General features: G+C 67.7%; 48 protein-coding genes (2 of these 48 running past the window's edge). 17 read left to right on the top strand and 31 right to left on the bottom strand.

Translation table 11 applies throughout. The features are described from left to right. Positions 1 to 158 carry the beginning of a hydroxypyruvate isomerase gene (gene hyi / locus FB547_RS20455; protein ID WP_145745414.1) on the bottom strand. It extends 622 nt beyond the left edge of the window, so the window shows 158 of its 780 coding nt (coding positions 1–158); the start codon lies at positions 156 to 158; the stop codon falls past the left edge of the window. Between the two features lie 16 nt (positions 159 to 174). Continuing rightward, positions 175 to 1,968, bottom strand: coding sequence for a glyoxylate carboligase (gcl, locus tag FB547_RS20450; RefSeq protein WP_145745412.1), 1,794 nt, complete (start codon positions 1,966 to 1,968; stop codon positions 175 to 177). Between the two features lie 112 nt (positions 1,969 to 2,080). Here gcl and FB547_RS20445 point away from each other — a divergent pair, with 112 nt between their 5' ends. Further along, positions 2,081 to 2,983 carry a LysR family transcriptional regulator gene (locus FB547_RS20445; RefSeq protein WP_145745410.1) on the top strand — a complete coding sequence of 301 codons (903 nt, stop codon included), beginning with the start codon at positions 2,081 to 2,083 and terminating at the stop codon, positions 2,981 to 2,983. Positions 2,984 to 3,000: 17 nt separating this feature from the next. On the opposite strand, the gene FB547_RS20440 is transcribed toward FB547_RS20445, so the two are convergent. From FB547_RS20440 to FB547_RS20420, 5 genes are all read right to left on the bottom strand, one after another. Next, a complete protein-coding gene (locus tag FB547_RS20440; RefSeq protein WP_145745408.1) occupies positions 3,001 to 4,500 on the bottom strand; it encodes a carotenoid oxygenase family protein in 1,500 nt (499 codons plus the stop codon). A 13-nt stretch (positions 4,501 to 4,513) separates the two neighbouring features. Next, positions 4,514 to 4,945: a DUF2141 domain-containing protein gene (locus FB547_RS20435; RefSeq protein WP_145745406.1), complete on the bottom strand. Its 432-nt coding sequence runs from the start codon at positions 4,943 to 4,945 to the stop codon at positions 4,514 to 4,516. Between the two features lie 167 nt (positions 4,946 to 5,112). Beyond that, positions 5,113 to 6,195 (bottom strand): AI-2E family transporter, encoded by a 1,083-nt coding sequence (locus tag FB547_RS20430; protein WP_145745404.1) that lies wholly within the window; start codon positions 6,193 to 6,195, stop codon positions 5,113 to 5,115. Positions 6,196 to 6,282: 87 nt separating this feature from the next. Then, positions 6,283 to 6,987, bottom strand: coding sequence for a GntR family transcriptional regulator (locus FB547_RS20425; protein WP_145745402.1), 705 nt, complete (start codon positions 6,985 to 6,987; stop codon positions 6,283 to 6,285). A gap of 9 nt (positions 6,988 to 6,996) precedes the next feature. Next, on the bottom strand, positions 6,997 to 8,331 hold the full coding sequence (locus FB547_RS20420) for a C4-dicarboxylate transporter DctA (RefSeq protein ID WP_145745400.1): 1,335 nt from the start codon (positions 8,329 to 8,331) through the stop codon (positions 6,997 to 6,999). A 229-nt stretch (positions 8,332 to 8,560) separates the two neighbouring features. On the opposite strand from FB547_RS20420, the gene FB547_RS20415 reads away from it, so the two are divergent. Continuing rightward, a complete protein-coding gene (locus tag FB547_RS20415) occupies positions 8,561 to 9,898 on the top strand; it encodes a glycosyltransferase (protein WP_145745398.1) in 1,338 nt (445 codons plus the stop codon). Further along, positions 9,895 to 10,851 (top strand): hypothetical protein, encoded by a 957-nt coding sequence (locus tag FB547_RS20410; RefSeq protein ID WP_145745396.1) that lies wholly within the window; start codon positions 9,895 to 9,897, stop codon positions 10,849 to 10,851. Before FB547_RS20415 ends, FB547_RS20410 begins: the two co-directional genes overlap by 4 nt. A gap of 21 nt (positions 10,852 to 10,872) precedes the next feature. On the opposite strand, the gene FB547_RS20405 is transcribed toward FB547_RS20410, so the two are convergent. From FB547_RS20405 to FB547_RS20395, 3 genes are all read right to left on the bottom strand, one after another. Beyond that, entirely contained in the window at positions 10,873 to 12,225 is a 1,353-nt protein-coding gene (locus FB547_RS20405; protein ID WP_145745394.1) for an MFS family transporter, read from the bottom strand. Between the two features lie 147 nt (positions 12,226 to 12,372). After that, complete coding sequence (locus tag FB547_RS20400) at positions 12,373 to 12,987, bottom strand: response regulator transcription factor (protein ID WP_145745392.1); 615 nt, start codon at positions 12,985 to 12,987, stop codon at positions 12,373 to 12,375. After that, complete coding sequence (locus tag FB547_RS20395) at positions 12,984 to 15,164, bottom strand: PAS domain S-box protein (protein WP_145745391.1); 2,181 nt, start codon at positions 15,162 to 15,164, stop codon at positions 12,984 to 12,986. The genes FB547_RS20400 and FB547_RS20395 overlap by 4 nt, the downstream gene beginning before the upstream one ends. Before the next feature lie 85 nt (positions 15,165 to 15,249). On the opposite strand from FB547_RS20395, the gene FB547_RS20390 reads away from it, so the two are divergent. Next, complete coding sequence (locus tag FB547_RS20390) at positions 15,250 to 16,107, top strand: aldo/keto reductase (protein WP_145745389.1); 858 nt, start codon at positions 15,250 to 15,252, stop codon at positions 16,105 to 16,107. Between the two features lie 6 nt (positions 16,108 to 16,113). On the opposite strand, the gene FB547_RS20385 is transcribed toward FB547_RS20390, so the two are convergent. From FB547_RS20385 to FB547_RS20375, 3 genes are all read right to left on the bottom strand, one after another. Then, the gene (locus FB547_RS20385) at positions 16,114 to 17,604 is read right to left on the bottom strand and encodes a nucleobase:cation symporter-2 family protein (RefSeq protein WP_145745387.1); all 1,491 of its coding nucleotides are present in this window, start codon (positions 17,602 to 17,604) and stop codon (positions 16,114 to 16,116) included. Positions 17,605 to 17,729: 125 nt separating this feature from the next. After that, complete coding sequence (locus tag FB547_RS20380) at positions 17,730 to 18,992, bottom strand: alpha/beta hydrolase family protein (RefSeq protein WP_145745386.1); 1,263 nt, start codon at positions 18,990 to 18,992, stop codon at positions 17,730 to 17,732. A 15-nt stretch (positions 18,993 to 19,007) separates the two neighbouring features. Beyond that, positions 19,008 to 20,066, bottom strand: a complete 1,059-nt coding sequence (locus FB547_RS20375; RefSeq protein WP_145745383.1) for an SDR family oxidoreductase — start codon at positions 20,064 to 20,066, stop codon at positions 19,008 to 19,010. Between the two features lie 141 nt (positions 20,067 to 20,207). Between FB547_RS20375 and FB547_RS20370 the strand changes: the two genes are divergently transcribed. Next, positions 20,208 to 20,903, top strand: coding sequence for a TetR/AcrR family transcriptional regulator (locus FB547_RS20370; protein WP_145745381.1), 696 nt, complete (start codon positions 20,208 to 20,210; stop codon positions 20,901 to 20,903). Positions 20,904 to 20,931: 28 nt separating this feature from the next. Here the strand turns inward: FB547_RS20370 and FB547_RS20365 are convergent, their stop codons facing one another. The 5 genes from FB547_RS20365 to FB547_RS20345 form a co-directional block, all read right to left on the bottom strand. Beyond that, a complete protein-coding gene (locus FB547_RS20365; RefSeq protein WP_145745379.1) occupies positions 20,932 to 21,687 on the bottom strand; it encodes a GntR family transcriptional regulator in 756 nt (251 codons plus the stop codon). Positions 21,688 to 21,736: 49 nt separating this feature from the next. Continuing rightward, positions 21,737 to 22,474: an aspartate/glutamate racemase family protein gene (locus FB547_RS20360; protein WP_145745377.1), complete on the bottom strand. Its 738-nt coding sequence runs from the start codon at positions 22,472 to 22,474 to the stop codon at positions 21,737 to 21,739. 30 nt (positions 22,475 to 22,504) lie between these two features. Continuing rightward, positions 22,505 to 23,998 (bottom strand): NCS1 family nucleobase:cation symporter-1, encoded by a 1,494-nt coding sequence (locus tag FB547_RS20355; RefSeq protein ID WP_145745375.1) that lies wholly within the window; start codon positions 23,996 to 23,998, stop codon positions 22,505 to 22,507. Between the two features lie 228 nt (positions 23,999 to 24,226). Next, on the bottom strand, positions 24,227 to 24,706 hold the full coding sequence (locus tag FB547_RS20350; RefSeq protein WP_145745373.1) for an SET domain-containing protein: 480 nt from the start codon (positions 24,704 to 24,706) through the stop codon (positions 24,227 to 24,229). Beyond that, positions 24,703 to 25,623 carry a LysR family transcriptional regulator gene (locus FB547_RS20345; RefSeq protein WP_145745725.1) on the bottom strand — a complete coding sequence of 307 codons (921 nt, stop codon included), beginning with the start codon at positions 25,621 to 25,623 and terminating at the stop codon, positions 24,703 to 24,705. Before FB547_RS20345 ends, FB547_RS20350 begins: the two co-directional genes overlap by 4 nt. Positions 25,624 to 25,764: 141 nt before the next feature. Between FB547_RS20345 and FB547_RS20340 the strand changes: the two genes are divergently transcribed. Together FB547_RS20340 and FB547_RS20335 are read left to right on the top strand one after the other, a co-directional pair. After that, entirely contained in the window at positions 25,765 to 26,658 is an 894-nt protein-coding gene (locus FB547_RS20340; protein WP_145745371.1) for an amino acid ABC transporter substrate-binding protein, read from the top strand. A gap of 4 nt (positions 26,659 to 26,662) precedes the next feature. Further along, positions 26,663 to 27,979 carry an aminotransferase class V-fold PLP-dependent enzyme gene (locus FB547_RS20335; RefSeq protein ID WP_145745369.1) on the top strand — a complete coding sequence of 439 codons (1,317 nt, stop codon included), beginning with the start codon at positions 26,663 to 26,665 and terminating at the stop codon, positions 27,977 to 27,979. On the opposite strand, the gene FB547_RS20330 is transcribed toward FB547_RS20335, so the two are convergent. The 5 genes from FB547_RS20330 to FB547_RS20310 form a co-directional block, all read right to left on the bottom strand. Continuing rightward, positions 27,942 to 28,853, bottom strand: a complete 912-nt coding sequence (locus tag FB547_RS20330) for an alpha/beta fold hydrolase (RefSeq protein WP_145745367.1) — start codon at positions 28,851 to 28,853, stop codon at positions 27,942 to 27,944. The genes FB547_RS20335 and FB547_RS20330 overlap by 38 nt on opposite strands. A 92-nt stretch (positions 28,854 to 28,945) precedes the next feature. Further along, positions 28,946 to 30,181, bottom strand: a complete 1,236-nt coding sequence (locus tag FB547_RS20325) for a M20 family metallopeptidase (protein ID WP_145745365.1) — start codon at positions 30,179 to 30,181, stop codon at positions 28,946 to 28,948. Positions 30,182 to 30,191: 10 nt separating this feature from the next. Further along, the gene (gene uraD, locus FB547_RS20320; protein WP_145745364.1) at positions 30,192 to 31,970 is read right to left on the bottom strand and encodes a 2-oxo-4-hydroxy-4-carboxy-5-ureidoimidazoline decarboxylase; all 1,779 of its coding nucleotides are present in this window, start codon (positions 31,968 to 31,970) and stop codon (positions 30,192 to 30,194) included. Beyond that, a complete protein-coding gene (puuE, locus tag FB547_RS20315) occupies positions 31,967 to 32,938 on the bottom strand; it encodes an allantoinase PuuE (RefSeq protein ID WP_145745362.1) in 972 nt (323 codons plus the stop codon). The genes uraD and puuE overlap by 4 nt, the downstream gene beginning before the upstream one ends. A gap of 7 nt (positions 32,939 to 32,945) precedes the next feature. After that, on the bottom strand, positions 32,946 to 33,611 hold the full coding sequence (locus tag FB547_RS20310; RefSeq protein WP_225612662.1) for a GntR family transcriptional regulator: 666 nt from the start codon (positions 33,609 to 33,611) through the stop codon (positions 32,946 to 32,948). Positions 33,612 to 33,701: 90 nt separating this feature from the next. Here FB547_RS20310 and uraH point away from each other — a divergent pair, with 90 nt between their 5' ends. Further along, complete coding sequence (gene uraH / locus FB547_RS20305) at positions 33,702 to 34,052, top strand: hydroxyisourate hydrolase (protein WP_145745360.1); 351 nt, start codon at positions 33,702 to 33,704, stop codon at positions 34,050 to 34,052. 155 nt (positions 34,053 to 34,207) lie between these two features. Here uraH and FB547_RS20295 read toward each other — a convergent pair whose 3' ends face one another. Beyond that, positions 34,208 to 34,708: a hypothetical protein gene (locus FB547_RS20295; RefSeq protein WP_186454212.1), complete on the bottom strand. Its 501-nt coding sequence runs from the start codon at positions 34,706 to 34,708 to the stop codon at positions 34,208 to 34,210. A gap of 53 nt (positions 34,709 to 34,761) precedes the next feature. Here FB547_RS20295 and xdhC point away from each other — a divergent pair, with 53 nt between their 5' ends. The 4 genes from xdhC to FB547_RS20275 all read left to right on the top strand — a co-directional run bounded on the left by xdhC (position 34,762) and on the right by FB547_RS20275 (position 40,021). Continuing rightward, positions 34,762 to 35,568: a xanthine dehydrogenase accessory protein XdhC gene (xdhC, locus tag FB547_RS20290; protein WP_145745356.1), complete on the top strand. Its 807-nt coding sequence runs from the start codon at positions 34,762 to 34,764 to the stop codon at positions 35,566 to 35,568. A gap of 224 nt (positions 35,569 to 35,792) precedes the next feature. After that, the gene (locus tag FB547_RS20285; protein WP_145745354.1) at positions 35,793 to 36,998 is read left to right on the top strand and encodes a urate hydroxylase PuuD; all 1,206 of its coding nucleotides are present in this window, start codon (positions 35,793 to 35,795) and stop codon (positions 36,996 to 36,998) included. A gap of 63 nt (positions 36,999 to 37,061) precedes the next feature. Further along, the gene (locus tag FB547_RS20280; protein WP_145745352.1) at positions 37,062 to 38,402 is read left to right on the top strand and encodes a glycerate kinase; all 1,341 of its coding nucleotides are present in this window, start codon (positions 37,062 to 37,064) and stop codon (positions 38,400 to 38,402) included. A 176-nt stretch (positions 38,403 to 38,578) separates the two neighbouring features. Then, the gene (locus tag FB547_RS20275; protein ID WP_145745350.1) at positions 38,579 to 40,021 is read left to right on the top strand and encodes an NAD-dependent succinate-semialdehyde dehydrogenase; all 1,443 of its coding nucleotides are present in this window, start codon (positions 38,579 to 38,581) and stop codon (positions 40,019 to 40,021) included. A gap of 355 nt (positions 40,022 to 40,376) precedes the next feature. Here the strand turns inward: FB547_RS20275 and mgtA are convergent, their stop codons facing one another. The 7 genes from mgtA to FB547_RS20240 form a co-directional block, all read right to left on the bottom strand. Further along, on the bottom strand, positions 40,377 to 43,127 hold the full coding sequence (mgtA, locus tag FB547_RS20270; RefSeq protein ID WP_145745348.1) for a magnesium-translocating P-type ATPase: 2,751 nt from the start codon (positions 43,125 to 43,127) through the stop codon (positions 40,377 to 40,379). Positions 43,128 to 43,331: 204 nt separating this feature from the next. Beyond that, positions 43,332 to 43,547: a hypothetical protein gene (locus tag FB547_RS20265; protein WP_145745346.1), complete on the bottom strand. Its 216-nt coding sequence runs from the start codon at positions 43,545 to 43,547 to the stop codon at positions 43,332 to 43,334. A gap of 349 nt (positions 43,548 to 43,896) precedes the next feature. Then, a complete protein-coding gene (locus FB547_RS20260; protein WP_145745344.1) occupies positions 43,897 to 44,100 on the bottom strand; it encodes a hypothetical protein in 204 nt (67 codons plus the stop codon). Between the two features lie 9 nt (positions 44,101 to 44,109). Beyond that, positions 44,110 to 44,544, bottom strand: coding sequence for an acyl-CoA thioesterase (locus tag FB547_RS20255; protein WP_145745342.1), 435 nt, complete (start codon positions 44,542 to 44,544; stop codon positions 44,110 to 44,112). A gap of 45 nt (positions 44,545 to 44,589) precedes the next feature. After that, positions 44,590 to 45,579 (bottom strand): Bug family tripartite tricarboxylate transporter substrate binding protein, encoded by a 990-nt coding sequence (locus FB547_RS20250; RefSeq protein ID WP_145745341.1) that lies wholly within the window; start codon positions 45,577 to 45,579, stop codon positions 44,590 to 44,592. A 32-nt stretch (positions 45,580 to 45,611) separates the two neighbouring features. Further along, positions 45,612 to 47,234 (bottom strand): indolepyruvate oxidoreductase subunit beta family protein, encoded by a 1,623-nt coding sequence (locus tag FB547_RS20245; RefSeq protein ID WP_145745339.1) that lies wholly within the window; start codon positions 47,232 to 47,234, stop codon positions 45,612 to 45,614. Positions 47,235 to 47,242: 8 nt separating this feature from the next. After that, the gene (locus tag FB547_RS20240; RefSeq protein ID WP_145745337.1) at positions 47,243 to 49,402 is read right to left on the bottom strand and encodes an indolepyruvate ferredoxin oxidoreductase subunit alpha; all 2,160 of its coding nucleotides are present in this window, start codon (positions 49,400 to 49,402) and stop codon (positions 47,243 to 47,245) included. Positions 49,403 to 49,481: 79 nt separating this feature from the next. Between FB547_RS20240 and FB547_RS20235 the strand changes: the two genes are divergently transcribed. The 5 genes from FB547_RS20235 to FB547_RS20215 all read left to right on the top strand — a co-directional run. Next, entirely contained in the window at positions 49,482 to 50,399 is a 918-nt protein-coding gene (locus tag FB547_RS20235; protein WP_145745335.1) for a LysR family transcriptional regulator, read from the top strand. Positions 50,400 to 50,497: 98 nt separating this feature from the next. Continuing rightward, positions 50,498 to 51,751 carry an Nramp family divalent metal transporter gene (locus tag FB547_RS20230; RefSeq protein WP_145745334.1) on the top strand — a complete coding sequence of 418 codons (1,254 nt, stop codon included), beginning with the start codon at positions 50,498 to 50,500 and terminating at the stop codon, positions 51,749 to 51,751. A 184-nt stretch (positions 51,752 to 51,935) separates the two neighbouring features. After that, complete coding sequence (gene xdhA / locus FB547_RS20225; RefSeq protein WP_145745332.1) at positions 51,936 to 53,540, top strand: xanthine dehydrogenase small subunit; 1,605 nt, start codon at positions 51,936 to 51,938, stop codon at positions 53,538 to 53,540. Between the two features lie 2 nt (positions 53,541 to 53,542). Then, entirely contained in the window at positions 53,543 to 55,993 is a 2,451-nt protein-coding gene (gene xdhB / locus FB547_RS20220; RefSeq protein ID WP_145745330.1) for a xanthine dehydrogenase molybdopterin binding subunit, read from the top strand. 126 nt (positions 55,994 to 56,119) lie between these two features. Then, a protein-coding gene (locus FB547_RS20215; RefSeq protein WP_145745328.1) for a LysR family transcriptional regulator crosses the window boundary here: on the top strand, positions 56,120 to 56,492 show its start. Its footprint extends 611 nt past the window's final position; the window shows 373 of its 984 coding nt (coding positions 1–373); its start codon is at positions 56,120 to 56,122; the stop codon falls past the right edge of the window.

The following is a 56,492-nucleotide window of genomic DNA, read 5'->3' as shown; positions in this document are numbered from 1 at the left end:
CCGTTGGCGCGCAGCGCGGCCGCGAGCTCCTTCTTTTCGAAGGGGTAGGGGAACAGGTATTCCACCGCCTCGAAGCCGGCCTTGGCGGCGGCCTCGAAGCGCTGCATGAACGGCAGCTCGGTGAAGAGCATCGTGAGGTTGGCTGCGAACTTGGGCATGTGTGCTTCTCCTTGCTCAGTCCAGCATCTCGGCCGCGACGGCCGTGGGTGCATCGGCCGGGTGCTCGGCCAGCGGCTCGAACTCGGTGATGTTGTCGATCTCGGTGCCCATCGCGATGTTGGTCACGCGCTCCAGCATGACCTCGATCACGACCGGCACGCTGAACTCGGCCATCAGTGCTTCGGCGCGCTGGATCGCCGGTGCGATCTCTTCCTGCTTGTTCACGCGGATCGCCTTGCAGCCCAGGCCCTCGACCACTTTCAGGTGGTCCACGCCGTAGCTGCTTTCGATGCCCGCATCGGGCCCCGCGTTGATGTTGTCGAACGCGAGCTGCACGCAGTAGTCCATCTCGAAGCCGCGCTGCGCCTGGCGGATCAGGCCGAGGTAGGAGTTGTTGACCACGATGTGGATGTACGGCAGCTTGAACTGCGCACCCACGGCCAGCTCCTCGATCATGAACTGGAAGTCGTAGTCGCCCGAGAGCGCGACGATCTTGCGCGCCGGGTCCGCGGCGCGCACGCCCAGCGCGGCCGGGATGGTCCAGCCCAGCGGGCCGGCCTGGCCGCAGTTGATCCAGTGGCGCGGGTTGTACACGTGCAGGAACTGCGCGGCCGCAATCTGCGAGAGGCCGATGGTGCTCACGTAGCAGGTGTCGTTGCTGAAGTTGTTGTTCATGCACTGGTACACGCGCTGCGGCTTCATCGGCACATCGTCGAAGTTGGTCTTGCGCAGCATGGTCTTCTTGCGCTCGATGCACGATTTGGCCCACGCGCGGCGGTCGCGCAGCTTGCCGGCGGCCTTCATTTCCTCGGCCACGGCCACGAACTGCTCCAGCGCGGCCTTGGCGTCGGACACGATGCCGAAGTCGGGCGTGAACACGCGGCCGATCTGCGTGGGCTCGATGTCCACGTGCACGAATTTGCGGCCCTTGGTGTAGACCTCGACCGAGCCCGTGTGGCGGTTGGCCCAGCGGTTGCCGATGCCCAGCACGAAGTCGCTCGCGAGCATCGTCGCGTTGCCGTAGCGGTGGCTGGTCTGCAGGCCGCACATGCCGGCCATCAGCGGATGGTCGTCAGGGATCGCGCCCCAGCCCATCAGCGTGGGGATCACCGGCACGCCGGTGGCCTCGGCAAAGCGCACGAGCAGGTCGGACGCATCGGCATTGATGACGCCGCCGCCGGCCACGATCAGCGGGCGCTCGGCGGCCTGGAGCATGCCGATGGCCTTCTCGATCTGGGCCCGCGTGGCGGCGGGCTTGTAGGGAGTGAGCGGCTGGTAGGCGTCGATGTCGAATTCGATCTCGGCCATCTGCACGTCGAAGGGCAGGTCGACCAGCACCGGGCCCGGGCGGCCCGAGCGCATCAGGTGGAAGGCCTGCTGGAACACCTGCGGCACCTGGCCGGGCTCGCGCACCGTGACCGACCACTTGGTGACCGGCTTGGAGATCGACTCGATGTCGACCGCCTGGAAGTCTTCCTTGTAGAGCCGCGCGCGCGGCGCCTGGCCGGTGATGCAGAGGATCGGGATCGAATCGGCCCAGGCCGAATAGAGGCCCGTGATCATGTCGGTGCCCGCGGGCCCCGAGGTGCCGATGCACACGCCGATGTTGCCGGCCACGGCGCGGGTGTAGCCCTCGGCCATGTGCGAGGCGCCCTCGACGTGGCGCGCGAGGATGTGCGAGATGGTGCCGCGCTGGCGCAGCGCGGAATACATCGGATTGATGGCCGCGCCGGGCACGCCGAAGGCCTGCGTCACGCCTTCTTTTTCCATCACCAGCACGGCGGCCTGGACCGCTTTCATTTTTGCCATGGGACTGTCTCCTTGAGTGAGGTCCACTGTAGGAAGGGGAGACCATTCGAAGAAGACGGCTGCGGACCATAAAACCTATTCCAAGCTGGAATAAGTGATTACGATGCCGGCCATGGACAGATTGTTGGCAATGGAGATGTTCGTGCGCGTGGTCGAGACCGGCAGCTTCTCGAAGGCGGCGCTCGAATTCCACACCACGCAGCCCACCGTGACCAAGCAGGTCGCGGCCACCGAGGCGCGGCTGAAGGTGCGGCTGCTCAACCGCAACACGCGCGGCGTGAGCCTCACGGAGCCGGGCGCGCTCTACTACGAGAAGTGCAAGAACATCGTGCGCGAGGCCGAGGAGGCCGAGAGCATCGTGCAGCTGCGCCAGAACCAGGCGCAGGGGCTGCTGCGCATCGGCACCTCGGTGGCCTTCGGCCGCCGCGTGGTGGTGCCGCTGACGCTCGAATACATGCGCCGGCACCCGCAGGTGCAGCTCGACCTGAGCTTCGAGGACCGCTACGTCGACCTGATCGCGCAGGGCATCGACGTGGCCATCCGCATGGGCAAGCTGGCCGATTCCTCGCTGGGCGCGCGCTACCTCGGTACCAACCCCTGGGCCATGGTCGCGGCGCCGGGCTACCTGAAGAAGCACGGCACGCCCCGGCGCGCGCAGGACCTGAGCGCGCACGTGGCGCTCATCTACAGCAGCGTGGTGGGCGACGAGTTCTGGCGCATGCACACGCCCAAGGGCGATCCGGTGACGGTGCCGGTCTCGGGGCGTTTTCGCTCCAACAACCTTTCCGCGGTGCTGGCCGCGGCGCGCGACGGACTGGGCATTGCGCTCATGCCGCGCTACGTGGCGAGCGAATCGCTGGCCTCGGGCAAGGTGCTCGAAGTGCTCGGCGACCATAAGCTGCCCGAGCAGGAGATCCACGCCGTCTTCCCCTCGCCCAAGCTGGTGCCGGGCAAGGTGTCGGGCTTCGTCGCCTTCCTGCAGGGGCGCTTTGCCGAAGGCTGGTGGGGCGGCTGAGCGCGCTCACGCCTGCTTCAGGCCGGCACGAAGGCGCCGTGCAGGCCCAGCGGCAGGGCGTAGGGCAGGGTGGCTTGTGCCACCGGTCCCGCCGCCAGGTGGTCGGCCGCGAAGCACGACAGCACGGTTTTCCGCCGGCCGAAATCGAGCACCGTGCCCAGCACCCAGCCCGGCTTGGTACCGTCCGGCACGAAGACATGCTCTTCCACCATGGCCTGGGCGCCGTAGCTGAAGCGCTGGCTGCGGCCGCTTTCGACATCGGTGCGCGCAATCGCGCCGAAGCCCGGCACGTCGGGGCGCGTCTGCGTGGCATGAACCACATGGCGGTGGCGCAAGCCAACGCGCCGCGGGTCGATGCGCGGAAACTCGGCTTCCTGCGCCAGCGCCTGCTGCGTGGCCTTCCCGGTGCCGAGATTCAGCGTGGCGACGGTCAGGCGCGGGTCGGTGCTCTTCACGCGGCGTGCGCGCATCACTTCGCGGTTGGTCGTGAACACCGAATCGGCGTTGTCCGAACGCACGTAGTCGATGTGGACGAGGGTGCCGCGCGGTGTGTCTTCCTCCCATGCATTGCCGACGTGGAACAGGAAGCCGGCCGGCAGCGTGAGCAGCTGGCGCCGCTCCCAGTCCTGCTTGTCGACCACCAGGGCGCGCATGCCGAGTTCGGGCCGCCAGACATGGGCGTCGAGAAAGCTCGCACCCGCCTCCTTGCGCTTGCCGTCGTAGACCAGCGGCGGCATCAGGAACACCAGGTGCCGCCCGGTCACGGCGAAGTCATGGACCATCGGCATGTCGGCCACCGGCACCACGGCTGCGCGCCGCAGCGCGCCTTCGGGCGCAATCTCGTACAGCGCCAGCAGGCCCTGGCCGGAGCTCACGCCAAAGTTCCACACCGTACCGTCCGGATCGACCTTGGGATGGGCCGAGAACGGCATGCCCGCGAGGTCGGACCGCCAGGTCTTCACGCCCAGCGTGTCGAGCGTGCGCGCGTCGACGCGCGTGGCCGAGCCGCCTTCCCACAGCGCCAGCACCTCGCCCTGCATCGGCAGCACGCTGGTGTTGGCGACGTTGATGCTGTCGGCCGAGGTCGGCGGCTCGACGCCCGGCGGCATGGTGCCGAAGGCCTCGAACAGGCGGCGGCCGGCCCGCACCTCGGCCACGCGCTTGGGCGTGGCGACATAGCGGCCCTGGTGCCGCACGTCGGTCCCGTCGATCACGAAGCGGTGCACCATGCCGTCGCCGTCGAACCAGTGGTGGTAGCGCTCGCCGCCCAGGTCGTGGCCGGCCGGGCCGATGCGAAACAGCGTGCCGGCCACGGCATCGGGAAAGCGCCCGCGCACCATGGCGCGGGTCAGCGGCAGGTCGTCCGGGGGCGTGGCGAAGCCGGTCTTCCAGGGCGCACCGGCGGCTTCGAACCGGGCTTGCCAGTCGTCGGCAGTGCCGGCGGCGCGGGCCAGCGGTGCCAACAGGGGCAGGGCGCCGGCCGAGGCCAGCAGGCGCAGGAGTTCGCGTCGTTCCATGGCGTCTTGCTCCTCAGCGCAGGTGAATGACGGTCTGCAGGTCGGCATCCACGCTGATCGCCGCGGCTTCGAAGGCCGGCGCGGCGCGGTTGCCCTTCGCGTCGTTCGAGAAGCCATAGCGCTCGGTCGGCATGCCCAAGAGGTTGGCGTCGAGCCTGCCGTTGCCGTTCTCGTCGGCAAAGGCTCGCAGCGCATACCGCCCCGGCGCCAGTCCCGCGAACACGAGCCGGGCCTTGCCGCCTTGCATCGGCGCGGTCTGCGAGGCCACGGCCTTACTGTCGGCATAGCTCGCGGCGTCGTTGTACAGCGCGACGTACAGCGTGGCGCCGTTAGCCGGGCCGTCGGCCACGGTCACGCTCAGGTCGGCCGCGAGCGCGGCCAGCGGGGAGAGCAGCGCGACGCTGCACAGGGCGCACAGGCCCGCTCGGGGCAAAGGAAAGTTCATGGAGAGCCTCGTCGGAAGTTGGAGGCCCCGACGATCCCTCAAGCGCCGCGCGCCTCCCAGCGCCATGCGACGAAGCGCGCCAACGTCCGCGCGAAATGCGCCCGGCCGGCGCAGGGCGCGCCTGCTTCCGCGGCCTCGCGGGCCCGCGGCCGCGAGCCCACCGGGCTTCAGTGGCCCTTCTTGTCCTCGCCGGGGCTGGTCTCCAGCTGGCCCGACTCCGCGAACAGGCTCCACGCCGCCATGAACAGCGCCGCGATCACCGGACCGATCACGAAGCCGTTGATGCCGAAGATCGCCATGCCGCCGATGGTCGACATCAGCACGATGTAGTCGGGCATCTGCGTGTCCTTGCCCACCAGCACGGGGCGCAGGATGTTGTCGACCAGCCCGATCACGAACACGCCCACGAAGATCAGGATGCCGCCCTGCCAGAAATGGCCGGTGGCAAGGAAATAGATGGCCACCGGCCCCCAGATGAGCGCCGCGCCCACCGCGGGCAGCAGCGAGAGAAAAGCCATCAGCACGGCCCACAGCAGCGCGCCCTGCACGCCCAGCAGCCAGAAGGCCAGCCCGCCGATCGCGCCCTGCGCAATCGCCACCGCCACGTTGCCCTTGACGGTGGCGCGGATCACGGTGGTGAACTTGTTGAGCAGATAGTGCGTGTGCGGCCTGGCAAGCGGCACGGCCTCGCGCATCGATTTGGAAAGCGCTGCGCCGTCGCGCACCAGGAAATAGAGCAGGTACAGCATCACGAAGAAGCTGATGACGAAGTCGAAGGTGTTCTGGCCGATGGTCAGCGCCTGGCCGGCGATGAGCTGGCTGCCCTGTGCCGCGCCCGCGGAGATGCGGGCCTGCCAGGCCTCCATGTCGCCGAGGTTGAAGCGGTCGAACAGGTTCAGCAGCCATTGCGGCACGGCGTTGAGGATCTGCTGGAAGTAGGCCGCGAAATTGATCTGCCCCGAACGGATGCTCTGCGTGACCTGCACGATTTCCTGCACCAGCGACACCCCGACCATGGCCAGCGGAAGAATCACGATGAAGAGGCAGATGGCCAGCGTCGAGAGCGCCGCGGCGTTGTGCCAGCCCGGCATTTTCTTCAGCAGCCGCTTGTAGAGCGGCGTGAACAGGATGGCCAGGGCCACGCCCCACAGCACCGCGCCGAAGAACGGCATCAGCACCCAGAGGAAGGCGACCGTGACGGCGGCGAGCAGGGCGAGGAACACGCCGCGCTGGAGTTGGGGTGAATTCATAGGTGATTCGGACTGTAGCCGAGCCTGAATGCACCGCCGTGTCGGTGGGCACCCCTTCGTGCGGAAGCGCCCCGGGGCGCCGGCGCGTCAGCGCCTGGCGCGCGGCAGCGCCACCGGCGCCAGCGTGGCGCGCAGCCGGGCGGGCGCGTCGGGCCCGGCCGAGGTTTCGACCTCGAGCGAGCGCTCCACGTTGCCGATGTGCTCGATCATCAGCTGGCGCGCCCTGGCCGTGTCGCCGGCCTCCAGCGCGGCCACGATGGCGCCGTGCTCCGCGCAGGACTGCCCGGCCTCGTGCCTCGACTGGTAGAGCGTGGCGGCCAGCGTGGTGCGGGCCGTGAGGTCGCGCAACACGTCGACCAGCAATTGGTGGCCCATCTGCTCGGCCAGGCAGACGTGGAAATCGGCCAGCAGGAAGGCGCGCGTGGCCGCGTCGGCGCCCTCGATGGCGCGCTGCTCGTCGGCGATGTGGTCGCGCAGCTTGCGGATGGCCTTCTGCAGCGGCCGGCCTTCGCTTTCGGCCAGGATGCCCGCCTCGACGATGCGCCGCGCCGAAAAGGCGTCGCGCGCTTCCTCGGCCGAGGGCTCCACCACGTACCAGCCGCGGCGCGACTGCACCTCGACGAAGCCGCGCGCCTGCAGCTGCATGAGCGCCTCGCGCACCATGGTCCGGCTCACCGCGAAGTTTTCGGCCAGCGCCTGCTCGCCGAGCCGCTCGCCCGGCGCGAGCTTTTGCGCCAGGATGGCCTCGACCACGCGCTCGGCGATGGAGGTGGGGTTGACGTCAGCGGCCATCGGTCGTTTTCAGCGGCTGGCGGCGCCCGCGCCCACGGGGACTGCAGGCACGTCGGCCTCGGCCAGCGGCTCGTCGTCGGGAGAGTAGGAGCCGTCGAGCACCGCATGGGCGCGCTCGCGGTCGATGTCGCCTTCCCAGGCCGCGATGGCCACCGTGGCCACGCAGTTGCCGATCAGGTTGCCCAGCGCGCGCGCAATGCCCATGAACCAGTCGACCGAGAGCACCAGCACCAGGCCGATGGCCGGAATGGCGGGAATCGCGTGCAGCGTGGCGGCCAGCACCACGATCGCCGAGCCCGGCACGCCGTGCGCGCCCTTGGAGGTGACCAGCGCGATCGCAAGGATGGTCAGCAGGTCCGCCATCGAGATCGGCGTGTTGGTGGCCTGCGCGATGAACACTGCCGCGAGCGTGATGTAGATCGAGAAGGCGTCCAGGTTGAACGAATAGCCCGTGGGAATCACCAGGCCCACCGTCGAGTCGCGGATGCCCATGCGGCGCAGCTTGGCCATGATCTGCGGCAGCACGCTGTCCGACGAGGTGGTGGCAAACACGATGGCGAGCTCCTCGCGCAGGTAGCGCAGCAGCTTCCACAGGCTGAAGCCCGACATGCGCATGACCAGCCCGAGCACCACGAACACGAACACCAGCACCGCGCCGTAGAACAGGGCGACCAGCATGCCCAGCTGCTTGAGCGAACCGATGCCGTACTTGCCCACCGTGAAGGCGATGGCGCCCAGCACGCCGAGCGGCGCCAGCTTGATGAGGATGCCCATGATCTTGAACAGCACCAGCGAAAGCGCGTCCACCACCGTGGCCACCGGCTTGCCGCGCTCGCCCAGCAGCGACAGCGCGCAGCCGAACAGCACCGCGAACAGCAGCACCTGCAGCACGTCGCCGGTGGCAAAGGCGTTGACCACCGTGGTGGGGATCAGCTTCATCAGGAACTCGACCGTGCCGCCGCTCGTGAGCTTGTCGGCGTTGGAGGCGTAGGCGCTCATGGCCGTGGCGTCGAGCTTGCCCGGATCCACGTTCATGCCCACGCCGGGCTGGAACACGAAGGCCAGCACCAGGCCCATGGCCAGCGCGACGGTGGTGAGCACCTCGAAGTAGATCAGCGCCTTCACGCCGACCCGGCCCACGCGCTTCAGGTCGCCCGCGCCCGCGATGCCGTGCACCACCACGCAGAACACCAGCACCGGGATGATCATCTTGATCAGCTTGATGAAGCCGTCGCCGAGCGGCTTGAGCTTGACGGCGAACTCCGGCATGAAGAGGCCGGCGAGCACGCCGAGCACCAGGGCAATGACGACCTGGCCGAAGAGCGATTTGGCGAAGCGAGGCATGGAAGTCTCCTGGGTTGTCTTGGCGGTGTTTGCATGCAAGGATCGCTTTTCTTGCATACAAGCAATGTAGGCAAGAAGACTTCGAGGAAGCCAGAGGGTATTCCCGGGCTTCACGGCTGAAGGGGTCAGGCGGAGTGCCTCCCGGTGTTGTTAACAGTCTCCAAGAATGTAACCAGACTGTTCACGTCGTTTGTCGAGGGTTACATTCGCTGGAACACTCGAGAGCGACATGAACGAAGAAGGCCAGAAGGCGCTGCAGCCAATGATTTACCTGCCGGTGTCCGGCAAGTTTGTTATTGCGTTGATTGGCGCCAGCGCCTGGATGTGGTTCTCGATATGGGCCGCGGGCCCCTGGCTGGCCGATCTGACGAATCGGGTGGGAATGGCCCTGGCCATTTTCCTGGTGTATGGCATTGCCGTCGTTCCGGGTTTCATGAATGCATTCCTGGCCATCAGCCTGCTGCTGGACAAGAGGCCGGCGCATCCCGCGTTGGCCGTCTATCCCCCGATCTCCATCCTGATTGCCGCCTACAACGAGGAGGCGTCCATCGAGGAGACACTGGTCAGCATCGATCGGCAGAATTACCCGGGCGAACTGCAGGTGATCGTGATCAACGACGGGTCCGCGGATGGCACGTCTCTTGTGGTTCAGCGCGCCCGGGAGCGCTACCCGTGGCTGACCTTCCTGGACCTGGAAAAAAATGGCGGCAAGGCGCGCGCGCTGAACATCGGGTTCAAGGAGGTGGCGCACGACCTGGTCATCACCGTGGATGCGGACTCCTTCCTTTACCGCGGCGCGCTGGCCAGCATCGTCGAGCGCTATCGCGCCGACCCGCCCCATACCCGGGCCGTGGCAGGAAAAATCCTGGTCCGCAACTCGCGGCTGAACTGGATCACCCGCTGCCAGGAATGGGATTACTTCCATGGCATTGCGGCCATCAAGCGCGTGCAATCGCTGTTCCAGGGCACCCTGGTGGCCCAGGGTGCGTTTTCCATCTACGACCGGGCCGCGCTGATCGAGGTTGGCGGATGGCCCGAATGCGTGGGCGAGGACATCGTGCTCACCTGGGCCCTGCTCAAGGCCGGCTACCGGGTAGGCCACTGCGAGGACGCGTGCCTGTTCACCAATGTGCCCACCACCGTCAAGCAATTGGTCAAGCAGCGCCAGCGATGGGCGCGCGGCATGGCGGAAGCCTTCATCAAGCACCCGGGGATCCTGGTCAAGCCGCGGTTGTCGACCTTCTTCATCTATTGGAACCTGCTGTTTCCGTGGCTGGACCTGGCATGCACCATCGGCTTCATCCCCGGAATCATTCTCGCGTTCTTCGGCCACTACTGGATCGTGGGAATCATGACCCTTGCATTGATACCGGCCACGTTCGCATTGAGCCTGCTCATGTTCCGGATCGAGCGCCGGATGTTCCGGAAGACCGGCTTGGTGGTGCGAAAGAACGTCCAGGGCTTCTTTGTCTACGTGCTGCTGTACAGCCTGATCCTGCAGCCCGCCAGCGTGCTCGGCTACCTCGACGAACTGTTCAGGAAGCCCAAGGCCTGGGGAACCAAATGACGGGGCTGCCGAGGTATCTTGCCGCCGCTTCGCTGGGTTGCCTGGTGCTGATCGCTCCCTGCAGGGCGGAGGAAGAAAAAGCAAACGAAAAACCGGCCGGCATGGCCTTTGGCCCGGAATTCTTCCTCACCAGCGACAGCGATGATTTTCAGTCGCGCCGGGTGTCGGTGGAATTCTTTCCCGCCTTTGAAAATGCCGACCGCTACCTCGGGTTCCGGCTCGGCGACTACCAGTACAAACAGGACCACTGGCAAAGGGCCGGCAAGAAGATCTCGTTCCTGGCCCGCTCGGTCGAAACGAAGACCACCGACGGAGGCGCGATCGAGGTCGGCGCGTTCGAGCAGGGCGGGCACACCTTGCTCACGCTCGACGGCAGCTATCGCCTGTCGCCCACCAAGAGCACGGCGGTGGAGTTCCTCGTGACGCGCGACTGGGTGGAGACCCCGAAGTCGCTGGACCGCGGCATCGATTTTTCGTTTGTCGGGGTGGCCGTGGATCAGGGGCTTGGAAGCCACGTGACCCTGGTCGGGCTGGCGGCGCAGCAGTATTTTTCCGACGGCAACCGGCGCGACCACGGCCGCCTGCGGCTGATTTACCAGCCGTCGCTCGACCTGGGGCTGACGCTGCAGGCGCGCTATCGAACCTACCGCAGCAGCCACGAGGACGTGGACAGGGCCTATTTCAATCCGAAGAACTACAGCGAGGCGATGCTGGCGGTCGGCTGGCGGCAGCGTTTTGCGGGCTGGACCCTCGCGGTCACGGCCGGGCTCGGCACCGAGACGATCAACCACGAGTTCCGGCAGCCGACGCGACTGCTGGATGTGAACCTGCAAAGCCCCGTCAGGGGATCGCAGGTCTTTCGCTTCGGCGCCGGCTACAGCCGCAGCACCACCTTCTCGGGGCCCAGCTACCAGTACCGGTACCTGCGCGGCGAGTGGGTGATCCTTTTCTGAGGCCGGGCGCCTCTTGCCTGGCTACTTGTCGTGATGCAGATAGCTCGCCTGCTTCGGCAGCAGCAAGCTCACCATGAAGGCCACGCCCATCATCGCGGTCACGTACCAGTAGAAGTAGGACTCGTGGCCGATCGACTTCAGGCCCAGCGCCACGTATTCGGCGCTGCCGCCGAAGATGGCATTGCCCACGGCATACGACAGGCCCACGCCCAGCGCGCGCACTTCGGGCGGGAACATCTCGGCCTTCACGATGCCGCTGATCGAGGTGTAGAAGCTCACCACCGCCAGCGCCAGCGTGATTAGCACGCCGGCCATCAGAGGGCTGCCCACGCTCTGCAGGTTGCTCAGCACCGGCACCGTCATCAGTGCGCCCAGCGCGCCGAACAGCAGCATGTTGCTGCGCCGGCCGATGCGGTCCGACAGCGCGCCGAACAGCGGCTGCATGCACATGTAGATGAACAGGCAGGCGGTCATCACGTTGCTGGCGGTCTTGATCGACATGCCGGCCGAGTTCACCAGGTACTTCTGCATGTAGGTGGTGAAGGTGTAGAAGATCAGCGAGCCGCCGGCCGTGTAGCCCAGCACCACGAAGAACGCGCGCTTGTGGTGTTTGAACAGCTCGGCGATGCTGCCGGCGCCCTTGGCGGCGCGGGTCTGGGTGCTGGCGGTCTCGGTCAGCGTGCGGCGCAACATCAGCGCCACGATGGCCGCCACGGCGCCCAGCACGAAGGGAATGCGCCAGCCCCAGGCTTTGAGCTCGGCCTCGTCGAGCAGCTGCTGCAGCACCACCACGACGACCACGGCCAGCAATTGGCCGCCGATGAGCGTGACGTACTGGAACGACGAGAAGAAGCCGCGCTGGCCGCGCATCGCCACCTCGCTCATGTAGGTGGCGGTGGTGCCGTACTCGCCGCCGACCGACAGGCCCTGCAGCAGCCGCGCGGCCAGCAGCAGCGCGGGTGCCCAGGCACCGATCTGCGCATAGGTGGGCAGGCAGGCGATGACCAGCGAGCCCACGCACATCATGACGACCGATGTCACCATCGAGGTCTTGCGGCCCTTGCGGTCGGCCAGCCGGCCGAACAGCCAGCCGCCGATCGGGCGCATCAGGAAGCCGGCGGCGAAAACGCCCGCCGTGTTCAGCAGCTGGACCGTGGGGTCCGACTTGGGAAAGAACGAGGGCGCGAAGTAGATCGCGCAAAAGGCGTAGACGTAGAAGTCGAACCACTCCACCAGGTTGCCGGACGAGGCGGCAAAGATGGCGAAGATGCGCTTGCGCTTTTCCTCGAAGGTGTAGGGCGTGGTGTTGGGAACGTTGGCGCTGGTCGCGTCCGGGCTGGAGGCACCGGCGGTGGCGCTGGCAATGGCGGTCATTCGGAGGTCCTTGTCTCTGGCTGGGGCCCCCCGCGGAGCCGCGGAAAGCCGTGCCAGCGAGTCTGTGCCGCCGCGGCGGCGCTGTCGTCCGTAGGCGCCCGCCGCGCCGCTACGTACGTGTACGCAAGGGTAAATACCTAGAAAGCGCTACAAACTGTGTTCGCGCAGGAAGCGGTCGAGCTCGTGGCTGTTCGACAGGCCGAGCTTGGCGAACACATGGGCGCGGTGCGTTTCCACCGTGCGCTGCTCCAGCGGCGCGAGCTCCTGCGCGATGCGCTTGTTGGCCAGGCCCTGGGCGACCAGCCGGGCCACCTGCATCTCGCGCGGCGTGAGCTTGGACCACAGGGCCTCGGCGGCCTGGCGGGCCTGCCGGCGCACGGCGATCTCCTCGGCCTTCTGCAGGGCCTTGGCGATGCTCTCGAGCAGGCGCTCGTCGTTGCAGGGCTTCTCGAGCCAGCCGAAGGCGCCGTTCTGCACCGCCTCGACCGCCATCGGGATGTCGCCGTGGCCGGACAGGAAGATCACGACCAGCGGGCTGTCCTGCGCACGCAGCGCGTCGAACACCTGCAGTCCGCTCATCCCCTCCATGCGCAGGTCCAGCACGACGCAGCCCGGGCGCTGCAGGTCGGCGCCGGCCAGGAAGGCCTCGCCCGAGGCAAAGGCCTGCACCGCATGGCCGCGCGACAGCAGCAAAAGGCCCAGCGAGCGGCGCACGGCCTCGTCGTCGTCGACGATGCACAGGTGGTTGGCAAGGGCGGTCATGGCGCCGAGATTTCCAGTTCGAGGGTGAAAACTGTGCCACCGCCGGCCCGGTTGGCAAAGGACAGCCGGCCGCGGTGGGCTTCGACGATGGTGCGGCAGATGTTCAGCCCAAGCCCCAGCCCGCCGGCCTTGGTGGTGAAGAAGGGCGCGAACACCTGTTCGACCAGCGCTGCGTCGATGCCCGCTCCGCGGTCGGCCACGTGGATGTGCATGCGGCCTTCGCTCACCTCGGCGTCGATTTCCACCAGCCGCTGCTCCGGCGGCGCGGCCTGCATGGCGTGCAGGCTGTTGGACAGCAGGTTCAGCAGCACCTGCTCCAGCAGCACGCGGTCGCCGCGTACCTCGGGCAGGTCCGCCCGCAGGCGCACCTCGGCGCGCGCCTGGCGCATCCGCATCTCGCCCTGCAGCAGCGCCAGCGCGTTGCTGACCAGCGACGCCACCGCGCAATCCTCGGTGCCGACGGTGCGCTGGCGCACGAAGCCGCGGATGCGCCGCACGATCTCGGCGCTGCGCCGGGCCTGCGCCATGGTCTCGTCGAGGCTGCTGGCCAGCAGCGCCTGGTTGCCCTGTTCCGCGAAGGCCTTGGCGGCGCTCGCGAAATTGCTCAGCGCCATCAGCGGCTGGTTCAGCTCGTGGGCGAGCGTGGAGGCCATCTCGCCCAGGCTGGCGAGGCGCTGCGCATGCTGCAGCTGCTCGTCGTTCTGGCGCTGGCGCAGCTCGGCGCGCTTCTGCTCGGTGATGTCCACCACCGAACTCATCCAGCCGCTGTGGCGGCCGTCGGCATCGATGAGCGGCGCGGTGTAGACCATGGTGATCACCTCGTGCCCGTCGCGGTGCTGCAGGCGCGACTCGAAACCCGAGCGCGCGGGCTGCCCGCTCATCATGGCCTGGTAGTGCAGCCAGTGCTGGGCCACGTCGTCGGGATGCCAGTAGGGGTAGGGCGGCAGCCGCCCGAGCAGTTCGTCGGCGCCGTAGCCGGTCATCTCGCAGAAGGCGGGGTTGACGTAGATGATGCGTCCCTCGAGGTCGCGTGCGCGCATGCCCACCAGCAGCGAATCTTCCATCGCCTTGCGGAAGGCGTGGGCCTCGTCCAGCGCGTGCGTGCGCTCGCGCACCCGCCGCTCCAGGTCGCGCCGCGCATCGCGCTGCTCGGCGAAGCGGCGCTCGCGCAGCTGCCAGTACAGCCCGCCCAGCAGCAGCACGCCCGCGCACAGCAGGCCGAGCATCCAGGCGCGTTCGCGCGCGCGGGTGACCTCGGCGTGGTCGGCCATCACGGTCAAGGTCCAGCCGAGGTCGGCCAGCGGCTCGTCGAGTGCGAGGAAGCGGCGCGCCTTGCCGCCCATCTCGGTGCGCACGAGGTAGCCCGGATGCCCCTCCTCGCGCTCCACCGTCCATGGCAGCGGCAAGAAGCCGGTGCGGGCGCCGTACTGCTGGTCGCGCTTCATGCCCACCAGGTCGGCGGCGGCGAGGGGCCGCGTGGCCTGGTACATCCAGGCCGGCACCGAGCTCAGGAACACGATGCCGCGCGCATCGGCCAGCAGGATCGGTTCGCGCGCGAAGGTCCAGGCCTCCTGGAGCTGGCGCAGGCTGATCTTGACCGTCAGCACGCCCAGCACGGCGCCGGCCTCGGAGCGCACCGGTGCCGACATGAAGAGCCCGGGCTCGCCAGTGGTCTGGCCCACGCCGTAGAAGAGGCCGCTGCGGCCCGCGCGCGCGTCGATGAAGTAGGGCCGGTTGGCGTAGGACTCGCCGACGAAGCTCTGCGGCGTGGCCCAGTTGCTCGCCGCCAGCGTGAGGCCCTGCAGGTCGATCAGGTAGAGCGCGTCCGAGCCCGCGTGGCGGTTCACTTCCTCGATGTAGCGGTTGGCGCGCTGCTGCGCCGCCGGGTCGCGCGGATGGGCCAGCACGTCGAAGACGTCGGGGTGCATGCCCGCGGTGCGCGGCAGGTAGCCGTACTTGCCGGCGGCATCGCGCAGGCCCAGCACGTGGACTTCCATCGCGCGGCGGATCGAGTCCGCCTGGAAGCTGGCCTCGCGGGCCGCGGCCCACTGGCCCGCAGCGCCGATCAGCAGCAGCGCCACGGCCACGGCGGCCGCCCAGGCGAGCAGCGTGCGCCAGCGGCCGGGGCGGGAGCGGGCCGTGGGCGTTTCGGGCGGAAGGGGAGACAGGGGCGGCATGGGAGGCGGGGGCCGACCGGAGCGGCGACCGGGATTTTGCCTTGATCCCCGGATCGGCCGGCAGGGCCGCCGTACCATCGCCCTCATGCGAACCCTTTCACTCCCCACCGGCGGCGAGATGCCGGTGCTCGGCCTCGGCACCTGGCGCATGGGCGAGATTGCGGGCCGGCATGCCGCCGAAGTGGCCGCCGTGCGCGAAGCCATCGCCATGGGCTACCGGCTGATCGACACCGCCGAGATGTACGGCGAGGGCGGCGCCGAAACCGTGCTCGGCCAGGCCATTGCAGAGGCCCTGTGCGCGGGCGACGTGCGGCGCGAGGAGCTCTTCATCGTCAGCAAGGTCTACCCGCACAACGCGAGCCGCCGCGGCACGCCCGAGGCCTGCGAGCGAAGCCTGAAGCGGCTCGGCCTCGACATGGTCGACCTGTACCTCTTGCACTGGCGCGGCAGCCATCCGCTGCGCGAAACGGTCGATGCGCTGCAGGCACTGGTGGCCAAGGGGCGCATCGCGCGCTGGGGCGTGAGCAACTTCGACACCGACGACATGCAGGAGCTGGCGCCGCTCGCCGATTCAGGCCCCGGCTGCGCGGCCAACCAGGTGTACCTGTCGCTGGCCGAGCGCGGCCCCGAGTTCAGCCTGCTGCCCTGGCTGCGCGAACACGGCATGCCGCTGATGGCCTACAGCCCGATCGACCAGGGCGCGCTGGCTTCGGACGAGGCGCTGCAGGAGCTGGCCAGGCGGCTCGGCATGAGCGCCGCGCAGCTTGCGCTGGCCGCGGTGCTCGCGCGGCCCGGTGTCGCCGCGATTCCGAAGGCGGTGCGCAGCGCGCACCTTCAGCAGAACCTCGCCGCTGCCGACCTGAAGCTCGATGCGGCCACCCTCGCCGAACTGGAGCGCCTCTATCCGCCGCCGCGCCGCAAGGCGCCGCTGGCGATGATCTGACAGTCTCTAGTGGGCTTCGGCCTGCTTGGCCGCGGCGATCACGGCCTCTTCGTCGTGCTTCGCGCCATTGAGGAACAGGTTCAGCAGCACCGCGCTGATCGACGCCAGCAGGATGCCCGACTCGATCAGCGAGTGAATGGCATGCGGCATCCACTGCTTGAAGTTGGGTGCAATGAGCGGAATCATGCCGATGCCGATCGACACCGCCACGATCATCGCGTTGTGGCGGTTGGTCTTGAAGTCCACGCCCGAGAGAATGCGGATGCCCGTGGCTGCCACCATGCCGAACATCACCAGCCCCGCGCCGCCCAGCACCACGGTGGGCAGCGATTCGATCAACGCCGCCATCTTGGGCAGCAGGCCCAGCACGATCAGGATCACGCCGCCGGCCACGCAGACGTAGCGGCTCTTGATGCCCGTGACCGCCACCAGGCCCACGTTCTGCGAGAAGCTGGTGTACGGAAAGGTGTTGAAGATGCCGCCGATCAGCGTGCCGAGGCCGTCGGTGCGCAGGCCCTTGGCCAGGTCCTTCTGCGTGATCTTGCGGTCGGTCATTTCGCCGAGCGCCAGGAACATGCCGGTCGACTCGATCATCACCACGATCATGATCAGCGTCATCGTGAGGATCAGGACCGGGTCGAACTGCGGCATGCCGAAGTGGAAGGGCAGCACGATGTCGACCCAGGCGGCCTTGCCGACCTTCTCGAAGGTCATGAGGCCGGTGATCGAGGCCACCACCGCACCGATCACGATGCCCAGCAGCACCGAGATGTTGGCGATGAAGCCCTTGGCGTACTTGACGATCAGCAGGATCGACACCAGCACCAGCGCCGCCACGCCGAAGCCAGAGAGGTCCGCGTACTTGGGGTTGGGCACGGTCGGCATGATCGCGAAGCCCTTGGGCACCGCGGGAATCGAACTGCCCGGCGAGGTCACTTCTGCGAGCCACTTCGCATACACCGGGTCGACCAGCGCGGGCGCCGTCGGCCCCACCGGGTTGCCGAAAATCCAGTTGATGCCCACGCGCATCAGGCTGATGCCGATGACCGCGATGATGGTGCCCGTGACCACCGGCGGAAAGAAGCGCAGCATGCGGCTCACCAGCGGCGCAATGATGATCGACACCACGCCCGCGCCGATGATGGCGCCGAACAGCAGCTGCGCGCCGTTCTGCCCCGGGTTGGCATTGGCAATGGCCACCATGGGCGCGACCGATGCGAAGGTCACGCCCATCATCACCGGCAGCCTGATTCCGAACCACTGCGTGGCGCCGAGCGCCTGGATCAGCGTGGCAATGCCGCAGCAGAACAGGTCGGCCGAGATCAGCAGCGCCACCTCGTCGGGCGAGAGCTTGAGCGCACGGCCGACGATCAGCGGCACCGCGACGGCGCCCGCGTACATCACGAGCACGTGCTGCAGGCCGAGGGCCGCGAGCTTGCCCGAAGGCAGGCGCTGGTCCACGGGATGGACATTGCTGGAAAGGGAATCTGCCGTCATCGTTGTCTCCTGGCGCGGCGAGGGGAACGAGCAGTGATGCGCGTCGCAGAGCCGTCGCGCACACCAGTTGTGTACGCGAAACTGTATACAATTTGTGCGGCAATCCGGATTCAGGTAAACCCGAATCAGTCTCCCATCTCGATCTTCAGTCGCCGAATGAGCCAGTTCGCCGTGAACTCGAAGTGCTCACGCATGTTCGATTCCGCCGTGTGGCCGTCATCCCCGAACACCAGTTGCGTCACGTTGAAGCCGAGCGCCGCCAGAGCGGCGGGCTCGTCTCTGGAGACGAGATCCTCGTGCGCGCCGTTCACCATGAGAATGGGCTTGCGCAGCTGCACCGCGGTCGGCATCTTCAACTGGCGCGAGAGCTGGAATGCTTCGTAGTATTCGCACATCGCTTCACGCGGTGTGGTCTGCGGATTCATGTTCGCAAACACGGTGTAGGGCGCGACGATCCAGGCAGGCGCCACCTTGCAATGCGCTTGTCCAAAGCTCGCATCGCTGGGGCCGCCCACATTGACCACGGCCTTGTAGAAGTCGTTGCTCAGCCCGCCAAGCGTTCCCAGATAGCCGCCCATGCTCCAGCCGTACAAGGCCACTCGGCTGGCGTCCAGGTCGCTGCGGGTCTTGATGTAGTCCGCCACGGCGTCGAACATCACATGGGACTCCGGCCGGAACCCGAGCTGGTTCTCTCCGGTGTCCGGATTTTCCACAATGATGGTTGCGAAGCCCCGACCCATGAAGTAATCACTGTGCCGGATCATCTCGGTCTTCAGGTTGTCGAGGCCGCCGAGAATCACCAGTACCGGCAGCTTCTCGTTGCGGCCTGTTCGTGCAGGCGGCGCCCGGAAGTAGCCGGTGAATTCTTTCGTGCCGGTCTTGAATGCGATGCGTTGGAGCGGCTTTCCCAGGAGCGCATGGGCTCGTTCGGTCGCCTGCAGATCGGCGGTGGGAACACGCTTGGGAAGCCGGTTCATCCGCAGGTAGAAAGCGGCCTTCTTGTATTCGACCGATGCGGCAGCATTGTTTCCTCGCGCTTCGGATGCGCGGGCTCGTTCCAGGTGCAGTTGGGCGGGCTGGTTGAAAGTCGCCTGCCAGATCGCCTGCGACGGCCCGGCGTGCTCCGGCAGCGCTGCGGCGATGTCGTCGAAGGTGCTTGCTTCGATGCCGGCATCCTCGAGCCACCAACAGATGTTGAATTTGAACGAGGGGTGCATGCGGGCGATGCCCTGCGGATACTCCGCCTGCCCCTTGCTGCAGAACTCGGCCATGCTGTCCGCGGCCTTGGCGGCCGGGAGACTCCGGGCCGAGGATGCTTGCGGCGCTGCTGCGATGCAAAGAAAAGCTGCGAAGGCTGTCGAGAGTTTCAGGATCAATCTGTTCGTCACGGTTTTTCCCCTTGTTCAGGATTCGGTTCGGGTCGGCACACCAGGCAGCCAGCCATTGCCGCGATACCAGGCGAGCGTGTCGGCCACGGTTTGCTCGATCGGGCGAAACTTCAGTTGAAGCTTCTGCTCGCTCTTGGTGTGGTTGAAATGGCTGCGCCCTGCCTCCTTGCGCATCAGCCGCACGGTGGCCAGGCCGAGCAAGATGGGCTTTCCGGTGGCCCGCGCATAGAGTTCCTGCACCGCCGCCAGCAGGTACAGGAGCGGAAAGGGCAGGTGGCGTGTCGGCGTGCGGATGCCCGCGATCTTTCCCACCAGGGGCACCAGTTCCTGCATCGTCATGTGGCGCCCGGCTGCCAGATAGCGCTCGCCGCGCTGGCCGTTTTCCGCGGCCGAGATCTGCGCCTTTGCCACATCGCGAGCATCGACAACGGAAAAGCTGCCGGGCACCAGCCCGGGCAGTTTGCCGAGCACCACATCGTTGACGAACTGTCCTGACGAGGTGGGACCGATGTCGGCCGGTCCCCACATCCATCCGGGCAAGACAAAGCTCGCGTGCATGTCCGGGTGCACTGCAAGAAAGGCCGACACGACTTGATCGGCCAGTATCTTGCTGCGGTAGTAGTCGTCGTCGGCATCTGCCAGGTCACGCAGACAGGTCTCGTCGATGGGCATGCCCGGCTCGCCATTCAGCACCGCGATGGACGAGGTCTGGACGAAGCGCCGGATGCCGGCACCGTAGGCCTGCTCGATGAGCTGCCGGGTGCCGTCCACATTGATGCGCTTGAGCTCTTCCCAGTGGCTGCCGCCCTTGAAGTTGTCCCGGAAGAACGCGGCGGTGTGGAACACCACGTCGCATCCTTGCAGTGCCTTGGAGAAAGCGGGTACATCCGCCATGTCGCCCAGCACCAGCTCGACGCCTTTCATCCCCGCAAACTGCTGCTGGCCTTTGGCCTTCGAGCGAACAAGGGCTTTGACGAAGACGCCGCGCGCGACCAGCTCGCGCACGAGGTTGTTGCCGAGAAGGCCGGTCGCGCCAGTGACGAACGCGGTCCTCAGGGGCTTTGGATTTTCCATATCAATCGAACTTCAAAAATCAAATGAGTTTTGAATGTACCTTCGCCGTTTTCAAATATCAAGTGATATTCGAACGTGAGATTCCGGACTGTGCCCCGGAAGGCAGGCGCTATTCAAAGTTCATGTGATATCTTTTCGACCATGACCCCGACGACAGCAAAAACGCGCCTGACCCGCGAGGAAAGCAGGGCGCAGACGCGCGAGCGCTTGATCGAGACCGCGCAGCACCTGTTTGTGTCGAACGGCTATGGGGGCGCGTCGATCCGCGACATCGCGGACAAGGCGGGCTACTCCCAAGGCGCCTTCTATTCGAACTTTTCGAGCAAGGAGGACGTCCTGCTGGAGTTGCTGCGGCGGCACATGGAAGCCGAAGCGTTGCAGCTTTTCAAGGTCATGGGCGACGAGCGGCAAGAGCCCGAGCAGATGCTTGCCGAGCTGGAAGCCTGGGCTTCCACGCTCAATCGCGATGCCGACTGGTGCATGCTCTCCATCGAGCTTCAGCTGCATGCCAACCGCAGTCGAAGCTTCGCGCAGGAGTACCAGAAGGTGTGGGACAGGCACCGATCCGAAATCGGCGGCGTGATCGGTCAGTTGTTCGACAAGCTCGGGCGCACGCCTCCTGCCGCACCGGACGAATTGGCCGCAGCTTTCATGGCTCTGTCGCACGGGCTGGCATTGCAGCGGATGAGCACGCGCCCCGATCCCTCGGGACGCCTGATCATGGTTTTCCTGCGCGGGCTGATTGCAGGTGCGCAAGGCCTGGAAGCGGTCGCCGTCGCATCGGATGGCCCCGCTGCGCGCGAGCCGAAGAAGCGCGCTGCGAAAACCAGGCGCTGAACTGGAGCAGGGGCTCGGGCAGCCCTTTTCAGGCCAGCAGCGCCTTCACCAGGTCGAGCTGGCGGTCGGGCTTCTCGGTGCCGAGCTCCAGGCTGGCCTCGATGCGCTCCAGGTGGTCGATCATGCAGGCCACCGCGCCTTCCGTGTCGCCCTTGCGGCAGATGCGAAGGAAATCGGAGTGCTCGTCCGACGAGCAATGCGGGTCGTTCGACGAGTGGTAGAGCATCGCGATCAGCGAGCTGCGCGCCACCAGCTCGCGCACCAGCTCGGCCAGCGTCTTGTTGCCCGTGGCCTCGGCCAGCGCCACGTGGAAATCGCCCAGCACCTTTTCCCGCACGGTGCCCGTGGTGGTGGTCTGGCGCAGCGCGGTGCGCTCGAAGCGGATGTGCTGCTCCAGCACCTGGTAGTCGCGCGGCCGCGCATTGGCAATGAACAGGCGCACCACTTCGCTTTCGAGGATGCGGCGCACCGCGAACACCTCGCGCGCCTCCTGCACCGTGGGCTGGCACACGAAAGCGCCCTTGTCGGGAATCATCTCGATGAGCTTGTCTTTCGAGAGCATCAGCAAGGCCGCGCGAATCTTGGTGCGGCTCACCGAATAGACGCGGCCCAGCGCCTCTTCGCGCAGCCAGGTGCCGGGCGGCAGGCGCTTCTCGACGATCGCGGTAGCGATGTCCTGCGCGATGCTTTCGATGGAACTGGCCTTGTCGTTGGCGGGCGCTGCATTCTCGGCCGCAGCGGCGGTGGCGGGGGGTGCGGTGGATTTGGTGCTGGCGCGGGGCATGCGCAGATTGTGGCTCAGCGGGTGGCCGCCGCGCTCGCGCCGGGCACCGTCAGCTGCGCAGCGTGAAGCCCTCGAGCGCGCCCTTCATGGCCTTGGGCAGTGGATGGGCCAGCTCGCCTCGCTTGCTGGTCGAAAGCTTCAGCGCCACCAGCGACTCGACGAGCCTGGTGGCCGCGGCCACACCGTCGATCACCGGCACGCCGAGCAGGCCGCCGATGTGCTCGCACAGGTCGGCCATGCCGGCGCAGCCGAGCACGATGCAGTCGGAGCCGTCTTCCTCGAGCGCGCGTCGGCATTCGTCGACAATCCGCTCGCGTGCCTGGGAGCCGGGCTCCTCGAGCTCGAGCACGGGCAATTCGCAGGCGCGCACCCTGGCGCAGAAGCGCTCCATGCCGTAGATCTCGGCCAGGTGCCAGGCCTGGCCCATCGTGCGGCCCAGCGTGGTCACTACGCTGAAGCGGCTGCCCACCATGCTGGCCAAGTGCATCGCCGCCTCGGCAATGCCCACCACCGGGCCGCGCGCCAGCTCGCGCGCGGCCTTCAGGCCCGGATCGCCGAAGCAGGCGATCACGTAGCCGTCGATGCCCTCGCGCTCGCCGGCCGCAATTTCCTGCAGCAGGCCGGGCACGGCCAGCGCCTCGTCGTAGTGGCTCTCGATGGAGACCGGCCCCATGGCCGGGCTGACCGCGACGATCTCCGTGCCGGCGCTCGCCACCGCGCGGGCGCAGGCGCCGATCTTCTCGGTCATGCTCCAGGTGGTGTTGGGATTGATGATCTTGATGCGCACGGCGCGGCCCTTTCTTTCTCTTTCAGTGTTTCAAGTCTTGTTGTTGCGGTTCAGCAGGGCATAGATGACGAAGCCCAGTGCCATGCCGATGAACCATGCATAGTTCGCGCCACCGCGCAGCGCCGGCACCATCACGCAAAGGATCGGCACCAGTGCGGAGGGGATCAGCGCCTGGATCGCCTTCGGGTTATAGCCGCCGCTGTACCAGTATTCGCCCTTGGGGCTCATGGTGTAGAGCGCATCCACGTCGATGCGCTGCCTGCGTACGATGTAGTAGTCGGCAATCAAAATGCCGAACAGCGGGCCGATGAACGAGCCCAGCACATCGAGCGTGTAGTGGATGACCTCGGGGCTGTTGTAGAGGTTCCACGGCGTGAGGAACACCGATCCCACCGCCGCGATCATGCCGCCCGTGCGCCAGCTGATGTGCTGCGGCGCCACGTTCGAGAAGTCGAAGGCCGGCGAGACGAAGTTGGCCACGATGTTGATGCCGATGGTGGCAATCATGAAGGTCAGCGCGCCCAGCACCACGGCGGTGGTGCTGTCGATCTTGCCCACGGTGTGCACCGGATCGGTGATCAGCTCGCCGAACACCGGCAGCGTGGCGGCGGTGGTGATCACCGTGAGCAGCGAGAAGAACACGAAGTTGACCGGCAGGCCCCAGAAGTTGCCCTTCTTCACCGCGTCGAAGCTCTTGCCGTAGCGCGAGAAGTCGCCGAAGTTGAGCATCGGGCCGCTGAAGTAGCTCACCACCAGTGCAATGGCCGAGAGCATCACGGGCAGCGCGTCCCAGCCCTGGAACTTGATCCCGCCCAGGTTCAGGTCGATGTTGCTCCAGCCGGCCTTCCACACCAGCCAGCCACACAGCACGGCCATCACCACGTACACGGCCGGTCCGGCCCAGTCGATGAACTTGCGGATCGCCTCCATGCCGTGCCAGAACACGAAGGCCTGCAGCACCCACATGATCATGAACGCCACCCAGCCCAGCGTCGACAGGCCCACGAAGCCGTGCTGGGCCACGTCGGCATACGGCGCGAGGTTCGGGAACATGTGCAGCGCGAGCACCATGAAGGCGGCCGAGGCCAGATAGGTCTGCACGCCGTACCAGGCCACCGCGATCAGCCCGCGGATGATGGCCGGGATGTTGGCGCCCAGCACGCCGAAGGGCGCGCGGCACACCACCGGGTAGGGCACACCGGTCACCTGGCTCGGCTTGGCCACCAGGTTGCAGAAGAACTGCACGATCACGATGCCCACCAGCAGCGATACCAGCACCTGCCAGCTCGACAGGCCCAGCGCGAACAGGCTGCCGGCCGTGATGTAGCCGCCCACGCTGTGCACGTCGGACATCCAGAACGCAAAGATGTTGTATTGGCCCCAGGTCTGCTTCCTGAGAGGGGCCAGGTCTTCGTTGGTCAGCCGCGGGTGGTAGCCGGGCTTGATCAGCGCGTTGGATTCGGCATGCGGCGCATGGCCGGCTTCGCTTGCCCCCGCGGGGGCCTGGCTGACGACTGTGCTCATGGTCTTTCCTCGTGCGAATGAATGGTGGGTTGAGGGACCGTTTCCAGCGCAAATTCCGCACCGGCATCGGGTGCGTTATTTGTATACAAAAACCGTGTGCAATCAAGTCTATCCGACGGACCATATATCCGTAGATTCCCTGAGATACCCTTTGGGGTGCGCAAAGAAAAAAGGCGCCGTGGCCCGTGGCCATGGCGCCTTTCGAAGGCGGGCGGGGTCAGCTGGCGCTCAATCCGCTTCGGCCGGCGCCAGCATCGTCCCCCGGCAGTTCGGCGAGCCGCAATGGCAGGGGTATTTCTCGGCGGTCGATCCATCGTCCGCGGTCAGGGAATAGTCGATGAACAACTCGTCGCCCGCGTCCACCGCCACCAGGGTCTGGAACTTGAGCATCAGTTCGCCCGCGTCGTCGTACTCCTCGACCGCTTCGCAGTTGGGATCGCAGGCGTGGTTCAGGTGGCGTGTGCCGTTGCCGCCCTTGGCGCCGTCGATCGTTTCCTGGTTGGAGAGCGTGAACAGGTAGGTGAGCTGGTCGTTCCACGTCCTGGCGGCGATCTCCTGCTGGGTGTAGCGCCGGCCTTCGTAGAGGCCGAGGAAGGCCTGGGCAGGCAGGTCGCGCGTCGCGAAGGCGCCGAGCCCGTGCACGCCGCTGGGGCCGACGCGGATGTGGGGCGTGGACGAGGTCTGCTTGCGGGGTTTCATGCCGCTCATTTTGCAGGCTCTTCGTCGGCCTGCGCCTGGAACATGCGCGTGAAATCGCAGCATTCCTGCGCCAGCATCACGATGGAGGAGGTCAGCGCGCTGCGGTGCTCGCCCTTGTGCATGGCCACGTAGCGCACCACCGGCAGGGCGGGCGCCACGTCGATCACCGCAAGCATGCCGGCCGAGACGAGCGGGTCCAGGCACTGGCGTGGAAGGTAGCTCACGCCCAGACCCGACACCGTGAGCCCGGTCAGCGCCACGAGGTTGCTCACCACGATGGTGTCGGCGGGCTGCACGCCCTGGTCCTTCATCCAGGCGTCGTAGGCGCGCCCGGTGCCCGAATTGCTGCCTTGCACCAGCATGCGGTGGCGCGCGAGTTCGTGCAGCCGCACGGCGCCGGTGGCACGCACCACGCCGGGCTTGCACATCCAGGCGCTCTTCACTTCGCCGATGGCCTTGCTCTGCATGCGCGAATCGGCGAAGGTGTCGGGCACGATCACCAGGTCGAGCTCGTCGGCCAGCAGCTTGTCGCGCAACTGCAGGCTGTCGTCCACGTCGGGCTCGAGGATGACCTTGGGGTAGTGCTGCTGGATCACGCCCACCAGCCGGGGCAGCCAGGTCATGGCCGTGAGCTCCGTCACGCCGATGCGCAGCCGCCGCTCCACTACGCCGGGCTTGCTGAACTGCTCGACGGCGGCATCGCGCTGCTCGAGCAGCCGGGCCGCGAGCACGAACATCTCCTCGCCCTTTTCGGTGAGCCGCGCGGTGCGCTGGCTGCGGTCGAACAATTCGGTGTCGAACAGCAGCTCGAGCTCATGCACCCGCTTGGACACGGCCGACTGCGAGGTATGGAGCTGGTTGGCCGCCTGCGCAAAGCCGCCCAGCTTGGCGATCCAGTACAGGGCCTCGAGCTGCTTGAAGGTCATCACGGTGCAGGCCCTTGGATTGAATACTTTTATTCATCTTATTCAATCACAAAAAATCGCTTTTGGAAATTTGATGGCGCACCGAAGATTCGCCCCGTGCAGTCCCGCGTACTTCCTGCCTCATCTTCAAAGGAACATTCCATGAACTTCAAACTGTCCCTCGCATTCGGCGCCAGCATTGCGCTGCTCTGCGGCGCCGCGGCCGCGCAGGAGAGCCCCACGCTGCGCAAGATCAAGGAAAGCGGCACGGTGCAGATCGGCAGCCGCGACACGCAGATCCCGTTCTCCTACAAGACCGGCGGCGAGAGCGCGCCCATCGGCTTCACCAACGAGATCTGCCTGAAGGTGGTGGACGCCATCAAGGCCAGGCTCGGCCTTTCGAAGATCGAGGTGCGCTACACGCTGCTCAATTCGACCAACCGCATTCCGCTGGTGCAGAACGGCACGGTCGACCTCGACTGCGCGACCACCACCAACACCGTGCAGCGCCAGCAGCAGGTCGACTTCGCGCCCAGCCATTTCGTCACCAACATCACGGCCGCGGTGAAGAAGAACTCGGGCATCAACTCGATCGCCGACCTGCAGGGCAAGGCTGTGGCCACGGTGGCCGGCAGCACCTCGATGCAGCTGCTGCGCGGCTTCCGCAAGACCGAGAACATCGAGGTGCAGGAAATCGCGGGCAAGGACACGGCCGATGCCTTCCTGCTGCTCGCGAGCGACCGTGCCGTGGCCTACGTGCTGGACGACGTGCAGCTGGCCGGCCTCATCGCCAACCAGCCCAACGCCTCCGACTACAAGCTGCTGAAGGACGTGCTGCGCCAGGAACCCTACGGCATCATGATGCGCAAGGACGACCCCGAGTTCAAGGCGATCGTCGACCAGACGGTGACTGAGATGATGAAGTCCGGCGCCATCGACAAGCTCTATGCGAAGTGGTTCATGGCGCCCATTCCGCCGCGCAACGTGAACCTCAACTTCCCGATGTCCGACGCCGTGCGCGAGGCCTACAGGAACCCGAACAACAAGGGCGTTTGAAGAGATGCCGGCGAACGCACTCCATGCCAACGGGCTGGCGTTTTCCGACGCGCTGATGCGCGAGGTGAAGCAGCGCTTTCTCAACGTCGACCACGACCACCACGGGCGCGAGCGCCTCTACTTCGACAACGCGGGCGGCTCGTTCCGGCTCAAGGCCGCGGCCGAGCGCTTCGCGCAGGTCGATGCCATTCCCGACAACGCCGAGCGCATCCACGCCACCGCCGTCGAGCTGCAGCAGATCCAGGCCAGGGGCACCGACGACGTGCGCACCATCCTCAATGCACGGGGCGGCAGCGTCTATGCGTCGCTGACGGCATCGGGCGCGATGTTCGACATGGTGCGCGCAGTGGCCGAGAACGTGCCGGGCACCAACATGGTCACCACCGTGCTCGAGCATCCCTCGTCGTTCGATGCGATGAGCCTCTATGCCCAGAAGGCCGGCCGCGAACTGCGGGTGGCGAAAAGCAACCGCGAGACCGGCGGCGTCGATGCCGACGAGATCGTGCGGCTGGTGGACGAGAACACCTGCCTGCTCAACGTGATCCATGCCTCGAACATCTCCGGCGCCAAGCTCGACCTGGAACAGATCGTGCGGCGCGCGCGCGAGATCAAGCCCGATCTCTACATCGTGGTGGACGCCGTGCAGCATGCGCCGCACGGCCTGATCGACCTGCAGAAGACGCCGGTGGACGGCATCAACATGGCGCCCTACAAGTTCTTCGGCTGCCGGGGCTCGGGCCTGTCGTGGGTGTCGGACCGCGCGGCGCGGTTGCCGCACCACAAGCTCGCGGGCAAGAAGCCCGACTTCTGGGACCTGGGCAGTTCGGCGCCGTGGCAGTTTGCCGTGCTGACCGAGATCGTGGACTACGTGTGCTGGCTCGGCGGCCATTTCACCGATGCCAGCGGGCGCCGCGCCCTGTTCGAGGCCGGCATCACGCACATCGAGCTGCACGAGCGCGCCCTGCTGTCGGCGCTGCTGGACGGAAGCGGCGGCGCCGCGGGCCTGCGCAGCATCGAGGGCGTGAAGGTGTTCCTCGACCATCCGGACCTGACGAAGCGCGACTTGATCATCGGCATCGGCTTCGAGCACCTCGACTGCACGCAGGCGGTGGTCGAGTACGGCAAGCGCGGCGTGACGGTCTACGAGCGCGTGGCGAGCAGCATCTATTCGAAGCGCATGCTCGATTCCTTCGGCCTCGAAGGCACCGTGCGGGTTTCGCCGCTGCACTGCCATTCGGCGGCCGACATGGAGAAGTTCCTGCGCGTGACGCGGGAGATCGCGCTCAGCGCGAATGGACCGCGGACAGGAAGCCCCGGATGACAGGCACCACCTGCGCGAGATGCGTCTCCAGCAGCCAGTGGCCGCCGTCGGTCAGCACCAGCTCGGCCTTCGGAAGGTCGCGCAGGTAGGCGCGCGCGGAGGCCTCGGGCATGTAGCCGTCGTTCGGCCCCCAGACGATGAGCGCGGGCGGCTGGTGTTCGCGCAGCCAGGCCTGGTAGCGCGGAAACCATTCGAGGTTTTCCTTCAGGCCTTCCATCAGCAGGCGTGCGAGCTCCCGGCGCTGCGGCGTGTTCATCAGCGGCCAATGGAGCTTCCAGAGATCGGGCGGAATCTGCGCGGCCTGGGCCTCGGAAACCTCGCCGACGAACTCGGCGCGGAAGCCCTCTTCGCTCACTGCTTCTTCGAGCACCGCGCGGTTCTTTGCGGACGGATCGCGCCAGAAGGCCTGGATGGCGCGGTACTTGGGGCCGAGCGTGTCCTCGTAGATGTCGCCATTCTGGATGATGAGCGCGGCCACGCGCTCCGGATGCCGGACGGCGAGGCGCAGACCGATCTGCGAACCGTAGTCGTGCAGGTAGAGCGCGTAGCGATCGAGGCCCAGCTTGCGGCAGAAGGCCTCCAGAAAGCCCGCATAGGCATCGAAGTCGAAGCCGAAGGCCTCGGCGGGCGGCGTGTCGCTGAGGCCGAAGCCCGGGTAGTCCGGCGCCACCAGGCGCCACCGGTCCGCCAGCGCGGGCATGAGCCGGCGGTACTGGAACGACGAGCATGGATAGCCGTGCGGCAGCAGCAGCACCGGCGCATCGCGCGGGCCGGCTTCGCGGTAGAAGATCTGCGTCCCGTCGACGTCGGCGAAGCGATGCGCGACCGCATGGGCATCGGCCGTGAGGGTGGGCGTGGAACTGCGTTCGATCATGCAGCCCATGCTGCACGCCGGGGCGCGAAGGCGCTTGTAGGCGCCGACTGATGCGCGGCGTCGGACGCCCGCAACGCGGGCGCTGCGTTCGATCAGGCCAGCAGGTCGCTCAGCGTGCGCGCAATCACCTTGGTGGCGCGGCGCAGGTCCTCGAGCACCACGCGCTCGTCGCTGCGCTTGGCGTGCGACTCGAGCACGGTGCGCGGGCCGGCGCCGTAGATCACGCCCGGAATGCCGGCTTCGCCATAGAGGCGCACGTCGGTGTACAGCGGCGTGCCCATGGCCTTGATCGGCTCGCCGAAGACTTGCTGGCCGTGCTTCTGGATCGCATCGACCAGCGGCTTGTTGCCGGCCAGCGGCTTCATCGAATTGGCCAGCAGCAGGCGTTTGATCTCCACCGTGATGCCGGTGCTTTCCGCGGCCGCACCGGCGATCACCTGGCGGATGGTGGCTTCGACCTCGGCCGGGTTCTCTTCGGGGATCATTCGGCGGTCGAGCTTGAACACCACCTTGCCGGGCACCACGTTGGTGTTGGTGCCGCCTTCGATGCGGCCGACGTTGAGGTAGGGATGCGTGATGCCCTCGACCTTCGACGTCACCTGCTGGTAGAGCGTGTTCTGCGCGTAGAGCGCATTGAGGATCTTCACCGCGCCCTGCAGCGCATCGACGCCGGTGGTGGGGATGGCGGCGTGGGCCATCTTGCCGTGCACCGTCACTTCCATCTGCAGGCAGCCGTTGTGGGCGGTGACCACTTCGTAGCTGAAGCCGGCCGCGATCATCAGGTCGGGCTTGGTCAGGCCCTGCTTGAGCAGCCAGCCCGGGCCGAGGATGCCGCCGAATTCCTCGTCGTAGGTGAAGTGCAGTTCGACGCTGCCCCTGGCGGGCCTGGCCACGGCCTCGAGCGCACGCAGCGCGAAGGTGAAGCTCGCGAAGTCGCTCTTGCTCACGGCGGCCGCGCGGCCGTAGAGGCTGCCGTCGGCAATCTCGCCGCCGTAGGGGTCGTGCGTCCAGCCTTCGCCCGGGGGCACCACGTCGCCGTGGGCGTTCAGGGCCACGGTGCGGCCACCGTCGCCGTCCTTGCCGTACTTGCGGCGCACGATCAGGTTGGTGATCGACTCGAGGCCGTAGTCCTTCACTTCCTGCGCAGGCACGGCGTGCTTCTCTGCCTCCAGGCCGAAGTCCTTGAGGAGCTCGGCCGTGCGCTCCGCATGCGGCGCATTGTTGCCGGGCGGCGTGTCGGTGGGCACCTGCACCAGTTGCTGCAGGAACTGCACTTCCTCGTCGAAGTGGGCGTCGATCCAGGCGTCGAGCTTGGCGTAGTCGGTCATGGTTTTCTTTTCAGTGGGCTTGTTCGGCGGCGAGGTTGTCCAGCAGCAACTGGAAGGCCTGCACTGCGAGCTGGATGTCGTCGTTGGTGCTCGATTCGAGCGGGTTGTGGCTGATGCCCGAGTTGATGCCGCGCACGAAGAGCATGGCCTGCGGCATCACCTCGTGCAGCTTCATGGCGTCGTGGCCGGCGCCGCTGGGCATGCGAAAGCGCGGCACGCCGAGCGATTCGACCGCCTTTTCCCAGCGCTGCTGCCATTCGGGGGCGCTGGGTGCGGCGGCTGCGCGCATGGCCTCCTCGATGACGAAGCGCACGCCGCGGCGATCGGCAATCTCCTGCAGCGCGGCCAGCACGTCGCGCACCACGGCGTCGCGCTGCGGATCGTTGGGTGCGCGGATGTCCAGGCTGAACTTGCAGCGTCCGGGCACCACGTTGATCGAGCCGCTCGGCACTTCGAGCATGCCCACGGTGGCGACGGAGTCGCCGTCCTTCGCCGCGCGCTGCTCGGCGAAAAGGATCAGCTCGGCCACCGCAGCGGCTGCATCGCGGCGCCGACCCATCGGCGTGGTGCCGGCATGGCTGGCCATGCCGATCATCTCGCCCACGTAGCGCACGCCGCCGTTGATGGAGGTGACGATGCCCAGGGGAACGTCGAGCTCGGTGAGCACCGGACCCTGTTCGATGTGCACCTCGACGAAGCCGAGGTAGCGCGCCGGGTCGCGCTGGATCTTCGGAATTTCTTCTTCCTTCAGGCCCGCGTGCCGCATGGCCTCGCGCATGGTGATGCCGTCGGCATCCTTCTGGTCCAGCCAGCGCGGATCGAAGTGGCCGATGAGCGCGCCCGATCCCAGGAAGGTGGCCTTGTAGCGCTGACCTTCTTCCTCGGCAAAGCCCACCACCTCGAATGCGAACGGCAGGCGCCGGCCCTGGCGCTTGAGCTCGCGCACGCAGGCTACGGCCACGAAGATGCCCAGGCGGCCGTCGTATTTGCCGCCGTTGCGCACGGTGTCGTAGTGCGAGCCGGTGAGCAGCGCCTTCGCGCCGGGCGTGCTGCCTTCGTAGCGCCCGACCACGTTGCCGACCGCATCGATGTGCACCGAGTCGAAGCCGCAATCGCGCATCAGGTTTGAAATCTGCGCGGCGCAGGCGCGGTGCGCATCGGTCAGGTAGGTGACGGTGAGCTGGCCCTTCTCGGCATAGCCGGGGTCGGTGTGCGCCGAGAGCGCTTCGTGCCAGTCCCACACGTCGTTGCCGAGCGAGACATCGGCGCCGAACTTGTCGTCGAGCCGGATCTCGGCGATGCGGTGGATGTTGCGCAGCGCCTCGCCAAGCTCGAAGTCCGGGTGATGGTGCAGCCGGCGCTCGAAGGTGTCGATGATCTCGCGCTTCGAAAGCCCCGTGCCGCGCGGCCCGCGCACCGCCAGGATGAACGGAAAGCCGAACTTCGCGTTGTAGTCGGCGTTGAGCTGCTGGATCTTCGCGAATTCTTCGGGCGTGCAGTCGGTCAGGCCGGCCTTGCCCTGCTCATGGGTCGATTCGGCCGTGAGCGTCTTGCTGACCATGGCCTTGCCCGCGAGTTCGGGGTGGGCGCGGATCAGTCCCAGCTTTTCGTCGGCCGAGGCCGCGGCCACCGCCTGCACGAGCGCATGCTTCAGCTGCGCGAGCGAGCGGAACGGGCGCGCCGCGAGCGCGCGCTCGGCGATCCACGGCGAATGTTCGTAGGTGCCGTCGAGCATCGCCAGGGCATCGCCCGGCGTTGCGGCGTTCAGTTGGTCGAGGGTCAGGCTCATGACGGGTCTCCTGTGGCGGCCGCTTCGAAGGGATGCGCCTGCTTCCAGTGGCGCGCGATGTCCACGCGCCGGCAGACCCACACATGCTCGTGCCGGCCGATGTGGTCGAGAAAGCGCTGCAGCGCGGTGATGCGGCCGGGGCGCCCGAGCAGGCGGCAGTGCATGCCGATGCTCATCATCTTGGGGCTGTTGTCGCCTTGCGGGTCGCCTTCGGCATAGAGCGCGTCGAAGCTGTCCTTCATGTACTGGAAGAAGGGATCGGCGTGTGAGTAGCCCTGCGGCAGCGCAAAGCGCATGTCGTTGCAGTCGAGCGTGTAGGGCACGATGAGCTGCGGCACCACGGTGCCGTCGGTCTTCTGCACCTTCATCCAGAAGGGCAGGTCGTCGCCGTAGTAGTCGCTGTCGTATTCGAAGCCGCCGTAGTCGGCCACGAGGCGGCGCGTGCGCGGGCTGTCGCGGCCGGTGTACCAGCCCAGGGCGCGCTCACCCGTGAGCTTTTCGATGGCTTCCATGCCCAGGCGCATGTGCTCGCGCTCGGTGGCCTCGTCGAGGTTCTGGTAGTGGATCCAGCGCCAGCCGTGGCAGGCGATCTCGTGGCCCAGTTCCTTGAAGGCCGCGGCCAGCTCGGGGTAGCGCTCGAGCGCCATGCCGACGCCGAACACGGTGAGCGGCAGGCCGCGCTTCTCGAACTCGCGCAGGATGCGCCAGACGCCGGCGCGCGAGCCGTATTCGTAGATGCCTTCCATGCTGATGTGCCGGTCCGGGAAGCTCGCCGGATTGAACATCTCCGAAAGGAACTGCTCGGAGCCCGCGTCGCCGTGCAGCGTGGCGTTTTCGCCGCCCTCTTCGTAGTTGAGGACGAACTGCACCGCGATGCGCGCGCCGCCAGGCCACCGGGCATGGGGTGGATTGCGGCCGTAGCCGACGAGGTCGCGCGGGTAGGGCAGGGTGGTGTCGTAGACGGTCATGGAATATTCAGGACAGTGCAAGCGAGATGTCGTTGGTCGGCACCTTGCGGTCGAAGGTCAGGTTGGCCTCGACGTGCTCCAGGTGTTCGGTCATGAGGCGCACGGCGCGCTCCTCGTCGCGCGCGGCCAGCGCCTTCACGATGTCGGCGTGCTCGTCGTTGGAGTGCTCGGCCGCGCTGGTGCTCTGGTACATGAGCGTGATGAGGGCGCAGCGCGAGATCAGCTCGCCGAGGATCTGCGCCAGCACCTGGTTGCCCATGAGCTCGGCCATGCGCACGTGGAAGTCGCCGAGCAGCTCGGTGCGGCCCGAGATGTCCTCGCCCGACACGGCGGACTTCTCCAGCGCCACGTGCTCCTTGAGCGCCTTGATCTTGGCCGGCGTGACGGTGCGCACGAACTCGCGCGTCATTTCGGCCTCGAGCATGCGGCGCACCGCGAACACCTGCCTGGCCTCGTCGACCGCCGGGGCCGCCACGAAGGCGCCGCGCGCGGGCTCCAGGCGGATGAGCTTGTTCTGCGACAGCTGGAACAGCGCCTGGCGCACCAGCGTGCGCGACACGCCGAAGTGGTCGGCCAGCTTCTGCTCGGCCAGCTTGGTGCCGGGCTGCAGCCGGTGCTCGACGATCGCCTTGGTGAGCGCGTCGACGATCGAACGGGTGGTGGAGGACTCCATGTTTTTCATGATAGACCCAAAGCCGGTAACTGTATACACTTTTGTCCACCGGAATTTCCCGCAGCTGATCGACCTTCGAAGGAGCACCCCATGGGCTTGAGCACTCACGTACTGGACACGATGCACGGCGGCCCCGCGGCCGGCATGGAGGTGGCGCTGTACACCACTCAGGGCGACGACGCCACGCTGGTGAAGCGCTTCACGCTGAATTCGGACGGCCGCAGCGACGCGCCGCTCTACGACAGCCACTCGCTCAAGGCCGGCACCTACCGGCTGGTGTTCGACGTGGCGGGCTACTTCAAGGCGCGCGGCGTGAAGCTGCCCGAGCCCAACTTCCTGAACAAGGTGTCGCTGGACTTCGGCGTGGCGCACACCGACCAGCACTACCACGTGCCGCTGCTGGTGAGCCCGTGGAGCTACTCGACCTACCGCGGGTCGTGATCGTCCACGGAGTCAAAGGGGGAGGTATTGCTCCTTCCCCTTCCGGGGGAAGGCCGGGATGGGGGCTGCCCCCGTGCCCGATGGATGCGCCGCGTGCCCCCACCCCAACCCTCCCCCGGAAGGGGAGGGAGCCAAACCGGGGACTCGGCTCGCGCTCAGTCCCCCTGCTGCTGACCTTCCGTCAGCGTATCGAGCTGGAAGCGCCCGCTCTTGTCCCAGAGCCAGGTGTCGGTCCAGGTGACCGGCCCGAGACGGGTGGCGGCGGGGAAGGGCGCGGCCTTCAGCACCATGCGTTCGATCTCGGCGACGACCTCGGGCGCATGCTTGGGTGCGCGCATCCAGTGCATCGACACCACGCGGCCGCCGGCATCGAGATTCACCTGCAGCGTGCCCACGGCATAGAGCAGCGGAGGCAACTGGCCGCCATAGATGCGCGAGCGGTTGATCTCGTAGATATGGCGCGCGGCATCGCGCCGGTAGTCGCGCGCGGTAGCCGCGTTGGACGCGCGCGGCGCGGGGCCGCTGGCGCTGCGGTCGGCCGTGGCGCTGCTGAGCTGGCCGGGCACCGAACCGGTGGTGCCGCATCCGGCGATCCAGAGGGCACAAAGGGAAGAGGCCAGGAGGGCGAGACGGCGCGGCGTAAGCTGACGGTTCATCGTCTGGTTTATACCGTGAGTCACCCGCACCCCCGCAACCGAAGGTATCGAGAATGAACGGCCTGGTCGATCAGCTGATGGCACGCCTGGCCCGCGAAGACGCGGTGCTGGTGCGCGTCGAATCCACGCAGGGCTCGGCGCCGCGCGAGGCGGGCACCTGGATGGCGGTGTGGGCCGAAGGGCTCACGGGCACCATCGGCGGCGGCCAGCTCGAGTTCCAGGCCACGCAGGAAGCGCGCGAACTGCTCGCCGGGCGGCGCGCCATCGACGGCATCGAACGCTATCCGCTCGGCCCGAGCCTGGGCCAGTGCTGCGGCGGCGTGGTGTTTCTCTCGTACCGCCGCATCACGGCCGCCGATGCGCCGGCCTTGCAGCGTGAACTGGTCGCGCAGCTCCAGCCCGTGGCGCTGTTCGGCGGCGGCCACGTGGGCGCGGCGCTCGCGCGGCTGCTGGCGGGGCTGCCGTTTTCGGTGCGCTGGATCGACAGCCGCGACGGCGTGTTTCCCGAGGCGCTGCCGGCGCAGATCGAGATCGAGCATTCGGAGCCCGTGCAGGACGCCGTGGCCGGGCTCACGCCGGGCAGCCGCGTGCTGATCATGAGCTTCAGCCACGCCGAAGACCTGGACATCGTCATCGCCTGCCTGAAGCGCCTGCGCACGCACGGCGACCTGCCCTACATCGGCCTGATCGGCAGCAAGACCAAGTGGGCCACCTTCAGCCACCGGCTCGAGGCCCGCGGCTTCACGGCCGACGAACTGGCGCGCATCACCTGTCCGATCGGCGTGCCCGGCATCACCGGCAAGGAGCCCGAGGTGATCGCGGTGGCGGTGGCGGCACAGTTGTTGCAATCGCTGGGCTGAACAGGGTTTTCCCGGCGGCGACGCCTTCAAAAAAGCCACCCGCCACTTGCCAAAACTGTATACACTTTCGGTCCACAACAAGCCGCAGCGGAGCGAGGCCCATCTTTTCATGGAGCCTGCGTTCGCGGCACTTTCTCTGCTTACAGCGCCCGCAGTGGTGAGCAGGCTGAAGAAACCCCTTCGCGGCGTTCCCACGCGCCGAAGGGGTTGAGAGAGAGCACCACATGGAAAGCTATTACCTCGACTGGGCCAACCTGCTGCTGCGCTGGGTCCACGTCATCACCGCCATCGCCTGGATCGGCGCTTCCTTCTACTTCGTGATGCTGGACAACAGCCTCGAGAAGCCGCAGGACGCCGAGTCGCTCGACAAGGGCGTGGGCGGGGAGCAGTGGGCCGTGCACGGCGGCGGCTTCTACAACATGCAGAAGTACGCGCTGGCGCCCAAGAGGCTGCCGGACCACCTGCACTGGTCGTACTGGGAGAGCTACAGCACCTGGCTCACGGGCTTTGCGCTGTTCACCATGTCGTACCTGTGGAACGCGAGCACCTACCTGATCGACAAGTCGAAGATGGACTGGCAGCCCGGCGCCGCCATCGGCGTGGCGCTGGCCTTCTTCGTGGTGTTCTGGATGGTCTACGACGGCATCTGCCAGATCTTCGGCCGCCGCAAGAACGGCGACACCATCGTCGGCGTGCTGATCGCGCTCTTCATCGTGTTCGCGACCTGGCTGGCCTGCCAGTGGTTCGCGGGCCGCGCGGCCTTCCTGCTGGTGGGCGCGATGATGGCCACCACGATGAGCGGCAACGTGTTCTTCTGGATCATTCCGGGCCAGCGCAAGAACGTGCAGGCCCTGCGTGAAGGCCGGCCGGTCGATCCGGTGCACGGCCAGCGCGGCAAGCAGCGCAGCGTGCACAACACGTACTTCACGCTGCCGGTGCTGTTCGCGATGCTCAGCAACCACTACAGCTTCACCTACACCCACAAGTACAACTGGATCGTGCTGCTGCTGATCATGCTGGGCGGCGCGGCGATCCGGCAGTTCTTCGTGGTGCGGCACCGCTTCAAGCTTGGCAACGCGGGCAATCCGCTGCCCTATGCGCTGATCGGCATCGTGGTGCTGGGGCTCACCATCGTCTGGATGAAGCCCGAGCCGGCGGCCGCGCCCGTCGCCTCGGCAGCGGCGCCCGCCGTGGCGTTCAAGGACGTGCAGAAGGTGCTCGAGCAGCGCTGCTTCATGTGCCACGGCGAGGCCGTGCAGATGAAGAACGTGCGCGTCGATTCGCCCGAGCAGGTGGCAGCACATGCGCAGGCCATCTACCAGCAGGTGGTGGTGACGAAGATCATGCCGATGAACAACGCGACCGGCATCACCGACGAAGAACGCGCGCTGGTCGGCCGCTGGTTCCAGGCCGGCGCGAAAACGAACTAGACCGGAGTCAGGAGCGGGGGGCGCCGTTCCCCGCACAATTGCCGGTTGGAGACAAAGCAAGCCATGACCGCATCGAACCCGTCCTCAGTGCCCACCCCCGATCCGCGCGAGGCCCCGCGCGCCTTCCTCGAACATCTCTACCGCGTGGCGGTGGACCGCGCGCTGCCGCTGTCCACATTGGGCGCCCATCTGCCCAGGCCGCCCAAGGGCCGCACGCTGGTGCTGGGCGCCGGCAAGGCGGGCGGCTCGATGGTGCAGGCGCTCGAAGCCCTGTGGCCGGCCGACGCGCCGCTGTCGGGCCTGGTCGTCACCCGCTACGACCACATCCCGCCGCGCCCCGAAGGCGTGCCGCAGCGCATCGAGCTCGTCGAGGCCGCGCACCCCGTGCCCGACGCGGCCGGCCAGCAGGCGGCCGAGCGCATCCTCGCGCTCGCGCAGGGCCTCACGGCCGACGATCTCGTGCTGTGCCTGATCTCGGGCGGCGGCTCGTCACTGCTGGTGCTGCCGGCCGAGGGCCTCACGCTGGCCGACAAGCAGCGCATCAACAAGCAGCTGCTCGACAGCGGCGCCGGCATCGGCGAGATGAATTGCGTGCGCAAGCACCTGTCGCGCATCAAGGGCGGCCGTCTGGCCGCGGCCTGTGCGCCGGCGCGCGTGGTGACGCTCACCATCAGCGACGTGCCGGGCGACGACCCGGCGGTCATCGCGAGCGGCCCCACGGTGCCCGATGCCACCACCTGCGCCGACGCGCTCGCCATCCTCGACCGCTACGGCATCGAGCTGCCGGCGCCGGTGCGCGCGCGGCTCGAGAGCGGCGAGCTCGAAACGCCGAAGCCGGAGGACGCGGTCTTCAAGGGGCATGAAGTCCACCTGACCGCCACGCCGCAGCAGTCGCTCGAAGCGGCCGCCAAGGCGGCACGCGAGGCCGGCATCGAGGCCCATATCCTCAGCGACGAGATCGAAGGCGAATCGCGCGAGGTCGGCAAGGTGCATGCGGCGCTGGCGCGCGCCGTGGCGCACCGCGGCCAGCCGTTCGCACGGCCCTGCGTCATTCTCTCGGGCGGCGAGACCACCGTCACGATCCGCCCGCGCCAGCCCGGCCAGGCCAAGGGCCGCGGCGGGCGCGCCGGCGAACTGTGCATGGGCCTGGCCGGCGCGCTGATGGGCCAGCCGCAGGTCTGGGCGCTGGCCGCCGACACCGACGGCATTGACGGCGTGGAAGACAACGCCGGCGCCTTCGTCACGCCCGACACGCTGGCGCGCGCCACGGCCGCCGGAAAGAAGCTGTCGGACCACCTGGACCGCAATGACGCCTACGGCTACTTCGACGCCATCGGCGACCTGTTCGTGACCGGCCCCACGAACACCAACGTGAACGACTTTCGCGCGCTGCTGATCCTGTAGCGGCTGTAACGGAAAAAGGGGCCGGTTTCCCGGCTCCGGCGGGCTTCGCGAACTCGGGTTAATCTATGCACCCGGCGGCAATTTGCCGCCGCTGTCGCAAGCGCACCTTCCGGGTGCCGCGCCGCGCACCCAGATTTCCCCTTTTCATCATCCAGTCCTCGAAGGAAAAGTTCGCCATGACCGCCACCTACACCGACACCCGCCTGCTGATCGACAACGAATGGGTCGACGCCACCGGCGGCAAGACGCTGGACGTCGTGAACCCGGCCACCGGCAAGGCCATCGGCAAGGTGGCGCATGCCAGCATCGCCGACCTCGACCGCGCCCTGGCCGCCGCCCAGCGCGGCTTCGAAACCTGGCGCAACACGCCCGCCAACGAGCGCGCCGCCGTCATGCGCCGCGCGGCCGGCCTGATCCGCGAGCGCGCCCCCGAGATCGCCAAGCTGCTGACGCAGGAGCAGGGCAAGCCGCTGGCCGAGGCCAAGGGCGAGACGCTGGCCGCCGCCGACATCATCGAATGGTTCGCCGACGAAGGCCGCCGCGTCTACGGCCGCATCGTGCCTTCGCGCAACCTGAATGCGCAGCAGCTGGTGATCAAGGAGCCGCTGGGCCCGGTCGCCGCGTTCACGCCCTGGAACTTCCCCATCAACCAGATCGTGCGCAAGCTCGGCGCCGCGCTGGCCACCGGCTGCTCGTTCCTGGTGAAGGCGCCCGAAGAAACCCCGGCTTCGCCCGCCGCGCTGCTGCAGGCTTTCGTCGATGCCGGCATTCCGCCCGGCACCGTGGGCCTGGTGTTCGGCAACCCGGCCGAAATCTCGAACTACCTGATCTCGCATCCGATCATCCGCAAGGTCACCTTCACGGGTTCCACGCCGGTCGGCAAGCAGCTGGCCGCACTGGCCGGCTCGCACATGAAGCGCGTCACCATGGAGCTGGGCGGCCACGCGCCGGTCATCGTGGCCGAGGACGCCGACGTGGCGCTGGCCGTGAAGGCCGCGGGCGCCGCCAAGTTCCGCAATGCGGGCCAGGTCTGCATCTCGCCCACCCGCTTCCTGGTGCACAACAGCCTGCGCGAGGAATTCGCCCGCACGCTGGTCAAGTACACCGAAGGCCTGAAGCTCGGCGACGGCCTGGCCGAGGGCACGACCCTCGGCCCGCTCGCCAACGCGCGCCGCCTCACGGCCATGGCCCACGTGCTGGAAGATGCGCGCAAGAAGGGCGCCACCGTGGCAGCCGGCGGCGAACGCGTCGGCGACACGGGCAACTTCTTCGCACCTACCGTGCTGACCGACGTGCCGCTCGATGCCGACGTGTTCAACAACGAGCCCTTCGGCCCCATCGCGGCGATCCGCGGCTTCGACACGCTCGAGGAAGCCATCGCCGAAGCCAACCGCCTGCCATTCGGCCTGGCCGGCTATGCCTTCACCAAGTCGATCAAGAACGCGCACCTGCTGAGCCAGAAGCTCGAGCTCGGCATGCTGTGGATCAACCAGCCCGCCGCGCCCTCGCCCGAAATGCCGTTCGGCGGCGTGAAGGATTCGGGCTACGGCTCGGAAGGCGGCCCGGAGGCGCTCGAGGCCTACCTGAACACCAAGGCTGTTTCGATCATGAGCATCTAAGCGGTTCGCTCAGTCCGCTTGGGTTCTCTTGGAAAGGCGGCATCGCTTCGGCGGTGCCGCCTTTTTTTGCGCTGCCGTTCAGGGCGGCGTTCCCGCCGACGGGGTACGCGGCGAAGCGAATGTCCCCCGGCCTGCGGCCTCCTCCTTGATTTCGCCGCGCAAGGCACCCCATCGACGTGAGCGCAATGCGCAACGGTCGTTGATCAGTGTTGCATCAGCGGCATGCCCCGGTGCACAGGGCATCGGGTGCTCCCCGCAGCGAAATAAAGGAGGAGGGGCGTAGCCCCGGGGGACATTCGCGGAGGGGAGTACCCGGTGGCCTGTGCACGCGCCCCCGAACAGCAGCGCCAAAACATCACTGCCACCCGAACCGCCGCGCATACCATCCCTTGACCGCCTGCGTGAGCGTCGCATACCCCGCCAGCATCGCCGCCAGCCACGGAAAGTAGGCCAGCGGAAGCGCCTGCAGCCGGAAGTAGTGCGCGAGCCGCCCCATCGGCAGCCAGATGCCCGCCGCGGCAATCGCTGCGCCCATTGCCAGCAGCGGCCAGGCCGCGCGGCTTTGCAGGAACGGGATCTTGCGCGTGCGGATCAGGTGCACGACCAGCGTCTGCGACAGCAGGCCCTCGACGAACCAGCCCGACTGGAACAGCGCCTGGTGCGCCACCGTGTTGGCCGAGAACGCGAACCACATCACCGCGTAGGTCAGGATGTCGAACACCGAGCTCAGCGGCCCGAAGAACAGCATGAAGCGGCCCAGGTCGGCCGGGTTCCAGCGCTGCGGCTTTTGCAGGAATTCGGCGTCGACGTTGTCGAACGGAATCGCGATCTGCGACACGTCGTACAGCAGGTTCTGCACCAGCAGATGCAGCGGCAGCATCGGCAGGAAGGGCAGGAACGCGCTGGCCACCAGCACCGAGAACACGTTGCCGAAATTCGAGCTCGCGGTCAGCTTGATGTACTTCAGCATGTTGGCAAAGGTGCGGCGGCCTTCCACCACGCCCTGCTCCAGCACCATGAGGCTCTTCTCGAGCAGGATGATGTCCGCCGACTCCTTGGCCACGTCCACTGCGCCGTCCACCGAGATGCCGATGTCGGCCGCACGCAGCGCGGGCGCGTCGTTGATGCCGTCGCCCATGAAGCCCACCACATGCCCGTTCGCATGCAGCGCACGCACGATGCGTTCCTTGTGCGCAGGCGTGAGCTTGGCGAACACCTGGTGCTGCTCGGCCAGCGCGCGCAGACCGGCGTCGTCCAGCGCCTCGATCTCGCGCCCCAGCACCACGCGGCCGGCCTCGATGCCGACGTCGCCGCAGACCTTGCGCGCGACCAGCTCGTTGTCGCCCGTCAGCACCTTTACCGCCACGCCGTGCGCGGCCAGCGCGCGCAGCGCGGGCGCGGTCGATTCCTTCGGCGGATCGAGAAACGCGACGTAGCCCAGCAGCGTGAGCGCCGTTTCGTCGGCCACGCCATAGGCGACCTCGGCAGGCCTTTGCGCCCCGGCGGCCAGCACGCGGCTGGCCACGGCCACCACGCGCAGGCCCTGGGTGTTGAGCTCCGACGCGATGGCGTGGATGCGTGCAAGAACATCTGCATCGAGCGGCAGCACCTCGTCGCCGCGCTCGACCGAGGCGCAGGCCGAGAGAATCTCTTCCAGCGCGCCCTTGCAGATCAGCAGGTGCTCGCTGCCGCCGTTCTCCACCACCACCGACATGCGGCGGCGCGCGAAGTCGAAGGGCACCTCGTCGATCTTGCGCCAGGCCGTCTGCAGCCGCGTTTCCAGCTGCATCTCGGCGTGGCTCAGCACGGCCTTGTCGAGCAGGTTCTTCAGGCCCGTCTGGTGGAAGCTGTTCAGGTAGGCCATCTGCAGCACGTGGTCCGAGGCTTCGCCCCAGGCGTTGGTGTGGCGCTCCAGCACGATGTGGTCCTGCGTCAGCGTGCCGGTCTTGTCGGTGCACAGCACGTCCATGGCGCCGAAGTTGTGGATGGCTTCCAGCCGCTTCACGATCACCTTCCGGCGCGACATCACGACCGCGCCCTTGGCCAGCGTGGCGGTCACGATCATCGGCAGCATCTCGGGCGTGAGGCCGACCGCGATCGACAGCGCGAACAGCGCCGCCTCCCACCAGTCGCCCTTGGCCACGCCATTGATCACCAGCACCAGCGGCGCCATCACCAGCATGAAGCGGATCAGCACCCAGCTCACGCGGTTGATGCCGGCCTGGAACGCGCTGGTGCCCTGGTCGACGGCGGTCACGCGCTGCGCCAGTGCGCCGAAGAAGGTGCGGTTGCCGGTGTGCACGATGAGCGCGGTGGCGCTGCCGCTGACCACGCTGGTGCCCATGAAGAGCAGGTTGTCGCGCTCGAGCACGCCGGCTTCATCGCTGCTGCGGTCGGCGCTGAATTTCTCCACGGGCATCGCTTCGCCGGTCAGCGCGGACTGGCTGATGAACAGGTCCTTGGCGGCGAGCAGCCGGCAGTCGGCCGGGATCATGTCGCCGGCCGAGAGCGCGATCACGTCGCCCGGCACCAGTTCGCGCATCGGCACCTCGGCGCGCACCGCCTCCGCATGCGGGGCGCCGGCGCCTTCGGCGGGCGCGGGCCGCAGCACGGTGGCGGTGTTGCTCACCATCGCCTTGAGCCGCTCCGCAGCCTTGCCTGAGCGCGATTCCTGCACGAAGCGCAGCACCGTCGACAGCACCACCATGCTGCCGATCACGAGCGCGGCCTTCATGTCCTCGGTCACGTAGGAGACCAGCGCCAGCACCGTCAGCAGCAGGTTGAACGGATTGCGGTAGCACTGCCACAGGTGCGTCCACCACGGCAGCGGCTGCTCGTGGCGCACCTCGTTGCCGCCGAACTGCTTGCGCAGCGCCTGCGCCTCGTCTTCGGCCAGGCCTTGCGGCGAGCTGTGCAGGCTGGCCAGCATGGCGCCGGCATCGGCACGCGATGCGGCGGACAGTGCCCTGGCGATGTCGGGCGGCATGGCCGCCGAAGCCGTGCCTGCGGGCTTCGAGCCCAGCAGCGTCTGCCAGCGCTCGAAGTGGTGCAGCATGCGGCGGCTGCGCAGGAAGCTCTCGAAAAGGGACTTCAGGACGTTCTTCATTTTGTATTCCTTCACGGCGCCGGCCGCGAAGGGAAGAACCTCCCGCGTCAATCAGGCGTGGGAATCCCCTGGCGGCGCGGCGCGCTGCATTTCGGTGTGGTCGATCGGGCGGGTGAGGGGGGCGCACAAGGGCGCCAACGAGAAGCGGGATCCATCAGGCCTCCTTGTTTCTTGCGTGTCCGGCGGTGGGGGCGGTGCGGCGCGTCAGCGCTGGCCGGCGCGTGGCGGCCGCTCGAGCAGCAGGAAGAAGCTGCGGATGCGCCGCGTGGTCCAGAGCGCGGCGGCGCGGTCCAGCATTTCGTTGTCGATGTCCTGCGCCGTGACCGCACGCGTCGGCGCATGCGCAGACGCGCGAGCGGATTCCTGCACCGGCTGGTGTTGCTGCTGCAGGTGCTGCTGGCGAGACTGGAATTGACGCATGGCAAGGCTCCTTCGCGATGAAGGGCCTCGTGCACGGACACACGCAAGCTGACTGAAAAAGTCAGTGACGAAGAATGGCGGGATTCGGAAGGGAGAACCGCTGGCCTGGAATGGCGAACGGGTCAGGCTGCGTGCACGGCGGCCGCAGCGCAAAAGAGCCTGCGCTAGAGGGCCGGATGTGTCACGCCTGCCGAGGAGGCACGCGTCTTGTCACTGATCCAACTGGCACTGTCCACGCACGGGGCTCCGAAGTAAAGATGCGGGATTGTTGCACCGCATCACAAAGAGCGTCAACCTTTTTGGCAATGTCCTGTGGCGCGGGCGGGTCGTTGCCGCGCGGCGGCCAGGCTCAGTAGCACTGGAACAGCACGCCGGCCTCCGCTGGCGCCTTGCCGAGCCAGCGCGGCGCCTGGCCCTTGGCGCTGCAATGGTCGGCCGCCTGCGTGTACGTGGGAGCGCGCAGCACGCCTTCGCGCACGGGCACCACTTCGTTGGGGAGCGTCGAGCAGCCGGTGGCGAGCAGAGCGAATGGAAGAAGAGTGCGCCAGTTCATCGGGCCATTCTAAGATGCGGCCTCGTCGCAGAGCGCGCGGATCGCGGGTGGAATGGGCACCGCGCGGATGCCGCCGCCTTCGCGCTTCGCCGCGAAGATGCGCACCTCCTCGCATTCGAGGATCAGTTCGTCGCCGCGCAGCACGCGGTAGGTCTGCACGAAGCTCTTGTCGCGCCATTCGGTGATGCGCACCGCGATCTGCAGCGTGTCGCCGTAGCTCGCGGCCTTGACGAAGCGCGTGTGCGTGTCGACCAGCGGCGTGCCGATCACGCCCAGCGTCTGCGCCGTTTCTTCCCAGCGCGGCACGCCGCATTCGGCGAAGAATTGGCGCGAGGCCGCATCGATCCAGCGGAAGAAGTTGGGGAACCAGACGATGCCGGCCGGGTCGCAGTCGCCGAACTCGACGCGTGCGGTGTAGGTGATCTCTTTGCTGTTGCTGCTCATCGGTTCATTCTCGCCGTCGGCGGCCACGGGGGGCGATGCGCGCGCTCAATCCGCGACGATCTTGCGGTCGCGGATCAGCGCGCCGAAGCGCTGCGAATCGGCCGCCGCGCGCCGCTGGAAATCGGCCGGCGAGCCCGGCAATGCTTCGCCGCCAAGCGAGGCGATGCGTTCCTTCACGGCCGGCAGTGCGAGCGCGCGGTTGATCTGCGCGTTGAGTTGTGCCACCACCTCCGGCGGCGTGCCTGCGGGCGCATAGAAGCCGAACACGGTGTCGGCGTCGAAGCCGCGCAGTCCGGCCTCGTCGAGCGTGGGCACGTCGGGGAACTGCGGCGAGCGGTGCGGGCTGCCCACCGCCAGCAGCCGGAGCTTGCCCGCGCGCACCTGCTGCAGGCCGATGCCCGGGTCGAACGCATAGTCGATCTGGCCCGCCAGCAGGTCCTGCAGCGCGGGCGCCGCGCCGCGGTAGGGCACGTGCAGCGCGAAGACGCCGGCCTGGCTCTTGAACATCTCGCCCGCCAGGTGCGGTGAGCTGCCGTTGCCCGGCGAGCCGTACGACAGCTTGCCCGGGCTGGCCTTGAGGTACGCGATGAACTCCCGGATGTTGGTGGGCGGCAGCGCGGGCCTGGTCACCAGGAACACCAGTACGCGCGCGGCCGCCGCCACCGGCACCAGGTCCTTCGCGGGATCGAAGCTCATGCGCGAATACAGATGCGGGTTCACCGACACCATGCCGCCCGAACTCATGAGCAGCGTGTAGCCGTCGGCCGGTGCGCGCGCCACCGCCTCGCCGCCGACGTTGCCGTTGGCGCCCGCGCGGTTCTCGATCACCACCGGCTGCTTGAGCGCCTCCTGCAGCGGCTGCGAGACCGCGCGCGCGATCTGGTCGGCGGCGCCGCCGGGCGGAAAGTTGACGACCACCTTGATCGGCTTGGCGGGCCATGTGTCGGCATGTGCCGGTGCTTGCGCACAGGCCAGCAGCGCGCAGGCGGCGGTGAGCAGCAGGCGTCGCCGCCAGGGAAGGGCGTGGTGGGGCATGGGTGGTGTCTCCTGGGTTGTTTGTCGTGGAATCAGGGTTGGCCGGCGGTGGACGGCGGCCGCCTCATCCAGCGGATAGGCTGCGCCTGCACCGGCCGCGGTGCGGCACCGTGGCGCACCAGCGCGGCGTCGAGCGCCTTGCCGCCCTCGTCGGCCAGGGCTGCTTCGCGCGCTGCGGCAATCGCCTCGGCGCGTGCCGGCGCGGCGAGCGTTGCACGGCCTGCGAGTTCGCCGATCACGTGCAGCAGGTTTTCCTTGCCGCGCTCGTTGGTGCTGCCATAGCCCTTGATGAGCCGTCCGCACAGCGCCAGCTCATGGCCCAGCACCCAGGCTTCGCGCGTGCCGGCCTCCACCGCCGCGAGCCAGCGCTCGATCAGCGCCTGTTCCTCGGCAAAGCGATGGCCGCGGCGGCGCAGCCACTTCAGCGAAGACAAGAGGCGCAGCGAGGCCATGCCGAGCACCGAGTGGCTGCCCACCTTCAACGGCAGTGCCCAGGGCGCGAGGCCGCGCGCCTGCCGGCCGCGGTCCCATGCGGTGACGCGGCGCGCCAGGCCCGGCGGCAGCAGCGCGGCGAACTCGGCCGCGCCGGGCTTGAAGTGGTCGTAGACCTTCACGATGTCTTCGTCGGCCGCGCGCACCTCCTGCCGCACGCGCTGTGCGCGGCTGGCGCGGCCCTTGAGCGCGGCCACGCGCACGATGTCGTCGAAGGCCATCCACAGCGCGAGCCAGCGCGCGGCTGCGCGGGTGATGGCAAAGCCCTGTGCGCCGGCCGGGTCGGCGGCGCGCTCGGCATCGAGCAGCCGGCCCAGCCGCTCGGCATAGAGCGCGGCGTAGGCAGCGTCCTGGTAGTCGAGCACGCGCGCATGGCCGAGCGCAAGCATGTCGTGCACGGCGGGCGGAAAGCGCCGCGCCAGTTCGTCCGGCAATGCGCGCGGCGGTGGCGGCGCGTCGCGCGTGTCGGCGGCCAGCACGCTGCTCACGAAGGCGGCCTGCGCGCGCGGCGTGCCCACGGCCTCGAAGCCCGCCGCGAAGCCGCGCAGGCTGGCTGCAGCCATCCTGCCGAGCTTCTCGGGCGCGCGGGCGTCGCCGCCGCGCACCACGTGTTCATAGGCCTCGCGCGGGAACGGAAACAGGCCGCTGCCCGCGATGGCGCCGAGCATCACCGCGCTGACCACCGTGCCGGTCTCGCGCGCCACGGCGTTCATGTCGAACACATGGTGTTCGCGGCTGAAGGCTTTCACAACGTCGAGCAGGCGCTGCGCATCGGCGCGGCCATCGCCGGGCTGCATGCGCTCGGCGGTGGTGAAGATGCGCGCCGACGAGCTGATGACCAGCGTGCGCAGCGGCGCGCTCATGCCGTTGCCGATCTGGCGCGCGGTCTCGAGCAGCTCCGACGACACGATGGCGTCGAGCGCGCCCGGCACCGGGCTCAGGCTGAACACCGGGCGCCGGCCGGCCAGCTGCGCGAGCGGCACCGGGAACACCTCGATGTAGTAGGTGGTGGCGCCGGTGCGCTGCGCCACGCCGGGAATCGACGTGCTCTGCGCGGCGTAGCCGGCATGGCGGGCGATGTCGACCAGCCATTCGGTGAGCACGCCGCCGCCTTCGCCGCCAAGGGCGCAGACGAGCAGGGTGATGGGGCGGTTCTGTTCCATGTCGTCTCTCATGCGGGTTGCAGCACGCGCACCATGGCGCCGCGCAGCGCGTGCAGCAGGCGCTCGTGCCACTTGGGGTTCTGCACCACCTCGGCGCGGTAGAAGCTCGGGCACAGCGTGGCCGCATGCGCGTTCTCGCCGCACAGGCCGCAGCCCACGCAGCCGTCGATCACGGTGGCCACCGGGTCGACCTTGAGCGGATCGGGGTTGTCCCTGAGCGTGAGCGTGGGGCAGCCCGACAGGCGGATGCAGGCGTGGTCGCCGTTGCACACGTCCTCGTCGACGCCGTACTTCACGCGCACCACGCGTTCGCCGCGCTGAAGCAGGCCGGCAATCCAGGGCTTGATGCGGCGCTGGCGCTCGAGCTGGCATTCGCCCTCGGCAATCACCACCTTCAGGCCGTTGAAGTCGCTGGTGAGCGCCTCGGTCAGCGTCTTGCGCATGCGCTCCACGTCGTAGGTGGTCACGGTGCGCATCCACTGCACGCCCAGGCCCTTGAGCGTGGCCTCGATGGTCTGGTTCTTGTCGACCAGGCTCTGCTGCTTGTCGACGGCGCGCTCCTTCATCTCGTCGTCGGGCGTGGAGATGATGTCCTGCGTGCCGGTGGCCGAGGTGTAGCCGTTCTTGAAGATCAGCAGTACCGCGTCGTCGCCGTTGAAGAGCGCGCTCTGCACGCCCGTGAGCAGGCCGTTGTGCCAGAAGCCGCCGTCGCCCATGATCGACAAGGTGCGGCGGTTCATCATCGGCGCCACGCCCGCGCGGCTCGCCAGGCTCATGCCGTAGCCCAGGATCGAATGCCCCATCGAGAAGGGCTCGAAGGTGCCGAAGGCATGGCAGCCGATGTCGGCCGCGATGTGCACCGGCCCCGTCTCCTGCTGCGCGAGCTTCAGGGCCGAGAACACCGGGCGCTCGGGGCAGCCGATGCAGAAGCTCGGCGGCCGGTTGGGCAGCAGCGTCTCAAGCTGGCGCGCCACGGCCTCGCGGCGCGCGCGGTTGCCGGCCAGCCAGGCCTGCGCGGAAGATGAAGCCTCGCTGGCCTCGATGTATTTCGCGGCGAACGCGCCGAGGCCGCCCGCGAGCACCTCGACGCCGTATTCGCCGGCCGAAGGCAGCATGTCCTTGCCGTGCAGCGGCGTCTGGATGTCGCGCCGGCGCAGCAAGGTGGCGATGTCCTGCTCGATGTATTCGGGCTGGCCTTCTTCCACCACCAGCACCGCGCGCTTGCCCACGCAGAAGTCGGCCACCTGCTCGGGCACCATCGGGTAGGTCACGTTGAGCACCAGGATCGGGATCTCGGTGCTGCCGAAGGCATCGGCCAGCCCCTGCTGCTGCAGGCTGCGGATCAGCGCGTTGTAGAGCCCGCCCTGCACCACGATGCCGAGGTCGGCATGGGCGCGGCCCGGAATCAGCTCGTTGAGCGCATGTTCGACGATGTAGCGCCGTGCGGCCGGAATGCGCTCGTCGCCCTTGAGCTTTTCATGGCGGAAGGTGACGGGCGGATGCGCGAGCCGCATGTAGTCGAAGCCCGCGGGCTCGCTCATCAGCGCGCGGGTCGACACGGCGGGCGCGATGTTGTCCTTGCACTCGAAGCTGCCGCGCACGTGGCAGGTGCGGATGCGCAGTTCCATCAGACAGGGCATGTTGGAGGCCTCCGAAAGGCGGAAGCCTTCTTCCACCATGCGCACCATCACGCCCAGCTCGGGCCGCGGGTCGAGCAGGCACATGCTCGACTTGAGCGCATAGGCATGCGTGCGCTCCTGGATCACGCTGGCGCCTTCGCCGTAGTCCTCGCCCACCACCACCAGCACGCCGCCGGTCACGCCAGGCGACGACAGGTTGGACAGCGCATCGGCCGCCACGTTGGTGCCGACTATCGATTTCCAGGTGACCGCGCCGCGCAGCGGGTAATGAATGGAGGCGCCGAGCATGGCCGCGGCCGAGGCCTCGTTGGAGCAGGCCTCCACGTGCACGCCCAATTCGTCCATGTAGGCCTTGCCCTGCACCATCACGTCGAGCAGGTGCGACACCGGTGCGCCCTGGTAGCCGCCGACGTAGGCCACGCCCGACTGCAGCAGGCCCTTGGTGATCGCGAGGATGCCCTCGCCGTGGAAGGTGTCGCCTGCGCCGAGGCGCAGCATCTCCACTTCCTTGCTGAATGAAACTTCCATCGTGTCTCTTTTTTTTGGGGGGTCTCGCAGTGTGGTCGGCGCGCCGCCATACATCAATAAAATAAGCCAGCTATCCAACATGAACGCCATGCATATCGAGAAGCTCGACCTCAACCTGCTGCGGCTCTTCGATGCGGTCTTCCGCGCCCGCAGCGTGAGCCGTGCGGCCGAGGCCCTGGGCCTGACGCAGCCGGCGGCCAGCCATGGCCTCACGCGGCTGCGCCTGCTGCTGGGCGATGCGCTCTTCACGCGCACCCCCGGCGGCGTGGCGCCGACGCCGCGGGCGGAGCGGCTGGCGGTGCCGGTGCAGGCGGCGCTGGCCATGCTGCAGCAGGCGCTGGCCGAGCCCGAGCGCTTCGACCCGGCCGCCTCACGCAAGCTGTTTCGCATCCACATGAGCGACATCGGCGAGGGGCGTTTCCTGCCGGCGCTGATGGTGCGGCTGCGCGAGCTGTCACCGGGCGTGCGCGTCGAGACCATGCCGCTGGCCACCGGCGACATCGCCACCGCGCTCGACAGCGGCCGGGTCGACTTCGCCTTCGGCTTTTTGCCCAAGGTGAAGGACACGCAGCGCGCCCAGCTCCTGAAAGACCGCTACATCGTGCTGCTGCGAAAGGGCCACCCGTTCGTGAAGCGGCGCCGCAGCGGGCAGGCGCTGCTCGAGGCCCTGCAGGAGCTCGACTACGTGGCAGTGCGCACGCACGCCGAGACGCTGCGCATCCTGCAGCTGCTGAACCTCGAAGACCGGCTGCGCCTGACGACCGAGCACTTCATGGTGCTGCCGGCCATCGTGCGCGCCACCGACCTGGCGGTGGTGATGCCGCGCAACATCGCGCGCGGCTTTGCCGAGGAGGGCGGCTACGCCATCGTCGAGCCGCCGTTCCCGCTGCGCGACTTCACGGTGTCGCTGCATTGGAGCAAGCGCTTCGAGGCCGATCCGGCAAACCGCTGGCTGCGCCAGGTGATCACGGCGCTGTTTTCCGAGCGGGTCGGATAAGCGAAGAAGGAAAGACGCAGGAGCGGCGCGTTTTTTTAGCGGGCGACTGCGAAAGATCATCTGGCAGTCAGGCTCGGCATGCCACCATCGAGGCACACATGAAGAAACGTATTCCGTCGTTCCTGCGCCACGTTGGGCCTGGCGTCGTCACCGGTGCGGCCGACGACGACCCCTCCGGCATCGCCACCTACACCCAGGCGGGCGCCCAGTTCGGCACCGGCCTGCTCTGGACGGTGTTCCTGTCGCTGCCGTTCATGGTGGCGATCCAGCTGGTGTCGGCGCGCATCGGCCGGGTCACGGGCAAAGGTGTGGCGGCCAACCTGCGCGAGCACATGCCGCGGGGCTTTCTGTTCGTGCTGGTGGCGCTGCTGGTGGTGGCCAACACCATCAACATCGCGGCCGACATCGCGGCCATGGGCGAGGCGCTGCAGCTGGTGGTGGGCGGCGGGGCGCATTTTCTTTCGCTGATGTTCGGCGTGGTCACGGTGCTGCTGCAGGTGTTCGTGCCCTACCGCAAGCTGGCCCACATCCTCAAGTGGCTGACGCTCACGCTGTTTGCCTACGTGGCGGCGGTGTTCGCTGTGCAGGTGGAATGGGGCCGTGTGCTGCACGACCTCGTCGTGCCCAGGCTGCAGTGGAGCGGCAGCTACTGGATGATGATCGTGGCGCTGCTGGGCACCACCATCTCGCCGTACCTGTTCTTCTGGCAGGCCTCGCAGGAAGTCGAGGAGCTCCGGCTCAAGGGCGGGCGGCGCGGCACCGACCAGGAGGTGTGGCGCGACCTGCGGCGCGTGCGGCTCGACACCTGGCTGGGCATGACCTTCTCGAACCTGATCGCGTTCTTCGTGATGGTGGTGGGGGCGGCGGTGCTGTTCGCGGCGGGGGTGCACGACGTATCTTCGGCGGCGCAGGCGGCCGAGGCGCTGCGGCCGCTGGCGGGCGACTTTGCGTTCTGGCTCTTCGCGGGCGGCATCATCGCGACCGGTTTGCTGGCGGTGCCGGTGCTGGCCTCGTCGGCCGCCTATGCGGTGGCGGAGGCCTTCGGCTGGGAAGAAGGGCTGGAGCGGCACTGGCGCGAGGCCAAGGAGTTCTACGGCATCATCGCCGTGGCCACGCTGGTGGGAACGGCGCTCGACTTCACGCCGATCGACCCGATGAAGGCGCTCTACTGGAGTGCCGTGATCAACGGGGTTGTCGCGGTGCCGATCATGGCCGCGATGATGGTCCTGGTGACGCGCGAGAAGGTGATGGGCGTGTTCACCTCGGGGCGCCGCACGCGATGGCTCGGCTGGGGCGGCACGGCGCTGATGGGGTTCGCCGCCCTGATGATGGGGTGGGACTTGGTGCGCTGACGCGAGTCGCACGCGCGGCCCCGCCCATGGCCCGGGAATTGCTCTCGCTCTCCAGGGTTTCCCCCTAGGCCGCATACCCGCGTCCACATACGCAATATGGCTCCTGCGGTATGTGGGCGGGGGCACAAGCGGCTAACGTCCAGGCTTGGCCGGGAAAACCGGGCCGCCCACGAGGCCAAAGAGCATGAGCACAGAGAGCAGCAACAACAACAGCACGCAACCCGTCCGCTTCTTCCACCGCGGCAGGATCGTCGACGTCAGCGGCGTCCATCCGACCCGCTCGGTGCTCGACTGGCTGCGCGAGGACGCACACTGCACGGGCACCAAGGAAGGCTGCAACGAAGGCGACTGCGGCGCCTGCACCGTGGTGATCGGCGAACTGGCCAGCGACGCCAACGCGCCGGGCACGGTCGGCGGGCTGCAACTGCAGACGGTCAACGCCTGCATCCAGTTCCTGCCGACGCTGCACGGCAAGGCGCTGTTCACGGTCGAAGACCTGAAGGCGCAGTGCGCGGCCGCCCAACCGCAGGACAAGAAGCACGCCGTCCACACGCTGCACCCCGTGCAGCAGGCGATGGTCGACTGCCATGGCTCGCAGTGCGGCTTCTGCACGCCGGGCTTCGTGATGTCGCTGTGGTCTGCCTACGAGCACCACCAGGCCGAGGGCACGCAGCCCACGCGCCAGCAGCTGGCCGACGAACTGTCGGGTAACCTTTGCCGCTGCACCGGCTACCGGCCGATCCTCGATGCGGGCCAGCGCATGTTCGACCTGCCGGCCGTGCGGCTCGATACGAAGCCCGTGGTGGCGGCGCTCGCCGCCTTGCAGAACGACGGCCTGGACTACGCGGCACCGCTCGGCGCCCGCGTCGACCACTTCCATGCCCCCAAAACCATCGCCCAGCTCGCCGCATTGCGCGAGCAGAAGCCGCGCGCCCAGCTGCTGGCCGGCTCGACCGACGTCGGCCTCTGGGTCAACAAGCAGTTCCGCGACCTCGGCGACATCATCTACGTGGGCGACGTGGCCGAAATGAAGGCCATCGAAACGCGTGCCGGCGAGCTCTACATCGGCGCCGGCGCCTCGCTCGAAGCCGCCTTCGAAGCCCTGGTGCAGCGCGTGCCGAGCCTCGCGGACGTGTGGCTGCGCTTTGCCTCGCCGCCGATCCGCCATGCCGGAACCATGGGCGGCAACGTGGCCAACGGCTCGCCCATCGGCGATTCGCCGCCGGTGCTGATGTCGCTCGATGCCGAGATCGAGCTGCGCCGCGGCGACGTGCTGCGCCGCATGCCGCTGCCCGATTTCTACATCGACTACATGAAGAACCAGCTGCAGCCGGGCGAGTTCGTGCAGGGGCTGGCGGTTCCGCTCGCGGCCATGCGCCGCCAGGTGCGCGCCTACAAGATCAGCAAGCGCTTCGACTGCGACATCTCGGCCCTGTGCGCAGGCTTTGCGATCGAGCTGGAGCAGGGCAGCGACACCGTGAAGGCCGTGCGCCTCGCCTTCGGCGGCATGGCCGCCATCGTCAAGCGCGCCGCGAACGCCGAGGCCGCGCTCGTCGGCAAGCCGTGGACGCAGGCCAGCGTCGCCGCCGCAAAGCTCGCGCTGGCGCAGGACTTCAAGCCGCTGTCGGACATGCGCGCCTCGGCCGACTACCGGCTGCAGGTGGCGCAGAACCTGATCCAGCGCCTCTGGCTCGAAACCCGGGCCGAAGACCCGCTGTCCCTCGAAGAAACCAGCGTGTGGAGCGTGATGCCTCATGCCACGGTCAAAGCCGCGGCCGAAGGAGCTTGACCATGAACAAACCCATCGACGCCCGCCTGCTGCAGCCCGCCGAGGCCTTTGCCGACTACCTGAAGAACACCGCCGCGCGCATCGACCCCGTGGCCGAAGCGATCGCGCATGATCTTGGCGCGCGTGTCGGCATCAGCCGGCCGCACGAGTCGGCGCACCTGCACGTGGCCGGCGAGGCGACCTACATCGACGACATTCCCGAGATCACCGGCACGCTGCACTGCGCGCTGGGCTTGTCGCCGGCCGCCAACGGCCGCGTCACGGCGCTGTCGCTCGACGCCATCCGTGCGATGCCCGGCGTGGTCGCGGTGCTCACGGCCGACGACATTCCGGGCACCAACGACTGCGGCTCGATCGTGCACGACGATCCGATCCTCCTGCCCGTGAGCGAGGGCGGCCAGATCCGCTATCTCGGCCAGCCCGTGTTCGCGGTGATCGCCGAGACGCGCGAGGCCGCGCGCCGCGCCGCTTCCAAGGCCAAGGATGCGATGACCATCGAGGCGCAGCCGCCCGTGCTCACGCCGCAGGAGGCGCATGCGCGCGGCCAGTACGTGGTGCCGCCGATGCACATCGTGCGCAGCGGCGGCAGCGCCAACGAAGGCGACGAGGCCGCCGTGCGCGCCGCCATCGCGCAGGCGCCGCACCGCCACAAGTCCACGCTCGACGTGGGCGGGCAGGAGCAGTTCTACCTCGAAGGCCAGATCAGCTACGCCATTCCGAAGGAAGGCGGCGCGCTGCACATCCACTGCTCGACGCAGCATCCGAGCGAGATGCAGCACCTGGTGGCGCATGCGCTGCATTTGCAGTCGAACGAAGTGCACGTGGAATGCCGACGCATGGGCGGCGGCTTCGGCGGCAAGGAATCGCAGTCGGCGCTGTTCGCCTGCGTGGCGGCCATCGCGGCACGGCAGCTGCAGCGCCCGGTCAAGCTCCGGCTCGACCGCGACGACGACTTCATGGTCACCGGCCGCCGCCACTGCTTCTGGTACGAGTATGAAGTGGGCTACGACGGCGAGGGCCGCATCCTCGGCGCGGAGATCACCATGGTCTCGCGCGCCGGCCATTCGGCCGACCTCTCGGGCCCCGTCATGACCCGCGCGCTCTGCCACTTCGACAACGCCTACTGGCTGCCCAACGTGGCCATGCACGGCTTCTCGGGCAAGACCAACACGCAGAGCAACACCGCGTTCCGCGGCTTCGGCGGGCCGCAGGGCGCCATCGCCATCGAGAACATCATGGACTCGGTGGCGCGCGCGCTGGGCCGCGATCCGCTCGACGTGCGACGCGTCAACTTCTACGGCAAGGACCAGAACAACGTCACGCCGTACCGCCAGACCGTGACCGACAACATCGTCCACGAACTGGTGGCCGACCTCGAAGCCAGCAGCGGCTACCGTGCGCGGCGCGAAGAGATCGCGGCCTTCAACCGGAAGAGCGTGGTGCTCAAGCGCGGCCTGGCGCTCGCGCCGCTCAAGTTCGGCATCTCGTTCAACGTCAAGCATTTCAACCAGGCCGGCGCGCTGGTGCATGTGTACACCGACGGCTCGATCCTGGTGAACCACGGCGGAACCGAAATGGGGCAGGGCCTCAACACCAAGGTGGCGCAGGTGGTGGCTCACGAGCTGGGCGTGAGCTTCGAGCGCGTGCGCGTCACCGCGACCGACACCACCAAGGTGGCGAACACCTCGGCCACCGCCGCATCGACCGGCGCCGACCTGAACGGCAAGGCCGCGCAGGACGCGGCACGCCAGATCCGCGAGCGCCTGGCCGAGAGTGCGGCCGAGCGCCACGGCGGCAAGGCCAGCGAGGTGCGCTTCGCCAATGACAAGGTCGAGGTCAACGGCCGCTCGCTGGCCTTCAGCACCGTGGTGGGCGAGGCCTACCTCGACCGCAAGCAGCTCTGGTCCGACGGCTTCTATGCCACGCCGGGCCTCAGCTGGGACAAGGACAGGATGCAGGGCCGCCCCTTCTACTACTACGCCTACGGTGCGGCGGTGAGCGAGGTGATCGTTGACACGCTCACCGGCGAATGGAAGCTCCTGCGCGCCGACATCCTGCACGACGCCGGCAAGTCGCTGAACCCGGCCGTGGACATCGGCCAGGTCGAAGGCGCCTTCATCCAGGGCATGGGCTGGCTCACGACCGAGGAGCTGGTGTGGCATCCGCAAAGCGGCAAGCTCACCACGCACGCGCCGAGCACCTACAAGATTCCCACGGCCAACGACTGCCCGCCCGTCTTCAACGTGCGCCTGTTCGAAGGCCAGAACTTCGAGGACTCGATCCACCGCAGCAAGGCCGTGGGCGAGCCGCCGCTGCTGCTGCCGTTCTCGGTGTTCTTCGCGATCCGCGACGCCGTGTCGGCGGCCGGCGGCCACCGGGTCGATCCACCGCTGAAGGCGCCGGCCACGAGCGAATCGATCCTTCGCGCCATCACCGCCGTCCAGTCCGCCTAGCCACTCGTAGACTTTGGCGCATGTCCAAAGTCCTCCCAATGCCCCACGCCCTTGTCCTCTTCGCGAAACACCGCGGAACCGGCTGTGCCGGGCCGCTGGTGCGGCCCGCTGCCCGAGGGGGACGCCATGCGTGACCAGGCGCTGTTCGACAAGATCGATCTTCATCTGATCAGGGTGCTTCACACCGTGCTGACCGACCGCAGCGTCTCGCGCGCCGCCATCCGCCTGGGCATGTACCAGCCGGCCGTCTCGGCCGCGCTGAAGCGCCTGCGCGAACTCTCGGGCGATCCGCTGCTGGTGCGCTCGGGCTCGGGCATGGTGCCGACCGATGCGGGGCTGCGGATGATCGAGCCGGCCGCGAGCATCCTGCGCGCGGCCGAGATGCTGTTCTCCGATGCGCGCGGCTTCGAGCCGCAGTCGGCGGCCACCACCTTCCGCATCGCCGCGAGCGACTACATGGACCCGCTGTTCCTGCCGATGCTGGTGGCGCACGTGAAGC

Source organism: Variovorax beijingensis (assembly GCF_007828835.1).
Classification (GTDB): domain Bacteria; phylum Pseudomonadota; class Gammaproteobacteria; order Burkholderiales; family Burkholderiaceae_C; genus Variovorax; species Variovorax beijingensis_A.
Note: the sequence above shows the minus strand (reverse complement) of the source record. Positions and strands in the feature narration are given on the sequence as shown.

What these genes read in the sequence shown, in the direction of transcription:
- gcl (WP_145745412.1), bottom strand. Translation starts at nt 1,968, where the DNA reads ATGGCAAAAATGAAAGCGGTCCAGGCCGCCGTGCTGGTGATGGAAAAA.
- FB547_RS20445 (WP_145745410.1), top strand. Translation starts at nt 2,081, where the DNA reads ATGGACAGATTGTTGGCAATGGAGATGTTCGTGCGCGTGGTCGAGACC.
- FB547_RS20440 (WP_145745408.1), bottom strand. Translation starts at nt 4,500, where the DNA reads ATGGAACGACGCGAACTCCTGCGCCTGCTGGCCTCGGCCGGCGCCCTG.
- FB547_RS20435 (WP_145745406.1), bottom strand. Translation starts at nt 4,945, where the DNA reads ATGAACTTTCCTTTGCCCCGAGCGGGCCTGTGCGCCCTGTGCAGCGTC.
- FB547_RS20430 (WP_145745404.1), bottom strand. Translation starts at nt 6,195, where the DNA reads ATGAATTCACCCCAACTCCAGCGCGGCGTGTTCCTCGCCCTGCTCGCC.
- FB547_RS20425 (WP_145745402.1), bottom strand. Translation starts at nt 6,987, where the DNA reads ATGGCCGCTGACGTCAACCCCACCTCCATCGCCGAGCGCGTGGTCGAG.
- FB547_RS20420 (WP_145745400.1), bottom strand. Translation starts at nt 8,331, where the DNA reads ATGCCTCGCTTCGCCAAATCGCTCTTCGGCCAGGTCGTCATTGCCCTG.
- FB547_RS20415 (WP_145745398.1), top strand. Translation starts at nt 8,561, where the DNA reads ATGAACGAAGAAGGCCAGAAGGCGCTGCAGCCAATGATTTACCTGCCG.
- FB547_RS20410 (WP_145745396.1), top strand. Translation starts at nt 9,895, where the DNA reads ATGACGGGGCTGCCGAGGTATCTTGCCGCCGCTTCGCTGGGTTGCCTG.
- FB547_RS20405 (WP_145745394.1), bottom strand. Translation starts at nt 12,225, where the DNA reads ATGACCGCCATTGCCAGCGCCACCGCCGGTGCCTCCAGCCCGGACGCG.
- FB547_RS20400 (WP_145745392.1), bottom strand. Translation starts at nt 12,987, where the DNA reads ATGACCGCCCTTGCCAACCACCTGTGCATCGTCGACGACGACGAGGCC.
- FB547_RS20395 (WP_145745391.1), bottom strand. Translation starts at nt 15,164, where the DNA reads ATGCCGCCCCTGTCTCCCCTTCCGCCCGAAACGCCCACGGCCCGCTCC.
- FB547_RS20390 (WP_145745389.1), top strand. Translation starts at nt 15,250, where the DNA reads ATGCGAACCCTTTCACTCCCCACCGGCGGCGAGATGCCGGTGCTCGGC.
- FB547_RS20385 (WP_145745387.1), bottom strand. Translation starts at nt 17,604, where the DNA reads ATGACGGCAGATTCCCTTTCCAGCAATGTCCATCCCGTGGACCAGCGC.
- FB547_RS20375 (WP_145745383.1), bottom strand. Translation starts at nt 20,066, where the DNA reads ATGGAAAATCCAAAGCCCCTGAGGACCGCGTTCGTCACTGGCGCGACC.
- FB547_RS20370 (WP_145745381.1), top strand. Translation starts at nt 20,208, where the DNA reads ATGACCCCGACGACAGCAAAAACGCGCCTGACCCGCGAGGAAAGCAGG.
- FB547_RS20365 (WP_145745379.1), bottom strand. Translation starts at nt 21,687, where the DNA reads ATGCCCCGCGCCAGCACCAAATCCACCGCACCCCCCGCCACCGCCGCT.
- FB547_RS20355 (WP_145745375.1), bottom strand. Translation starts at nt 23,998, where the DNA reads ATGAGCACAGTCGTCAGCCAGGCCCCCGCGGGGGCAAGCGAAGCCGGC.
- FB547_RS20350 (WP_145745373.1), bottom strand. Translation starts at nt 24,706, where the DNA reads ATGAGCGGCATGAAACCCCGCAAGCAGACCTCGTCCACGCCCCACATC.
- FB547_RS20345 (WP_145745725.1), bottom strand. Translation starts at nt 25,623, where the DNA reads ATGACCTTCAAGCAGCTCGAGGCCCTGTACTGGATCGCCAAGCTGGGC.
- FB547_RS20340 (WP_145745371.1), top strand. Translation starts at nt 25,765, where the DNA reads ATGAACTTCAAACTGTCCCTCGCATTCGGCGCCAGCATTGCGCTGCTC.
- FB547_RS20335 (WP_145745369.1), top strand. Translation starts at nt 26,663, where the DNA reads ATGCCGGCGAACGCACTCCATGCCAACGGGCTGGCGTTTTCCGACGCG.
- FB547_RS20330 (WP_145745367.1), bottom strand. Translation starts at nt 28,853, where the DNA reads ATGATCGAACGCAGTTCCACGCCCACCCTCACGGCCGATGCCCATGCG.
- FB547_RS20325 (WP_145745365.1), bottom strand. Translation starts at nt 30,181, where the DNA reads ATGACCGACTACGCCAAGCTCGACGCCTGGATCGACGCCCACTTCGAC.
- uraD (WP_145745364.1), bottom strand. Translation starts at nt 31,970, where the DNA reads ATGAGCCTGACCCTCGACCAACTGAACGCCGCAACGCCGGGCGATGCC.
- puuE (WP_145745362.1), bottom strand. Translation starts at nt 32,938, where the DNA reads ATGACCGTCTACGACACCACCCTGCCCTACCCGCGCGACCTCGTCGGC.
- FB547_RS20310 (WP_225612662.1), bottom strand. Translation starts at nt 33,611, where the DNA reads ATGGAGTCCTCCACCACCCGTTCGATCGTCGACGCGCTCACCAAGGCG.
- uraH (WP_145745360.1), top strand. Translation starts at nt 33,702, where the DNA reads ATGGGCTTGAGCACTCACGTACTGGACACGATGCACGGCGGCCCCGCG.
- FB547_RS20295 (WP_186454212.1), bottom strand. Translation starts at nt 34,708, where the DNA reads ATGAACCGTCAGCTTACGCCGCGCCGTCTCGCCCTCCTGGCCTCTTCC.
- xdhC (WP_145745356.1), top strand. Translation starts at nt 34,762, where the DNA reads ATGAACGGCCTGGTCGATCAGCTGATGGCACGCCTGGCCCGCGAAGAC.
- FB547_RS20285 (WP_145745354.1), top strand. Translation starts at nt 35,793, where the DNA reads ATGGAAAGCTATTACCTCGACTGGGCCAACCTGCTGCTGCGCTGGGTC.
- FB547_RS20280 (WP_145745352.1), top strand. Translation starts at nt 37,062, where the DNA reads ATGACCGCATCGAACCCGTCCTCAGTGCCCACCCCCGATCCGCGCGAG.
- FB547_RS20275 (WP_145745350.1), top strand. Translation starts at nt 38,579, where the DNA reads ATGACCGCCACCTACACCGACACCCGCCTGCTGATCGACAACGAATGG.
- mgtA (WP_145745348.1), bottom strand. Translation starts at nt 43,127, where the DNA reads ATGAAGAACGTCCTGAAGTCCCTTTTCGAGAGCTTCCTGCGCAGCCGC.
- FB547_RS20265 (WP_145745346.1), bottom strand. Translation starts at nt 43,547, where the DNA reads ATGCGTCAATTCCAGTCTCGCCAGCAGCACCTGCAGCAGCAACACCAG.
- FB547_RS20260 (WP_145745344.1), bottom strand. Translation starts at nt 44,100, where the DNA reads ATGAACTGGCGCACTCTTCTTCCATTCGCTCTGCTCGCCACCGGCTGC.
- FB547_RS20255 (WP_145745342.1), bottom strand. Translation starts at nt 44,544, where the DNA reads ATGAGCAGCAACAGCAAAGAGATCACCTACACCGCACGCGTCGAGTTC.
- FB547_RS20250 (WP_145745341.1), bottom strand. Translation starts at nt 45,579, where the DNA reads ATGCCCCACCACGCCCTTCCCTGGCGGCGACGCCTGCTGCTCACCGCC.
- FB547_RS20245 (WP_145745339.1), bottom strand. Translation starts at nt 47,234, where the DNA reads ATGGAACAGAACCGCCCCATCACCCTGCTCGTCTGCGCCCTTGGCGGC.
- FB547_RS20240 (WP_145745337.1), bottom strand. Translation starts at nt 49,402, where the DNA reads ATGGAAGTTTCATTCAGCAAGGAAGTGGAGATGCTGCGCCTCGGCGCA.
- FB547_RS20235 (WP_145745335.1), top strand. Translation starts at nt 49,482, where the DNA reads ATGAACGCCATGCATATCGAGAAGCTCGACCTCAACCTGCTGCGGCTC.
- FB547_RS20230 (WP_145745334.1), top strand. Translation starts at nt 50,498, where the DNA reads ATGAAGAAACGTATTCCGTCGTTCCTGCGCCACGTTGGGCCTGGCGTC.
- xdhA (WP_145745332.1), top strand. Translation starts at nt 51,936, where the DNA reads ATGAGCACAGAGAGCAGCAACAACAACAGCACGCAACCCGTCCGCTTC.
- xdhB (WP_145745330.1), top strand. Translation starts at nt 53,543, where the DNA reads ATGAACAAACCCATCGACGCCCGCCTGCTGCAGCCCGCCGAGGCCTTT.